Below are 55,463 nucleotides of genomic sequence, written 5' to 3'. Positions count from 1 at the left end.
GCAACCGCCACGTGTTTCCGGTGGACGTGAACACCGCCGATTACGAGCTTATCCTGCGCGTGCCGGGCGTGGGCATGAAGTCGGCGAAGCGCATTGTGGCCGCCCGCCGCTTTGCCCCGCTCACCCTCGACCACCTGCACAAGTTTGGCGTGGTGCTGCGCCGGGCGCGCTATTTCCTCACGTGCCGCGGCATGGCCCTCGAAAAGCGCGACTACGACGAGCAGACCGTGCGCCGCAAGATTTTGTACGGCGACGGCCTGACGCGCTCGGCGCTGGTAAAGCGCCAGCTCGATCTGTTCGCGCCCGAGCCCACCATCATCGCGTCGCCCGATTTGGTGTCGCCCCAACTCGATTTGTTTCGCCAGGCCGGCTAAGGCTTAAGCGTCCGACTTCTTCCTCCACACCGCCATGACCATTTCGCACCGCGATTCCGCCGCCGAGCAAGCTGCGGATCAAGCCCAAAAAGTTACCCGCATGGCTTGCTGCTGCAAGCTGTCGGATTTGCTGCCGATTGTGCGGCAGCAGCTGCTTGCCAAGCGCGACGCCGCCCAAGGCGTACGCCCCGAGGCCGAAGCCGCCTAGGTGGTACAGCGCCCTAGGTGCCGGTGGTTGCCCGTGCTAAGGGCAGCGGCCGGCACCTAGGGCGGGCCACAACTGCTTGCTGTTGCAAGACCCCTGGTACACTGGCGCGCGTCTTAGCGCCTTCGGCGCGCGACTCGTGCCTAAACATGGAAGGGAGTCTCCAGACTCCCGGGCGTTGCACGGCGCGGCCTAGGTGCTGGTGGTTTCTCAAACGTGAGGCAAGCCGTTCACTAGGTGCTGTTCTCGCGTCGGGAGTCTGGAGACTCCCACCCATGCTGCGGCACGAGTCGCGCGCCGAAGGCGCTAAGACTCGCGCCGGTGGGGCCACAACTTCTTGCTGCCGGCAGTGTATACGGGGCATGGCCTACGAACTCGAGCACCATTACGTTGAGACCAACGGCATCCGGCTGCACGTGGTGCAGTGCGGCCCCCAAAACGGGCAGTTGGTAGTGCTGCTGCACGGCTTCCCGGAGTTTTGGTACGGCTGGCACCGCCAGATACAAGCCCTGGCCGAAGCCGGTTACCGCGTGTGGGCGCCCGATCAGCGCGGCTATAATCTGTCGGATAAACCGCCGCGCGTTGGCGACTATACTTTGCCGAAGCTCATGGCCGACGTGCTGGGTTTGTTTGATGCCGCCGGGCAACGCAAAGCCTATTTGGTAGGGCACGATTGGGGCGGCATTGTAGCCTGGCACCTAGCCATGAACCACCCCGAGCGGCTGCACTGCGTAGCCATCCTGAATGTGCCGCACCCGGCCGTGTTTGGGCGCACGCTGCGGAGCAGCACCCGGCAGTTGCGCAAAAGCTGGTACGTGTTCTTCTTCCAGCTGCCGTGGCTGCCCGAAGCGCTTACCAGCCTAGGCAATTACTGGGCAGGCCGGAAAACCCTGCTGAGCAGCAGCCGGCGCGGCACCTTCTCGCCCGATGATTTGCGCGAGTACCGCGCCGCATGGGCCAAGCCTGGTGCCATGCGCAGCATGATCAACTGGTACCGCGCCGCCGTGCGCTCGGGCCGACGCGGTATGCAGCCGGGCCGGATAGCGGTGCCGCTGCATATGTTGTGGGGCAAGCGCGACGCCTTTCTGCAAGCCGACATGGCGCAACAAAGCCTTGCTTATTGCGACAACGGCCGCCTCACGTACTTCGAAAAAGCCACACACTGGCTGCAGCACGAGGAGGCCCAGCGCGTAACGGAGCTGTTGCTGACGTTTTTCCGCGAGCATGCTAATCATCCGTCATGCTGAGCAACGCGAGTGGCCTTATCCCGCTATAACGATTTTACCTAGGTCGTGTCATGCCGAGGCATCTCGCATGCTGACGCCCGTTACTAGTCACTCCTCCTCTCCCTCGAAGAGGAGGCCGGGGGTGAGGCTCCAACGTCAGCAACGATTACCAACCACCCCAGCCGCAACGCTGTTGCGGCGCCCCTCCTCGTCTGAGCAGGGGAGTTTATTGCTCTGCACTCAATGAAACCGCCCCGCCGCACCAACTTACCTGCCAAAGACAACGCTGCTGCGGGCCTGCGCCGTGCCACGGCCCTGCCGCCCAGCTTCGATGGTACCGCCCGCTTCACCTACGACGGCTCCTTTGATGGTTTGCTGTGCGTGTTGCTGGCGTGTTGGGAAAGTCGGCGGTGGCCCGAAGCTATTCAGCCGGAAGACGTAGCGCAAGGCGGCCTGTTCAGTGAAACCCAGTTTGTGCCCACCGACGAGGCCCGCGCCCGGCGCGTGTGGGAAGGCCTGCTGAAGTACATGCCCGGCGAGGCGCGCACTAACTTGTACAAAACGTTTCTGTCGGAAAGCCCGGAGCGGGAGCTGCTGATTTTCCGCTACACGCAACTGGCCATCGAGGCCGGCGGGCAAGACATCAGCGAGAATTTCGGCAACGACACGGTGCGCGCCATTGCCGACATTACCAAACAGATGTTTCGCGAAAAGCACCGCATGGAGGCGTTCGTGCGCTTCGAGAAAACGCACGACGGACTTTTTCACGCTACCATCGAGCCCGACTATGACGTGCTGCCGCTCATTGCCGAGCACTTCACCAAGCGCTACGCCGACCAGCGCTGGCTGATTTTCGATCGGCGCCGGCGCTACGGCTTGTACTACGACCTCGAGCGCACCGACATCGTGAGTTTCGATGCCGAAGCCGGGCAGCAGGGCAGTAACTCGGCCGTATCGGCGGCCGTGCTCGACGAGCGGGAGCCGCTGTTTCAGTCGCTGTGGCAAACCTACTTCGACCACGTGAACATACCTGAGCGCCGCAACATCAAGCTGCACCGCCGCCACATGCCCAAGCGCTACTGGAAATACCTCACCGAAAAGCAGCCGCGCGAACGGCACTTCCGGCCCATCGACAACAAGCAGCGGCCACCCCAATAGCCCGGTGCAACTTGCCCGGCTGGGTTGCGTTCAGCCAGCCATGAGCCGAGGTTTTGTAAAAGAAGACGACTCGCAGCAGCCGCCCATTGTGCCGCCCCGCGCCGCGCTGCCGCCCAATACGCCCAACTACGTTACCCCACGTGGCCTCGAGCTGCTGCGCCAGGAGCTGGCCGAGCTAGAGGCCGAGCGCACCCAAGCCGAAGCCAACCGCGACAACGACACCGACCGCACCCGTCAGCTAAGCCTCATCAACGGCCGGCTGAGCCTGCTAGCTGCGCGCATCGCCTCGGCCAAAGTGATTGACCCGCGCCAGCAACCAGCCGAAGAAGTACGCTTTGGCGCCACCGTAACGCTGCTTACGCGCAGCGGCGGCAAGCCCGGCACCGAGCGGCGCTTTACCATTGTGGGCGTTGACGAGGCCTCCATCGCCGAAGGCAAAATTGCCTTCGTAGCTCCTATTGCCCGCGCCGTGCAAGGTGCCCGCCTAGGCCATCAGGTAACCCTGCACCTAGGGCCCAAACCCGAGGTGGTGGAGGTAACGAGTATCAGCTACGAGGGCACCTAGCTCGAAGGCCAGCGCAAGACAACACACCATCTGTCATCCTGAGCAGAGCGAAGGACCTTACCATGCATGAATAGTTTTCCTACCAACGGCTCGTTCTGCGGTGATAAGGTCCTTCGGCTGCGCCTCAGGATGACAGATGAAGCATGACAGCTAAAGGTAATCGCTGCTACAGCCGCGACAGATCGATAATGCTGCCGCTGCCATTCAGCCGGCGCAACTGATGAATGCTCGTCGCGTCGAACTCGTGGATGCTGAGCAGGGCCTCGGTAAGGCGGAGCTGCCGGGCTACTTCGGCTTGCAGGTAGGGGTTGGCGGCCACGGCGGCCTCAAAGTCGCGGCGGTTGGGGTCGAGGCCTTGGTGTTCCTGCGCAAACGCCTCCACGCTGTCGGTGGCGGCGGTGGCGCAGTGCAGCATGTGGCTTTCCTGTTTGTCGGTAAGAAAGCGCAGGGCCTCGTCCAGGGCTATGCAGGCATCCAGCGCGAAGGGGGCCAGATCAATTCTGAAATCCGACAGCGCGGGCGTAACAAAGGCGAGCTTTTCGAGCAAGGAGGCGGCTTCCTGGCTATGAAAAGCACCTAGGCCCGAGTTGTAGAGCAGCTCGATGCCGCGCTCGTACACGGCCGGGCTGCCCCAGTTGGCGGCGCGGCAAAACGCCTCGTACTGCGGGTACAGCCGTTCGCAGAGCAAGCCCGCAAAAACGACTTTTTGGTTATCGGATAAACTGATGATTTGCGCGTGGATGTGCTCGGCCATGCCGCAAAGCTAGGTGGCTTCGAATAAGCACAGCTGTCATGTCGAGCGTGAGCGAGACATCTGGGTCCGGCCGTTAGCCACAGTCCTAACCCAGATGTCTCGCTGCCGCTCGACATGACAAGGGGTGTTCAGCCCACCAGGCATTGCTTCTTGTACAGGCCCGGCGTAAGGCCCTCGTACTTGCGAAACAACTTCTGGAAATACGCCGGGTTGTTGAAGCCGGTGCGGTAGCACACCTCGGCCACGGTGCTCAGCGGGTGGCGCAGCAGGCGCTTGGCCTCTTTCAACCGCTCCTGAATAATGTACTCGACGGGCGTAAGACCAAACTCGCGCTTGAACAACCGGAAGAACGTGGCCTTGCTCATGCAAGCCAGCTCGCTCAGCTTCTCCACCGGCAGGGGCTCGGCCAGGTTGCGTTTGATGTATTGCACCACGTGCGCAAAGCGGTGCGTGGTAAGGTGCTGGGCGTAGTTATCGAAGATGAGGCGGCGGGCCTGCGTTTGCATCAGGCGTACCAACAGCTCCTGCAGGGTAAAGCTAGCCAGCACATCCTTGGCGGCGGTGTTTTCTTGCGACACCCGAATGATGCGCTCCAGCGTGCCGGTGAGTTCGGGCGTGTTCTGCAGGTGCGCGTAGTCTTTTTCGTGCTGCAGCTGCCAAGGCGTGTGCTCCTCCACGCGCGGGTACCGCTCGTTCAGCAAATCCACGGTGCCGCGGATGGTTTCGGCCGGAATGGCCACGGCCAGGCACTGGGTGGGGTTGGTTTCGTCGGCCTCCGGAAAGTCGATTTCCATGGTTTGCTGCTCGCCCACAATCACCGATTCGCCGGGCAGGTAATCGAAGGCTTCGCGGCCGGGCAGGTGCATTACTTTTTTGCCGCGCAGCATGGTGGTGAGCACCAACGAGCCTAGGTTGAGCGGCACGCGGTGGGCCTGCTGGTGCGTCTCGAAGATGTTCAGTTCGAAGGCATTGAGCGAGTACACCGTGCGGTTCTCCACCAGGGTGGTGAGGTCGGAGGGGCGGTGCAGCGCAACGGGCGAGGGCAGCAGGGTTCGGCTCATGGGAAAACTACATCGGGCGGCGGAGCGAGTAGCACCTAGGAAGAAACGAATGCGCAGCGCGGCCTGGCATGAAGCGGCTGAGAAACAACCACCTTACGCCCGCAAAGTTGCCGAGCTGCCCTAGGTGCTGAATGCCCACCCGAGGCCCTTGGCAACATGCGACGATAGCACGCTTACATGAGAGAATATTACAGCTTTTTGGGGAAGAAAGGAATGACCTTGGGCTACCACTAACCCAAACCCTAATTCCCATCCGCATGGAAACGCTTGAGCAAACCACCACCCTCGTCGACCGCCCCAAGTTCAAGGACCACTACGACAACTTTATTGGCGGCAAGTGGGTGGCCCCGGTAAAAGGCCAGTACTTCGACAACCTGTCGCCCATCGATGGCAAGGCGTTCTGTAAAGTGGCCCGCTCCACCAAAGAGGACATCGAGCTGGCGCTGGATGCCGCCCACGAAGCGTTTAAAACCTGGAAGAGCGCCTCGGCTACCACGCGCAGCAACATTCTGCTGAAGATTGCCGACGCCATGGAGCAGCACCTGGCGCATTTGGCCGCCGTGGAAACCGTGGAAAACGGCAAGCCCATCCGCGAAACGCTCAATGCCGACCTGCCCCTGGCCATCGACCACTTCCGCTACTTTGCCGGGGTAATTCGGGCCGAAGAAGGCTCCGTGGCCGAGCTCGATGCCACCACCATTTCGCTGAACGTGCACGAGCCCATTGGTGTGGTGGGCCAGATTATCCCCTGGAACTTCCCGCTGCTGATGGCCACCTGGAAGCTGGCTCCGGCCCTGGCTGCCGGCTGCTGCGTGGTCATCAAGCCCGCCGAGCAAACCCCCGCCAGCATTATGGTGCTGATGGAGCTGATTCAGGACATTGTACCGGCCGGCGTAATCAACGTGGTGAATGGCTTTGGGCTGGAGGCCGGCAAGCCGTTGGCTACCTCGCCGCGCATTGCCAAGGTGGCCTTTACGGGCGAAACCACTACGGGCCGCCTGATTATGCAGTACGCCGCCGAAAACATCATTCCCGTAACGCTGGAGCTGGGCGGCAAGTCGCCGAACATCTTCTTCAAATCGGTGATGGATGCCGACGACGACTTCCTCGACAAGTGCATCGAGGGCGCCGTGATGTTTGCCCTGAACCAGGGCGAGGTGTGCACCTGCCCCTCGCGCATGCTGGTGCACGAGGATATTTACGACGAGTTCATCGAGCGCGTAATTGCCCGCGTGAAGGCCATTAAGCTGGGCAACCCGCTCGACAAAGACACCATGATGGGCGCGCAGGCCTCCAACGACCAGTTCGAGAAAATCCTGAGCTACCTGGAAATCGGCAAGTCGGAAGGCGCCGAGGTGCTGGTGGGCGGCGACGCGTACTCGCAGGAAGACCCTGCCCTGGCCGAGGGCTACTACATCCAGCCCACGCTGTTCCGCGGCCACAACAAGATGCGCATCTTCCAGGAAGAAATCTTCGGACCGGTGGTGTCGGTAACCACTTTCCGGACCACCGAGGAGGCCATTGCCATTGCCAACGACACGCTCTACGGCCTGGGCGCCGGTGTCTGGACGCGCGACGCCCACGAGCTGTACCAGGTGCCGCGCGCTATTGAGGCCGGCCGCGTGTGGGTAAACTGCTACCATCACTACCCAGCCCACGCACCGTTTGGCGGTTACCATAAGTCGGGTTTTGGCCGCGAGAATCACAAGATGATGCTCAACCACTACCGCCAAAACAAGAACATGCTCATCAGCTACAGCCAGCAAAAGTTGGGCTTCTTCTAGTAGCTAATTGTTATTGGCGCCGCCGCTGAACAGGGCCAGCGGCGGCCCACCAACGCAGCGTGTGGGGCGCTGCACTGCTCAGCCTGAGTGCGCCAGTGCCGCCGGCGCTTGGCGCCCAGGCTTGGCAACAGCTGTAATGCTGCAAGCCCCGCCGCCCATTGTGTTGCCGCCGCAGGCCGCGTATGTCGCCATTGTAAGCGGCAGCGCGGCCTGTTGCGTTGGTGGCAATAAGGGCGCGCAGCCCTAGGTGCCGCTTCCGCAGGATTTAGTCAACAGCCTTCAACACCCACCAAACCATGAGCAATCCAACGCCCCGCGTGCTGGTAACAGCCGCGGCCGAAGCCACTATCGATGTACTTCGCGACGAACACGGGCCGCTGATGTTTCACCAAAGCGGCGGTTGCTGCGATGGATCGTCGCCGATGTGCTTTCCGGCGGGCGAGTTCCGCGTCAGTACCAACGATGTGTGGCTGGGCAACATCCACGGCTGCGACTTTTTCATGAGCACCAGCCAGTTTGAGTACTGGAAACACACCCAGCTGACGGTGGATGTAACCAAAGGTCGCGGCGCCAGCTTCTCGCTCGAAATTCCCCTAGGTGTGCGCTTTCTTATCAGGTCGCGCATGTTCACGAAAGAGGAGGAGGAAAACCTTACGCCGATTTATGACGGCGAGGAGTATTTGACCCGGCCGAGCGTGGTGCAGTAGCTCCTAATCTTTATTTCTGCTTCGGTTACCTAGGGCGTCACGCCGAAGTGCAGCCGCAAGCATCTATACCGCTGCGCGTGAATGTCATGTCGAGCTTGCCGAGACATCTCGCCGGATAGTGCTGTCATCCTGACGAAGGAAGGACCTTACCACGCATGCACAATGCGCCTAGGTCATTGGACCTCACGGGACCCCCAGGAGGCAAACTCCTCTCCAAAAGCGAAGGGGAAGCAAATGCTATCCGGTGTCAGCACGCGAGATGTCTCGACAAGCTCGACATGACGGATGTTTCCTAGGTCGTCCGCGCGTGATAAGGTTCTTCACTTGGCTCAGGATGACAGACAAAACAACGAGTAGGCCCTAGGTGCTAAAACAACCGCAGCCCCGGCAGAGCTTCTGCCGGGGCTGCGGTGTGTTGGGGGAGTAAACGTTTAGCGCGTGCGGGCTCGTACGGGCAGGCCTTCCAGCTGCGCGTAGCTCAGCTTCCAGGCGCCTTTGGGGTTCTTTTTCCAGATGAGCGTGAAGTTGCCGGAGCCTTCGCCCATGGGCAGGGCCGGGTTGGCGGGCAGCACATCTACCGAAAAGGTGCCGGCCTCGTAGGCAAGCTGCGTGTCGGCGCCGGTGCTAACGGGCGAGAGGCGCAGGTTGGCAATGGTGCCCATGGTTTCGCGCACCCAGCGGTTCGATACCTCGGAGCGGCCCTGGTAGTGGGCTTCGCCCTGGATGTAGTGCACGTCTTCGGCAAACAGGGTATCCAGCTGAATGGCATTCTTGCTGTTCCAGGCACCAACAAACTGTTGGTTAAGCGTCTGCACGTTTACGGCTTCTTCTTTTTTCTCGGTTTTGGTGCAAGAGGCGGAGGCAAGGGCTGCGCCAACGAGCACCATGCAAAGGAGGGGCTTCATAAACCTAGGGTTTTGGGGAGGTGTGAAACAATTTCGCCGACTTCGGCACGGGGCTGAAGTCGGCGAAACTTATCAGAAAGCGCGGACTTACCAGCTCTTTCTACGGTATTCCGAAGTCGGGTACTCCGTAGAACGGTCACCATACGACTCGTTGGGCAAATAGGCTGCGCTCATGGCCATCGGGGCACCAGCGGCGGCACCGGTGTAAAGCATGGCCGGAGCACCGGCAGCGGCAAAGCCGTTAGCCATAGCAGGGTATTGCTGGGCCTGGGGCATTTGCGGCACCTGCTGTTGGGCTAGTGCGGCTTTTTTCTCGGCAGCTTCGGCGCGGCGGGCCAGGGCGTTGCGCTCGGCACGGGCGGCAGCGGCCTGGCGCTCGGCGCGGGCGGCACGGTTAGCGGCAGCTACGCGGGCAGCCTCGGCGGCCTGGGCTTTGCGCTTGTTTTGCACGTTGCGGCCGATCATGTAGCCCGTGCCGGCACCGGCGGCGGCACCTACTGCACCACCTACCACGCGGTTGCGCTTATGGATGATGGCACCGGCAGCTGCGCCACCTAGGCCACCAATGATGGCACCTTTAGCCTGGGGGCTAACGGGCTTGCGGTCTTGTGCCTGGGCTTGGCCTGCGAAAAGCGCGGTTACCAACAGCACCAGGGTCATGATATAGCTCAGGGTTTTCATGGCTTCGTAAAGTTTAGTGGATTGCTTTACAACTACATCCGTCGTTTGCAAGCACCGTGCCATAACGCGAAAATGGCTTGGCGGGTTAAGCTCGGGCTTGGCGGTTGGTGCCTCAGCTGCTGGCGTCCAACCCAACGAGCGGCAAGGCTAAGTGGCGTTTCCAGGTAGCCCGTCGTTGTTGCAAGGGTATTTCCGAAAACCGTGCCAATTCGGGTTGGCCCGCCCAGGCACCGCTACCAAATTCCGGCCTGATGCAGGCGCGGCCAGGCGCCGTGCCCTAGGTTGTACTGCGCTGTTTGGGAACAGGGCAGCAGGCGCTTGCACCCTCCGCGGCGTTATTCAGTAGTTACGATGGGGTAACCGTAGTAATACGTAGGTTTTAGCGGGTAACTATTTGGGAATCAGGAGTGGCGTGGGTTGCGGTTACGTAGCAGCTGAACAGCAGAACCGGAAACTCGGCCTTAACGCCGGGGCCAATGCGGGGGTATGGTTTTGCTACGCCCCACCGCAAGGGGCCGCCGTTACCACTACCAAAACCCTACAACCTTATGTTCTACCACGATAGAGAACTGCAGTACAAAGTGCGCGTTGATAAGCCCAACCCCGTATTTGCCCGCATGCTGCAGCAGGCCATTGGCGGCATCGAAGGCGAAATTCGGGTGTGCTTGCAGTACCTGTTTCAGGGCTGGGGCTCGCGCGGACCGCAGAAGTACCGCAACATGCTGCTCGAAACCGGCACCGAGGAAATTGCGCACATCGAGATGCTGGCTACGGCCGTAGCCCTCAACCTCGAAGGTGCCCCGATGAGCGTGCAGGATGAATTTGCCAAGGACAAAGTGGTAGGCGCCGTGCTGGGCGGTATGGACCCCCGCCACATCCTCTCCTCGGGCCTGTCGGCTATGGCTGTCGATGCCAATGGGGTGCCCTTTAACGGCTCGTGGGTGGTGGGCAGCGGCAACCTCGCGGCCGATATGCACGCCAACGTAATGGCCGAGGCCACCGGCCGCGTGCTGGCCACGCGCCTGTGGGAAGCCACCGACGACCCCGGCATGAAAGACATGCTGGCCTTTCTGATTGCCCGCGACACCATGCACCAAAACCAGTGGATGGCCGTGCTCGAGGAAATTGGCGGGCTGACTGGGGCGCACCCCATCCCGAACAGCTTCCCGCAAAGCGAGGAAAACCAGAACTTCAACTACTCCTTCGTCAGCACCTACATCGGCAACGATACTACGGAGGGCGGCCGCTGGACGGAAGGCCCCTCCATCGATGGCAAAGGCGAATTCCGCGTCGAGAAAGCGCAGCCCCTGGGCGGTATTCCGCAACTGGCCCCGCCCGACCCGCGCGGCCACGCCCAAACCGAGCAGATGACCGCCCTGGATGCCGTAATGGGCACCGTAGCCGATAAAGTAAAAGGCAAGCTGAGCGGCAGCGGCAAAGGCGGCTGATAGCAGTTGCCGCGGGTAGCAAACTCCGGGCTCACAAAACGCCCTGCCGCAGCACCAACGGGTGCTGCGGCAGGGCGTTTTGTGCTCAGTGACCTAGGGGCGCGTAACCCAAGCTGAACCGTTGCGTAGAACAAAGGGCCCGAATTCCGCCCGTGCATGCTGCTCGCTTCGCCTACCCCTCTTGTCGACATTTCTTACCGGCCCGATCTGCACATTGTGGTGGTGCGCTGGCTGGGCGTAACCACCGACGAAGAAACCCGGCAGGTGTACCGCTCGCTGGGCCAGCTGCCCGAACCGCAATGCCGGTTTTGGCTGCTCGATGCGCGCCGGAGGCCCAGCTCCAGCCCGTTGGTTACCAGCTGGATTTTTGATGTGCTGGCCCCGCAACTGGCGCAGCGCCTGGGCGGGCCCGTTTACCTGAGCTACCTTATTTCGCCCAGCCATTTGGCGGCGGCCGAAAGCTTTCAGCAAGAAAGCGGCGCTACCCTAGGTTCGCGGTTGCCGTACCGCCTCAACTATGCCAGCCAAGAGGGCGACGCTACCGACTGGCTGCTGCAGGCCCAGCAAACCGAAGCCGCTGGCGCCGCCCAATCCATTTCCGATCCGGTGCCGGCCATCAGCTAGCCCTAGGTGCCGGGCTACAACCGCTCCACCAGCACCTGCACATCGGTGTTGCGGCCGTGGTCGTCGGCGCACGAAATCTTAAGCACTCCGCTGCCGGGCCTAATGAACACGGCCTCGGTGGGCGCAGCGGCCCGCACAAACTGGTCGTTGGCGTACCAGTACACCTGGCGCACATCGTTGGCGGCGGCGCAGCGCAACTGCAGCTGCTGCGAATCGCGGCCATCGAGCACGTACTCGGCGTTGGGCGTAGGCGAAAGGATGCGCGGTGCCAGTTGCGGGCCGTCGTCGGAGCGCACGAGGGTGCAGGCCGGGTTATGCGGCGGCCGAATGGCGTGCGGCAACCCGTTGGCGGCTTTAAAGGCCAGCACTTCGGGCGTGAAGTTGGGGTACAGCTCGCGGCGGTAACCCACGGCGGGCAAGCAGGCGCGGCAGTAGCTCACATCAGCCGTCGGCGATACAAACACCTCTTGCTGATGCTCGCAGCGGCGCGTATCGGAGATGCCGGGCAGGTAGTAATCCATTACCTGATCGGGGCAGTGCGCGCCCGGCACCTGGCCCGTAACCGCGCACACCAACCGAAAATCGAGGCCGGCGGGCGGTACAAACCACTCGCCGCCGTCGTTGTAGCTGATGGCGTTGAACAAATCGAAAAGCAGCGGCGTGGCCACATCGGTGCCGGTAAGGGCCGGGGCGCCTTGCCCCGTAAAGTTGCCCACCCACACGCCAATGGTGTAGTGCCGGTTGTAGCCGATGCTCCAGGCGTCGCGGCGGCCGTAGCTGGTGCCGGTTTTCCAGGCGATGCGCGGCAAACGCAATGAGTTTTGGTAGCCCACCGGCAAATCGGGCCGCACCAACTGCGACAGGATATCAGTAACCAAATAGGCCGAAGCCTCCGATACGAGTTGCGTAGGCCGGGCTACCGGTGCATCGGCCGTAAAGCGCAGCGGGGCGTAGCGGCCCTGGTTGGCCAAGGCGGCGTACAAGCCCACCAGTTCTTCGAGCGAAGCGCCGCAGCCGCCCAAAATGGTGCTCAGCCCCAGTTGCGGCGCCTGCCGCGCCACTGTTCGGAACCCTGCCCGGCGCAGCTGCTGCGTAAAGGTGCCCACGCCCACTTGCTGCAGCACGTGCACGGCCGGGATGTTGAGCGAATGACCTAGGGCGCGCTCCAGCGTAACCTCCCCGTTGCAGCGTTTATCGAAGTTTTCGGGCCGAAAGCCGGCAAAGTTGGTGGGCACATCGGGCAGCACGCGCTTGGGCGTAACGTGCCCTAAGTCAGCAGCCACGGCGTAGAGAAAAGGCTTAAGCGTACTGCCCGGCGAGCGTACCGCCCGGATGCCATCAACCTGCCCTTGGCCGAGCACATCGCCGAAATCGGCCGAGCCCACGTAGGCCTCCACGGCGCGGGTGCGGTTGTTTACCACCAGCACCGCCGCTTGTGTAATGCCAAGTGGGGCAAGGCGGCGCACGTAGTGGCGCGTCAGCTCTTCGGCTTTGGCTTGCTTGGCTCGCACCAACGTGGCTTGCAAACCGGCTTTGGAGCCGGCAAAAGTGCCCGCCTTCTGTAGCCCGGCCTGCACCAACCGCCGCGCGAGGTGCGGAGCCAGCCGCGGTGCTGGTTGGCGCTGCGCCAGCAGGGGCTCCTGCAAGGCATTCTCCACATCCTTGGCCGGGAAAACGCCCGCGGCACCTAGGCGGCGCAGCCAGCGGTTGCGGGCCTGCAGCAGCCGGGCGTTGTACCGGCCCGGCGCCAACCCGGTGGGGTTGTTGGGTACGATGGTGAGCGTGACGGTTTGGGCCAGCGAGAGGTAGTGCGGGGGCTGCCCGTAGTACAGCAGCGCCGCCGATTTCACGCCCTCCACGTTGGAGCCGTAGGGCACCAGGTTGAGGTACAGTTGCAGGATTTCGTCTTTGGAAAAATGCGCTTCCAGCTGCACAGCGCGCAGCATTTCGAGCAGCTTGTTGCCCACGGTGCGCTCCTTGGGCTCGAGCATGCGCGCCACCTGCATGGTAATGGTGCTGGCGCCGGTGCGGCGCCCGGCACCTAGGGCATTGCGCCCGGCCGCTTGCAGCAGGGCTACTGGGTTGATGCCCGGGTGGTAGTAAAACCACCGGTCCTCTTTGGCAACAATGGCCTTGCGCAGGGTGGGCGTGATGTCGTGCAACTCGGCCGCCATGCGCCACTTTTGGTCGGGCGATAAGTAGGCGTGCAGTACCGAGCCATCGGCAGCCATTACCACGGGCGAGTAGGGCGGGGGCGGGGGCAGCGGAAATAGCCAGTTCAGCCCCAATGCTACCACGAAAACACCCAGTAGCGCCAGCAGCGGCCGGCGCAAGCGGCGCAACACGGTGGCAAATGGGCGAGGCATGGGAGAGGGAGCGAAGAAGTTGCTGGCTAGCGAACTGTAGCGCGGGCTTGGCTACGCCGACCTTCGGTTTAGCCCGCGTTTGCGTGCCCGACCAATACCTGTCGATTTCGTTCAGGTAAACGTGGGCTGCAGCACGGCCATCAAGGTAACCGACCTAGGCTACACCTCAAAGGCAGGCATGCGCCACCGCTTGCCCATCAGCTTACGCAAGGTGCGTTGCCAGCCGGCAAGGTTGCGGTAGGCTAGCTCGGAGCGGTGTACTTCGGGCAGGTTCAGGGCATCGAGGCGGCGCAGCAGCTCCTCGTGGCTTGCGCCTGCGTATTTCTCGAACAAGGCCACCAGGGTCGGGCGCACGCCTTTCAGGTTCCAGTAGTGGAGCACGTAGGGCGCGGCTTCCTGCACGGGGCCGGCCAGGGGCAGCCGCACGCTAAAGGCCAGTTGCTCCATCAGGTGCTTGCGGTACACGGCGTAAAATTGCTCGGCCAGCTCGCGCACGTCGTGCAGGAGCGGCAAATCGTGGCTGCTCAGGCCCACGGCGCCGGAATTGAGCATCACGGTTTCGGGCGTAATCTGCACGGGCGTATTGCCGAAGCGGTAGGGGTGCCCCGTCAGGTTGCGGTACACCTTGCGGTTGAGCGCATCGCCGTAGCCCAGGCGGCCTTCGGTAGCGTGCAAAAACCGCTGCCCCTGGCCAATCTGGCTGAACAGCGGGGTGGGGTCCTGCTGCCAAATGGTGTCGGTATCGATGAGCAGCAAGTTGCCGGGGTAGTGCACGGCGGCATGCTCGAGCACCCCAATTTTTACCATGTACACCATATCGGCCTTGCCGCGCCACGCTTGCCACTCCTCGGCCGATACGGCGGGATAGTGAACATCGGGCCGCGGGCCCAGCACTTGCCGGAACGCCGCGGCATCGTCGGTGTAGATGAGTACCTGCGCGGGCGGCTGCGGTGCTACGCGGAAGTAGGAAAGCACGCTGTACAATGCCTCGCAGCGCAACGCGGCCGGGCCTTGGGCCAGGTAAATCAGGTAGTTCATCAAAAGCAAAGATATACGCCCGGCTGTAGCGCTGAGCGGTGCTCGGTGCTGGCGCGGCACGCGCCAATGCGGTACCGGGCAGCTCCTGGCGCAAAAACGGCTTACTGGCGGCAAACTGGCGCGAGGCAAACTGGCGCGCGTCTTAGCGCGCAGCGCGCGACTCGTGCCTAATCATGGAGGGGAGTCTCTGACTCCCGTGCCGTGAACGATGCCGCCTAGGTGCCGGTGGCTTTTGAAAGGGCAGGCACCTCACGCGGGCAAGCCGTGCCCTAGGTGCCGTGCAACGCCCGGGAGTCTGGAGACTCCCCTCCATGCTGCGGCACGAGTCGCGCGCTGCGCGCTAAGACTCGCGCCAGTATGCTTGCTCACGTCAGTATGTCCTTGCGCCGCGGACACGGCTCAGCGCTACGGCACCGTTACATCGAGCACAAAGTCGCGTTTGGGCGGGGCTTCGTTGTTGGTACCGTCGCGGTACAGGAAGCGAATGGTGGTTTGGCCGGGGCTGAGCGCCTGAAAGTTGAAGGTGACATCCTGCGGCGTACCGGGCTTGGGCTTTTTCTTCGTTTTCTTCTGCTCCTGTTCGGTTTGGGTGCTGATGAGCTTCACTACCTCGTTGGCGGCGGGCATCACCTCCCAACGGTAGCTCGAACCGGCGGTGGTGCCCAGCTTTATGCTGAGCTGGTCGCCCTTGTTCACCGTCACGCGGCTGTGGTTGCCGTACTCCGTGATGTTCACGTTTTTGGCGACGCCCGGCTGGTTGATGGTAAGGTATACATGGAAGTAGCTGCCCACCGGCGAGTACCCGGTGCCGGGCAGCGCCGCCACCAGTATCAGATCGAGCCCGCCCGAGCCGATGGCCTGAAAGTGCATTTCGTGCGTGGCCGGCGCGCCCGGTACGCCGCTGCTCACGCCCGGCAGAATTTGGTTGCTAACCGGCGTAAGCTGGCCGGGGTAGTTTTGGGCCAGGCGCCAACCGTAGCGTGGCGCCGCCGTGGGCAGCCGCACAATCAGTCGGTCGCCCACGGTAAGCTGCACTTCCTTGCCGTTGTCGGCGGCCGTGATGGTGGTAATGGCACTTTGCGCCTGCGCACCTAGGGCTATGAGGAAAAGGGCAAATACAAGGTTTAGTCGGGCGAAAACGGTGGAGCGACGCTGCATAGCTAAGGGGTTGGAATGCGCGGATTGTACGCGCCAGCCGCCTTGTTCGCTATTGTTGAGGTAAGGCTAGATGCTTTCCTGTTGTGTTGCGCAAAAAGCACCTGGAGTTTAAGTCGGTGCTAGGGTTAAAAGCTAGTTCCCCTCCTCAGATGAGGAGGGGCTAGGGGTGGTTGACCATTACGCCTGAACAGCCTCTAGAACTAGTTCTAATTCTAGCCCTTCAACCACCCCTAGCCCCTCCTCATCTGAGGAGGGGAACTAGCCCTTAGCCCTTAGCTCTTAGCGCTAGCTATAAGTTCGGCCCGCTACCGTACCCGCACCACGCCAGCGCCGGCATACGAGTGGTATTCGGCATTGTACATGGCATCAGCGCTTACGGGGCCTAGCTTGAACGTGCCTTTTGATACGGCCCGCGCCAGGTAGTAGAACGACTTGGGCTGTGGGGTAGCCGTGGTGAACAGGTTGATGCGGTCGTCGCGCACGTCGAGGTAGTCGGGCGTGGCGGCGTCGGTGGCCCAGGTAAGCTCGCGCACGGCACCGATGCGCGGGTTCTCGATTTCGAGGCCGGCGGGCAGCAGGTCGGTAATGGCTACGTTGGGCACCGCGCCGGCGTAGTTGGCGGCTTGCAGGGTGATTTTCACCACCACCAGGTCGTTCTGCCGGAACTCAGCCCGACCTAGGGGCTGGCCGGTGCGGTCGAGGAACTGGCGGCGTACTTGCAGGTACTGGTCTTCTTCGCGCACTTGGCCGGTGAGCGAAATGCCTTCCAGCGTCCAGAAGTAGTACAGCGGCCCCGTGCCGGCCGTTTGCAGGCTGAGGCGGCGGTTGGCTACGTTATTCACGGTGAGGTTCTGCGGGCCTTTGTACTGTCCCAGCACCTTGCCGCCAGCTTCTGCGAGCGTGGCCGTTACGGTGCTGTTCTTGTTCTGATGCGCCACCTTACCTAGGGCCAGCAGCGCAAAGGCGCGCTCCTGGGTGCTCAGCCAACCTGCCCCTTTTACCAAGCGCGAAAGCTGCCGCGACATGCTCGTGACGAGCGGGTTTTCGGGGTCGGCTTCGATGAGGGTGTTCAGCGCCAGCCCTAGGTCGCGCACGGGCGAGTAGAACGAGCCATCGAGGGCGCGGCGGGCGGCGGGCTCTGAGAAGGAGCGGGGTAGCAGGTCGCGGAAGCCTTGAGTTTGGCCCGACAGCGCGCTGGTGCTGGCCAGCACAAAGCGCGAATCCTGCGCGAGCAGGCGCTGGTTGGCGCGGTAGTAGTTCAGCGCCACCGGGTCGGGCTTGCCGGCCAGGGCCAGAACGTAGAGCGAGTAGGCAATTTCCTTTTTGGCAATAGTCTTCTCGCGGGCTACGTTGTTGGCGTCGAGGTACTGGTAGGGTTCGGTTTCGCGCTTTTTGGTGCGGTACTGCAGGTAGCGCAGCGTCTTGTCCAGAATGCCCTGGTTCACGGCGAAACCGGCGCGCTTGGCTTCGAGCAGGAAGTGGGCGGCGTAGGCTGTGGTCCACCAGTTGTCGTAGTCGCCGCCGGGCCAGTAGCTCAACGAACCGTTGTAGAGCTGCTGCGCCTCAATCTTGCGGATGGCCTCCTGCACGTGGTAGTTGGGGTTGTAGCGCTGCGCCTTGCCCGCCTGACCTAGGGCCGCGGCCAAATCGGGGTAGTACAGCTGCGGGAAAGCAGCCGATACCGTTTGCTCCAGGCAGCCGTAGGGGTACTGCAGCAGGTAGCGCAGGTCTTTGCTGAACTCCGTCATGGGCGAGCGGCTCAGCACCAATTGGCTGCGCTGGGCAGTCGGCAGGAAATCGGTGCGCAAATCCAGCGGCTGCGTTTTGCCACCCTGCACAACGCCCGAACCGGTACGCATCTGCAGCGGCGAGGCGGGGCGGATGGGTAGCTCTATGGTTTCAGAGAGCCTTGATGGGTAAACAGCCGGGCCACCAGTAACCGGCATCTTATCGAAGGTTTCCACCTGCACCTTCACCGTGCTGCTACCGATGCTCTTTCCTACTAATCGATATGTAATCCGTGATTCTTTACTCGGTTCAAGCTTGAACTGGAGCAACGAAGCAGCACTTGTGTCTGATGCTAGTCTTCCTCTAATTGCATACCTAGGGTCTGACTCATCAGCACTAGGTATTTTAGCTAGGTGATTAGAAGCCGAAATCTTAACAACACCTGTAAGTGGCTTCCCCGTCGTATTCGTCAGCGTCACCGGCACGTCAATCGTGTCGCCAGGGCTGAGGAAGCGGGGTAGGGCGGTGCTGATAACCACCGGGTCGGCTACGCGCATGGTGTGCTCGGCCGAGCCGAACGCGTCGCCTTTGTAGGCCACGGCCATCAGGCGCAGCGCCCCGCTAAACTGCGGCACGCGCACCCGCACCTGCACGCGGCCGTTGGCATCGGCGCGCTTTACGCCGCTCCAGCGGGCCACCAGCTGCACGCGCCGCGAGGGTACGGGCGTGGTGCGGCGGGCGAGGTCGTAACCGTCGCCGCCGGTGCTGCTGGTGCCTAGCTCGGGCAGCAGGAAGGGGTACACATCGTGGGCCGATACTTCGAGGGCGCGCTTCTGGTAGAAGTAGCCGAAGGGGTCGGGCGTGCGGTAGTTCTTCATCTGCAAAATGCCCTCGTCCACCACGGCCAGCGTTACGGCCGCGTTGGGCTTGGTTTGCACCTCCACCGTCTGCCAGGTTTGGGAGCGGCTTTGCGCCACGGCCTTAATGGCCACGGGCAGGCGCGAGTCGGGCTTCTCCACCGTCAGCGGCACAAAGCCGCGAGCCACGGTCAGCGGAATCTTGGAGTCAGCAGAAATAGGCCGAATGGCCGTGGCCGTAACGTACACGTTGGGCACGTGGCCGGCGCGGATGGGCACCGTTACGCGCGCCGATTTCTCGTCGGTATCCACGTAAAAATGCTCCAGCACGCGGTTGCGCTCCACCGTTACGAGCACGCGGCCCGCAAAGGGCGTTTTGAGCAGCAACGTGGCTTTGTCGCCGGGCTGGTACTTGGGCTTGTCGGCCTCAATCTGCACCTGCCCCTCGTTGCTTACCTCGAAGGCGTTGCTCTGCGTGTCGCCGTAGCCGTACGCGTAGAAGCGACTGGCTACGTAGGTGGCAGCGCCGGGCCGCGACACGCGCACTTCGTACTCGCCCGAGTAGGTAGGCGTAAACGATACGGCTGCCGTGGGCTGGGCCTGCACGGTGGTGGTCAGCACGGTTTGCTCGCGGCGCTGCGAGTTGTAGGTATAGCGGCCGCCCTGGCGCTCCAGCACGGTTTCCCAGAGCATGCGCACTACGCGCACCTGCGCCGTTTGGGTAGCAGGTGCGCCCTGCGGCGTAAGCGCCACCACCCGAATGGGCACCGCTTGGCGGGTGCTCAGCAGCTCAGGTAGCTGCTGCACCCCGAACATCACGGCCTGGGTGCGCACCTCAAAGGTGGCGAGGCGGTTTACGGGCCGGCCGGTTTCGTCGAATACGGTGGCAAAGGCGGTGCCTTCGAGCGTGCCTAGGTCGCGGTACTCAGGCACCTGGTATTCGGCCGTGCCGCGGCCCTGCTCGTTGGTGCGGCCTTCGCGCACGGCTTTCTCAAACCGCTCGTTCAGCGCCGATTCCGACTCAGGCTCCTCGCCGCCGTACTGGTTGCGCCGCTCCACGCCGCTCCGAATGCTGAAGTTGTAATCGGCGTATTCTTTGGGCTCGAAGGCCTTTTGCTTGAGCGAAAACTCTACCTCAAACTTGCGGTCGGTAGCGGGCGGGCCGAATAGGTTCTGGGCCAGCACCGCGGCGCGGACCGTTTGGCCGGGCTGCACCACCTTGGGCGCCGCCGTTACGGTTACTTTCAGGCGGTCGGGGATAAACTCCTCCACGCTGATTTTGCGCGAGGTGAGCAGCACGTCGTTGCCGGTGAGCACCTCCAAGGTGTAGAGGCCCGTCATTACGGAAGGCGGCACGATGAATTGCGCCTCAAACGAGCCATCTTCCTTGCTCAGGGTGCGGCGGTAGCTGGCGTACTCCTTGCCGGTGGGCAGCAGCAGCCTGATTTTCATGGGCACGGCGCCGGGCACGCGCCAGTCGTCGGTACGCACCACGGTGTTGGTGCGGATGGTGTCGCCGGGGCGGTACAGGTCACGGTCGCCGTACAGGAAAGCCTGAAAGCGGGCCGCGTTGCTTTGCAGGCCGCCTACGTCGTAGCGCGAGGTTTCGACGCGGGCGCGCTCGAGCTGCAGAAAGGTGAAATCCTGGCCGCTCTGCACCATCACCATATCCAGCCGGAAGCGGCTGCCCGCGGTGCTGTCGCTCTGCCCCAGCATGGCCACGCCGTTGGCGTTGGTTTGGCCCGTGAACATGGTTTGGTTGTTCTGGCTGATGAAGCGCACCGAGGCACCGCCCACCGGCTTGGCCGTGCGCAGCGAATTCACGAACACCACGGCGCCGCCGCTGCCGTTGCGCTTCACCACCACGCCTAGGTCCGACACGGCCACCAGCTTCGAAACCTGCAGCCACTGCCGTTCGGTATCCTGCACGCGCACCACGTATAGTCCCTTCAGCTGATTGCCGAACTCCAGCTCGTCGAGCGAGAGGTGCAGCAGGCGCAGCGAGCCGGCTTTGGGCAGGGCCTTGGTGGTGTAGGTGCGCTCGGTGAGCAGGTTGCCGAAGTCCTCGGTGTTGTAGTAGCGGTAGCTGCGGTCTATCCACTCGCCGTTTTCGTCCTGACTTTCTTCGCCTTCCTCGCCGGCGTCGTAGCCGTACTGCTCGCCCGAGCGCAGCAGCTCCCGGATGTTGTTGGCGTACACCTTGTAGATGCTCACCTTCACGCGCTCCACCTCGTTGAGGCGCAGCCCTAGGTTGCGCAAACCCTGTGCGCCCAGGTACATGGCCTTTTCGCCGTTGGCAAAGCTGATGCTTGGGCGCTCGTCGCCAAACGACACGGCCTGGCTGAACGGCTCGGCCAAATGCCCACCTAGGGTGCCGTAGGCGCCGGGGCCTACGCTCACGGTGTAGGTTTTGCCTACCTCGAAGCCACCGCGCAGCACAAAGCCGCTTTCCAGCGCTTCTACCCCAAAGGGCACGGCGGGCTGCACGCGCACCACCGCCTGCGCCTGCTCAGCCGATATGGGTTGGTCGGTGAGCACCGTCACCACCGGTTCGCCGTTGAGCAAGGAGCCCGTCAGTTCGCGCACCTGCAGCTGCTGCGGATCGGGCACGGTGCCCGAGGCATCGAGGGCGCGACTGGTGCCTTTGCCGCCGCCCACGGGCTTCAGGCCAGGTTCCACGTGGAGCTGAACAGTACTGCCCGGCGCTACCGTTTGCGTGGGCCGGATGCCCACTACGCGGTCGGGCTCGGCCGATACCACCTCGAAGGGTACCTGCTGGCCGCCTACTGTCAGGCGCAGGTGCTGGCGCAGGTCGGCGGGGCGCACGGCGTAGTTGAATACCGCATTCAGGCGCACGGCCGGCTCGCTGCTGTTGGGCGAGGCTGTCCAGAACACCTGCGGCTCGCTCATCTGCAGGTAAGGCGTATGGAACTGCGTGCGGCTCAGCTTCGGCGGTTTCTGCTGCTTGTCGCTGGGCAGGGCCTGCGGCCGCAGCTCGGCACGGAACGCAGTGCTCGGCCGGAACGGCTCGGCCGGCGAAAACACCAGCTCCCGCTCCGAGGTCCACTTAAACTTGCCCCGCACCGCCGGCTCGAAACGCACTACCTGCGCGGTGTCCCAGCGGTTCAGCTGGGTTTCCTTTGCAACCGGCTCTTCGAAATTGAAAACCAAGTTTTCGTATGGGTCGATTTCCTCACCGTCGGCGGAGGCATTGGCGGTTTGCTCGTCGGTGCCGGGTTTGGAGCACGCACACAGCAAAGCCAGCAGCACCAGCAGCGGCAGGCGGAGCAGTCGGGAGGTAGTCATGAAGGGTAGGGAGGAGGGGTGGCGGCAGCGCGAAAGGTATAGAAAAACGCTAATGGATAGGAGTTAGTGTGGATGCAGGCCCTCTAAGCAAGGGTTAACAGGTTTGCTCTTGTCGTTACCAAAGCGCGAGAGATAGAGCATGTGTTCAACACTAGGCCAAACCGGCTTGTAGTGGTGAATATGCTTAGGCAATTTTAACTGAGGTTAGGTGTGCCTGAACTGGAACCCCTGGTTTAATGGCTATTGCAGTAGAAATATATTGCCTGTTTTGCAATGTGGTTTGTTATTGGGGCTGTGTGCCTGTGCTATTAGGCAGTATTGAATAACAAGTGAAATATAAAACCCAAGATATTGATGAGATAAAACCTATTTTATCGAAAAATAGAAAGCCGCAGCATGTCTCTATTATAATAATGATCGAAATAATGTAGAGTAAGTATTTTGCATTGCTGCTATCGTTCACTGATCGTGCTAGCAAAAGCATGCCAATAGCGCCAAGCAGAATTGAGATGATCGATCTTGCCGCAGTTAATGCTAGTCCTTGGTTTGTTTCTGTGCTGTAAGGTATCAGCCCTAATGAAGCATATAGCAAGCAACTTGCTTCGAGTAAAAAGAAGGCAAGCCTTCCTGCTGCCGTCCGGTCTTTTAGCATCCGTAAAAAGAAAAACAATGAAAGACCAATAAGTAAATAATTTGCGGTTGCTATAAACCATCCATGTCTTAAGCCAGCTATATTAAGCAGCGCTGTGCTAAGAGTGTCCATCTGGGGAATGATGGAAGGTGAGAGCAGCATGAATATAAACACTGATATCAGGTGTAGGGGAAGGACTAAACGAGATAGTAGGGTGACCAAATTTGTACCGATTAACGAAGAGGTATCCATGCGTTTTTAAAAGAACTTTCGTATGCCGCTGCGGGAAGAACAACTAGAATAGTGAAGGTACACATCTGCCCTGCATCTTTGCTGCCGATGACCACCATCCTCACCATCCCCGGCCTGGGCAGCCCCGGCCCGCAACACTGGCAGAACCAGTGGGAGGAGCACTACCACTACCAACGCGTAGAGCAGCAGGAGTGGGACCGGCCCGTGTGCGACGATTGGGTCCAAACACTGGAAGCCGCCGTAGCTGCCACCGGCCCCAGGGTAGTGCTGGTGGCGCACTGGGCCCGGCAAACCCGCCTTCCGCTGGTCGGCGCCTTGCTGGTAGCTCCTGCCGATGCCGAGCGCCCCGACTTCCCGCCCGAGCCGCAAGGCTTTGCACCCGTGCCGCTGCAGCGGCTACGTGCGGGAGTTGCGCTATTTTGCCAAACCCGAACCGCCCCCAACTTAAAGCGGCAGTGCGGCGGGCTTGCTCTACTGTCTCTCCACCACAACCAAACCCATATGTCCGCTTTCTACTTCCGGCGCAGCCTGCAGCTGGCTGGTGCCGCTGCTATGCTGCTATCTGCCTGCAACCAGGCACCCAAAACCGCCGCGGCCGAAACCTCAACCGTTACTTCTTCGCCGGCCTATCAGGAAGCCAACGCGTTGTTCGAGAAGCACGCCTACGCCGAGGCCTTGCCCAAGCTGTACAAGCTGGCGCAGGAAAACCCCGCCGATGCCGAGCTGCACTACAAAATCGGCGTGGCGGAGGCCAACCAGAAGGAGTACGCCAACTCGAGCGCCAGCTTCCGGAGGGCCCTGCGCCACGGCTACGACAAAGTGGCCGTGATGCGCAACATCGGCATCAATTACATCTGGACGCAGCGCCTCGACTCGGCCAAGCACTACCTGCGCGCGGCCCAAACGCTGGCCCCGAACGACGCCAAAACCCAGAAAGCCTTTACCATCCTCAACAACGAGGAAAAGCAGCGTTGGGCCAACAAGCTTGATAGCGTGAAAGCCAGCCTGCCCGCCAAATTATAACCAGCCCGGAATGCTCCGATGGAAAATCCGGAGGTGATATAAATACGAAAAGATTCGTAAAATAAATTGCTTGTAACCAGTTATTTGGTGCAGCGGTAGGAGTGGTGCAGCGTCATTCCGGCATGAAAACGCACCGCCTGATACTCGTAATTAATGCCGGGGCGTTGGTGGGGGCGGCGCCGCTTCGGGGGGCTGCTCAGCCGACGCCCAAGGCACAGCAGTTTGCCAGCAGCACCGTAGTGCTGACCTCTGGCGACACCCTCCGCGGCCCGCTCACGCTGCACTTCGACCGCGACCTGCTGCTGCTCGACCTGCCCGATGGGCGGGTGCGCACCATACCCGCCGGCGAGGTGCGCGCCTTTGCCGTGCGTGGCGACGGGCAGCCTGCCGAAGCCGCCACGCCGGGCATGCAAACCCGGCCCCTGCGCAACGGCCGGGGCGGGCAGCCATGGTTTGGTTACAACCGGGCCCGCCTGTTTTTGGTGCACCGCTGGAACCGCGAGCAGCCCAAGGCTACGCTTGCCTGCCCGGCGTTTTTCGAGCTGATGAGCGGCGGGCCCATTACACTTTACCGGCGCTGCAGCCTGGTGCTGCGGCGGGCGCCCTGGGCCGGGGCCACATTCCAGAACGCGGCAGGTTTTTCCGGCCGGCAGCCGCTGACGGATCATTACTACGCCCCAGCCGAAAAATATTTCCTGGGCACGCCCGATGGGCAGATAATGCGGCTGCACCATCCCAAGCGCGATGTACTGGCGTATTTTGCCCGCGAGGCCAGTGCCATAGCCGCGTACGCCCGCCGGCACCACCTGCGCTTTACCGATGCCCGCCAGCTGGCCCTCCTCGTGGATTACGCCAACTCGCTGCGGCCCAACTGGCCGGCCTCGCCCCCGGTGGCCCGCAGGCAAACGGCCGCACCTGCGCCCGCCACGCAAACCCAGCCCTAGCGTGCTGGCCCTGGGTGCCTGAGCGTAGTAGCCCGCCTGCCACCTAGGGCTAGGCGCTGAGGCGCCGGGTTTTGGGCGATTTGGGACGCAGCAAATCGCGGGTAGAAAGGCCCAGCAAAGCGTACAGGGGGCTAAAACCGCTGAGGCCCGTGAATAACAAACCCACCGAGAGCGTGGCCAGCAAGGCGAGCATATCGGCGCTTTGCCCTTCCAGAAACAGCTCGGTGCCCAGCATCAGAGCAAACAGCAAACGAATCAGACGATCGGGGAGGCCTAGGTTGCGACGCATGGCTGAGGCAGTTAGGAGGAAGGTGCTAATAAGTAACACCCGATAAAGGCCAATTTGCAATGACTTTCATCATAAAATTTGCCAGCGTGCAAGTCCGTTGGTATAGTTCAGTTTATGGCTGCGGGGGCTGCGCGGCCCGGTGCCAGCCGGGTGCTTAGCGGGCTGGTTGTACCTTCCGGCCATGCTTTCGCACCAACACGAAGTATTTCTGGAAGTAGCCCGCCGCCTTAGCTTCACCAAAGCAAGCCAAAGCCTGTTCATCAGCCAGTCGGCCGTGAGCAAGCAGGTGAAGGCCCTGGAAGAGCACTACAAAACGGGCTTGTTTGAGCGGCTGGGCAATGCCGTGGCGCTTACGGCCGCCGGCCAGCTGCTCTACCAAAAACTACTGCAGGTGCAGCAGCTGCAAACCGAGCTGCACCAGGAAATGGCCGCCCTGAGCCCGCGCTTTACGCCCGACATCCGGATGGTAATCGGGGCTAGCACCACCATTTCGCTGTATGTGCTGCCGCCGGTGCTGTCGGCGTACCTGGGGCACCACCCGCACGTGCAGCTCACGCTCAAAAACCGCAACAGCGAAAACATCCTCAAGGCCCTGCTCGAGCACGAAATCGACCTGGGCGTAATCGAGGGCATCCACCGCGTGAGCAACGTTACGTACACGCCCCTGCTCTCCGACGACGTGGTGGCCGTGTGCTCGGCCAAAAATCCGCTGCAGGGCCGCACGCTGGAGCTTACCGACCTCTACCACGTGCCGCTGGCCCTGCGCGAGCCGGGCTCGGGCACCTTGGCCGTAGTGGAGCAGGCCTTGCTGGCCCAGCGCATTCGGCTGGCCGATTTGCGCGTGAAAGTGCGCCTGGGCGGCACCGAGGCCCTCAAAAACTTTGTGCGCGTCGACCCGAGCGTGCTGGCCTTTTTGCCGCGGCAGGCCGTAGTGAAGGAGCTGGCCGCCGGCGAGCTGGCCGAGGTGAAGATTGATGATTTGCAGCTGCGCCGGCACTTCGAGTTTGTGCAGCGCCGGGGCACCGAAAACAACGCTCCGTTCAAGGATTTCATGCAGTTTGCCTTGCGGTATTATTCGAAACCGGAATAACCCATGCGAAAATACCATGCCTGCCAGGCATAACCAGGGCAGGGGTTGGCCGCGTTCTTTGGGCAGTTTTTACCCCACACGCAAGCCATGGCCACCATCACCGAACCTGTTAGTCGAGTAAGCGAGCTGGTGTGCTCGCGCTGCCACGCGCCGCATTCGGCGTTTTCCCCCCAAACCGTGGCTGAGTGCTGCGCTGCGCCGCTGCTGGCCCGCTACACGCTCGAGAAAGGTTCGCTGAGCAAAGAAGCCTTGGCTGCCCGCCCGGCCACCATGTGGCGCTACCGCGAGGTGCTACCGCTGCTCGACGATGCCCACATGGTGAGCCTGGGCGAGGGTTTTACGCCGCTGCTCACGCTCCGCAACCTAGGGGCGCGCTACGGCCTGGCTTCGTTGCTGCTCAAGGATGAGGGCCAAAACCCCACCGGCTCGTTTAAGGCCCGCGGCCTGAGCATGGCCATTTCCAAAGCCAAGGAGCTAGGGGCCGAAGGCTGCATCATCCCGACGGCCGGCAACGCCGGTGTAGCCATGGCCGCGTACTGCGCCAAGGCCGGCCTGCCCGCCACGGTGGTAATGCCGCGCCACACGCCCCAGGCGTTTCGGGAGGAGTGCTACTGGTACGGCGCCGAGGTGCGGCTGGTGGATGGCCTCATCAACGATTGCGCCGCGCAGGTGCGCCACATCAACGCCGATGGGCACTTGCTCGATGTATCGACGCTGAAAGAGCCGTACCGCCTCGAGGGCAAAAAAACCATGGGCTACGAAATTGCCGAGCAGCTGCAATGGCAACTGCCCGACGTGATAGTGTACCCCGCCGGCGGCGGCACCGGGCTCATCGGTATCTGGAAGGCTTTTGGGGAGATGAAAGCCCTGGGCTGGCTGGCGCCCGATGCCAAGCTGCCGCGCATGGTGGCCGTGCAAGCCACCAATTGCTGCCCGCTCATCGAAACCCTTGCCGGCAATCAGCCCAACTGCCAGCAGTACCTAGGGCGCGCCACCATTGCCAATGGCCTGGCCGTGCCGCGCCCCCTGGGCGAAGCCCTCATGCTGCAAGTCCTGAAAGAATCGAACGGCACGGCCCTGAGCATCAGCGACGACGAAATGTTGGAAGGCATGCGCGAGCTGGGCCGCGCCGAAGGCCTGTTTGTAGCGCCCGAAGGTGCCGCCGTGTGGCTGGCCACCCGTAAGCTGCTGACCAGCGGCTGGCTGCGCGCCGGCGAGCAAGTGCTGCTGCTGAACACCGGCTCGGGCCAGAAATACCTCGACAACGTGCTGGGTCGGTACTAGCAGCCAGCAGTTCGCTTTCCCTGCCGCACCTGTCATCCTTCATCTGTCGTCCGCCAAGCGAAGGACCTTCTCGCGTTGGACCTCACCCCCGGTCCCCTCTCCAGAAGAGAGGGGGAGCAGATGCTATCCGGCGTTAGCACGCGAGATGTCTCGGCATGCTCGACATGACGTGCTTTTTCATGGCCCTAGGTCGCGAGGCTCCCCCTCTCCCTCATGTCGCGCCTGGAGCGAGGTAGGGGGCCGGGGGGTGAGGCCTCTCGTCAGCACCACGCGACCTGGGGAACAGCGCGCCCAACTGTGATTTTATGGGGTGCTTTGTGCTTCGCGGCGGCCGAACGCCGTATAGCCAACCACACGCCACCAAGCCAACGCACCTATGCGCGCCAACCAAGAGCGGCTCTACGCCGATGTCCAGTTTCTGACCTCGCTGCAGCCGGCCCGCAACTACCGCAATCTTACCTCGCTGAACCGGGCCGCCGAGTACATCCGCGGGGAGTTCGAGAAGCTGGGCTGCCCCGTGGAGGAGCAAGCCTTTAAGGCCGATGGCCGCCAGTACCGCAACATCGTGGCCACGTTTGGTCCGCCCGAGGCCGAGCGCATCATCGTGGGGGCGCACTACGATGTGTTTGGCGAGCAGCCCGGCGCCGACGACAACGCCTCGGCCGTGGCGGGCCTGCTCGAAACCGCGCGCCTGCTGCACGCCCTAGGTGCCCAGCTGCCCCCCGACCGCCGCATCGACCTGGTGGCCTACCCCAACGAAGAGCCGCCGTACTTCGCCTCGGAGTACATGGGCAGCGCCGTGCACGCCAAATCGCTGCACGATGCGGGCGTAACCGTGCGCGCCATGATTTGCTACGAGATGATCGGCTATTTCCGCGACGAGCCCGGCTCGCAGCGCTTCCCCACCGAAAACCTGGCCGAGCTATACCCTAACACCGGCAATTTTATTACGGTGGTGGGCCGCGACGGGCAGGAGCTGTTTACGCAGCGCGTGCAGCAGCTTATGCGCGCCCAAGCCGATGTGGATGTGCAGCGCATCAACCTGTCGGCCAAAGCCGGCCTGGCGGGCCTGTCCGATCAGCGCAACTACTGGCCTTATGGCTGGAACGCCGTGATGATCAACGACACCGCCTTTTTGCGCAACCCCAACTACCACGAAACCACCGATACCATCGACACGCTCGATTTCCGCCGCATGGCCGAGGTAGTAAACGGGGTGCTGAACGCCGTCCTGAACTTATAAAACCGCCAGGGCGCGCGTGCGGGCGTCCATTACGTGGTGCCACAAGGGCGGCACCAGGGCCAGCAGCAGCATGGCCGGGTAGCCCGCCGGCATTTGGGGGCTGGTGGGTTGGTAGCGCAGCGCATGGTACGGCCGCGAAGCCAGGTAATGGTGGTCGGAGTGCCGGGTTAGCTCGTACAGCAAAATCCGACCTAGGGGCTGTTCGGCATTCCAGGAGTGGTGGGGCTGCACCCGCTCGTACACCCCGGGCCGCACCTCGCGGCGCTGCAGGCCGTAGTGCTCCACGTAGTTTACCGCCTCCAGCAGCGCGCCGCCCAAAAAAGCCACCACCACAAAGCCCAGGGCTGCCTGCCAACCCAGGCCCGCGCCCACGGCCAGCACCGCCAACACCTGCAGCAGCTGAAACCGCAGCATTTGGTTGTGCCACGGGTGCCATACCGCTTGGCCTGCGCGCTGCAGGCGCGTGGCCTCCAGGTGCCAGGCCGAGCGCCAGCCGCCCCACATCGAGCGCAGCACAAACGGGTAGAGGCTTTCGCCGAAGCGCGCCGTAGCCGGATCGAGCGGCGTGCCCACGTGCCGGTGGTGCCCGCGGTTGTGCTCGATGAAGAAGTGCAGGTACAGGCTGCTGAGCAGCAGGGCTTGCGCCAGCAGTTGCTCCAGCCGGTTGGCGCGGTGGCCCAGCTCGTGCGCCACATTGATGCCCAGCACCCCGCAGCAAATGCCCTGGCTGGCGGTAAGTCCGGCCAGTTCGGCCGGGTTAAGCGGTTGCGTGCTCAGCGTGTGCAGGTACCAGCCCAACAAACCGTACTGCAGCGGCACATTCAGGTACAGCAACCCATCGAACACCCACGCATACGCCGCCGATGCGGTAGCCGGTTCTTCGGGCTGGGGTTTGGGCCTGGGCAATACCAGCTGCTCGAGCAACGGTACGGCGCCAAATACCACAAGCGGCGTAAGCCACGCCCATGCGCCGTGCCACAGCAACCCGAGCGCTGCGCACACAGGCACAGTGTAGGCCAGAAAGTAGCGTAAATCGCGCGGCTGCATAGGTTGGTAATGGCTGAAAGGCTATGCTTAAGATAATGCCGCAAGCACCCGAAAGCAAGTAGTAGCACGAGGCGGTAAGCACGGATTACTACGGTTCAGGTCTTATAACTTACGCCTTGTATTTATAGGGGGGTTATTCATTTGAAAGACATAGATCAGTAGGTTCGACTATGCATAAACAGGGGTGATTTTTAATAAATAGCCATGTTTTGTGCTTTGGCCTATGTAAATAAAGGGGGTGTTTACCAAAGCATATATTTTGTTCATACATTAGCTGAAGCCGCTGACCAGCTCATCTAATCTATGCCAACCACCACGCCGCGTTTGTCCTTTGCTCGGGTAGCCCTAGGTGGGTTGCTGCTGAGCGCACTCGTTGCTGCCGCTACGCCTGCCGCACACCCGGTAGCCCTGCCCGGCTCGCTGAATTTCGCCGACATAGCCTGGATGCTGACGGCCACCGCCATGGTGCTGATCATGACGCCGGGGCTGTCGTTTTTCTACGCGGGCATGGTGCGGCCCAAAAACGTTATCAGCACCATGCTGCAGAGCTTCGTGGCCCTGGGTGTCATCACGCTGGTGTTCTACTTCGTGGGCTTTTCGCTGGCCTACGGCGACTCGTGGCACGGTATCATTGGTTCGCCGTTTACCTACGCCTTGCTGCGCGGAGTGGGCACGGCGCCGCATCCGGTGCTGTCGCCTACCATTCCGTTTATTCTCTACTTCGCCTTTCAGCTGAAGTTCGCCATCATCACGCCCGCGCTCATTACCGGCTCGTTTGCCGAGCGGGTGCGCTTTAAGGGCTATCTGGCCTTTATGGTGCTGTTTTGCCTGTTCATCTACTGCCCCTTGGCGCACTGGACGTGGCACCCCGAGGGCTTTTTGCGGCGCTGGGGCGTGCTCGATTTTGCCGGCGGCACCGTGGTGCACATTTCGGCGGGCATTGCGGCGCTGGCCGGCGCCTTGGTGCTGGGGCCGCGCACCACGCACCAAAAGTCGTCGTTCTCAACGCCCAACGTGCCTTACGTGCTGCTCGGCACGGGTTTGCTGTGGTTTGGGTGGTTTGGCTTCAACGCGGGCTCGGCCCTGGGGGCCAACGAGCTGGCCGTAACGGCCTTCGTGAACACCAACCTGGCCTCGGCGGCGGCGTTGTTTGCCTGGTTGCTGGTAGAGGTGGTGCGCGGCGGCAAGCCCACGGCCGTAGGGGCCTGCACGGGCGCCGTGGTGGGGTTGGTGGCCATTACGCCCGCGGCCGGCTACGTAAGCTACGGCCAAAGCGTGCTGTTCGGGGTGCTGGCGGCGCTTATCAGCCACGCGGCGGTGCACTGGCAAAACTCCCGCACCACCATCGACGATACCCTCGATGTGTTTCCGTGCCACGGCCTGGGCGGCATGGTGGGCATGCTGCTTACGGGCGTGTTTGCCGATAAAGTGGGCCTGATCCACGGCACCGCCACGGTGTTTGGCTACCACGTGCTGGGGTTGCTGATTGTGGTGGGCTACTCGTTTGGCGGGGCGTGGGCGCTGCTGAAGCTGACGGACCGCTTTTTTGCCCTGCGCGTGAAAGCCGCCGACGAGGACCTAGGACTCGACCTAAGCCAACACGAAGAATCGACGTACCACGTCGACGAGGATTTTGAGCGCACCTACCGCAAAGAGCTGCAGGCCAGCAAACTGGCATAACAAGCATTCGTGCGTGCCCACCACTCCGGAGAATGGGAAAGCCGGGGCCGCACGAACCTGGGGGAATGGGTGCAGAAGGCAGAAAAGCCGCCAGCGGGGAAACTGGCGGCTTTTCGTTTTTGCAAAAGCAAGCAGGCTAGTGGCCCATTTTCGACAGAAAGAACGCCGCCAGGAAGCCCAGCACCGTTATCAGCCCCGTAAAGTTGTGGGTTACCTCAAAGGCTTCCGGAATCATGGTGTCGGCAATCATGGCCAGCACGGCGCCGGCGGCCACGGCCGTAGTAGCCGCCACCACATCCGGCGAAAACTGGCTGAACACCGCATAGCCCAGCCACGCCGATATGCCCGACACCAGCGCGATGCCGCCCCACAGTAGCAGCACGTAACGCGCTGAGTGTCCGGCTTTCTTCATGCCAGCCGCGCTACTGAGGCCTTCGGGCAAATTCGAGAGGAAAATAGCTACCACGGCCACGGTGCTTACTGCGCCGCCGGCCAGCAAACTCAGGCCGATTACAATGCTTTCGGGTATGCCATCGAGCAGGGCGCCTACGGCCAGCGCGGTGGCGTTGTCGTCGCCGGCGTTGTTGCCCTCGGTTTGGCCGGCTTGCACCTGCCGCCGCTCCGCGGCCTGGTGGTGGCCCGAGCGTTTGCGGTGTTTGGCGCCGTAGCGCGCCAGCAGCCAGTTGGCCAGCGTGTAGGCCGCGGCTCCGCCCACAAAGCCTACCGCGCTGGCCGTAAAGCCACCCTGCGCGTAGGCTTCCTCCATCAGCTCGAGCGAGAGCGTGGAGATAAGAACGCCGCTGCCGAAGGCCATGATGGCGGCAATCAGGCGCTGCGGCACGTTGGCGAAATAGCCAATGGCCGCGCCCAGCAGCAGCGCCGACCCCGAAACCAAGCCCCAGAAGCCGGCCATAAACCAAGTAGGAAACATCGTCATGAGCAAAAGCCCGGCAGAGTGCGTGTTTGCTGCATACGCGGTTTGCCCGCTTAAGGTAGAGCTTGGGCCCTAGGTGGTGCCGTGCGGCTAGTGCGCGTGGGCCAGCAAGGCGCTGCGCAGCTCCGCATCCGTTAGGCCGGGCACATCAACTCTTTTAAACGGAGCCGTGTGGCCGCTGAGCAGCGTGAGGCTGCTGCGGGGTTGGGCCAGCACCTCGGCCAAAAACCGCAGCAGGCAGTCGTTGGCTTTGCCATCCTGCGCGGGCGCGTTCAGCCGAACCGTAACGCTGCCATCGGGCGCCAGCACAAGGGCGTTGTGGCGGGCGTTGGGCTTGGCTTTGAGGTGCAGGGTGGCCATGCGGCTGCCTAGGTGGTAGGTGAGTTGTAGGCGTCGTACACGTTCCAGGCCCACACGGCAAACGGAACGATTACCGTCCACCAAAGCAAAAAGCCCACAATGCCGCTAATCACCCAAATGAAAACGGCTTTCAGAATTTGCCCTTTGATGAGCTGGCCCAGGCCCGGAAGTATGGCCGACAGCAGGGCCGGCACGCCGTAGGTAGGTTTCATGGCAATTGGTTAAGGCTGACGCGCGACAGCCCACGCGTATGGAAGCAAGGTAGCAAGAAACCGCGCTGCCGAAGGCCGTAGGCATTGTGGTGGGCAGAAGCGGCAGATCATCAGCGCCAGCACAGGCCTGCGCCACTGCCGCCGCCGCCCCGCGTTACCGGCCGCCCATAATGCTTTGCCCCGTGGGGCATGCATCGAGCAGCACGCAGCGGCCGCAGGCCGGCGTGCGGTAGTAGCAGCATTTTTGCCCATGAAACATAAGGGCCTCGTGGTGGTCGTACACCTGCTGCGCATCCCACTCAGGCGGCAGCAGGGCCTCCAGCAACGCGTGCGAGGCCTCGGTGCCCACCTTGGGCCCGATCAGACCTAGGCGCTGCGCCACGCGGTGGTGGTGGCTGTCGACGGGCATGGCCGGGCGCCGCAGCGTGCTGAACAGCAAGGTAGCCGCGCTGGTTTTGGGGCCCACGCCGGGCAGCGTTTCCAGCCACGCACGGGCTTCGGGCACGGGCAGCTCACCTAGGAACTCGAGCGCCAAATTGCCCTGCAGCCGCTCGGTTAGCTCGCGCAAAATGGCCTGGATGCGCGGCGCTTTCTGCTCGGGCCACGTGCACGGGCTGATGGCTTCCTGCACCTCGGCGGTGGGGGCGTCGCGCACTTCGGCCCAGGTAGCAAACCGGGCGCGCAGCTGTTGGTAGGCCCTGTGCGAATCCTGGTTGCGGGTGCGGTGCGACAACACGGCGCTGATCAGCTCGCTCATGGGGTCTTTCACGCTGAAAAACCGGAACGGCGCGCCGTAGAGCTGGCACAGCCGCTCGTGCGCCAGCAAGGCCAGCGCCTGGCGGTGGGCAAAATCGGTGGCAGATGGCGGAAGGGCGGCAGACACAACCCTGGCAAACGCAGGAGCCGGCCGCGCGGTTGGGCTGCCGCAAAAAAGAAGGCCGGCCCCTAGGTGGGTACCGGCCTCGGCAAGCATAGGAGCCGCGGGTTAGCGCGTAGCTGCTCCGTTGTAGTTGTACATCTGCACGGCCTGCTTCAGCTTGTTGGCTTGCGAGCCGCTCACGAAGGTGGGCACCAGCAGCACCGGCACCGAGATGAACAGCAGCGGCGAAATGCGCTGGGCGTTGCCGCTGAAGGTGTTCAGCATACCCGCCACCAGCATGCCGCCGCCCACAATGTAGCCCGCGGTGCTCACGCGCTTTAGGCGAGCGGCATCGCGCAGCAGCTCGGCGCTGCCGGGGTTATCAGAAAGCGCCACGCTCAGGTTGCGGAAGTTCATGTCCTGAATAGGGCCGCCGTCTTTGCTGAAGTACTCGGTTTTGACGGTGCGGTAGCCGCCGCCGTAGGGGTAGCCCGCCATGCCCCACGGGCTGCCGAAGCCGTAGCGGCCCATGCCGTAGCCGTAGGGGCCGTAGCCCCAGGGCCCGCCAAAACCGCCCGGCGACCATGATTGCGAGGTAATGGAATACGTGCTGATGCGGCCCTGCTTTTCGCGGCGCAGCGTGGCCTCGCGGCGCGAGCCGGGCAGCGTGGTGCGGATGTAGTGGCCCGTTTCGTCCTGATAGAACTTAATCTGATCCAGATCAAACCGCTGCTGGCCGTTGAGCAGCAGGTACGAGCGGCCAATTACGGGTTGGCGCAGCTCCACATCGTCGGCGGCGTACACCTGGCCCGATTTCAGGCCGATGCGGTAGCGCGGTTGGGGTGCTTGCTGGGGCGGGGCGGCCTGCTCGGGCGCAGGCTGGGCTTGCGCGGGCGCAGCAGCGCTCCGGCGCACGGTATCGGCTACGGTGGGGGGCGTGCTCAGCTGGCGCGGGGCATCCTGCGCCACGGCAGCAGCCGCGGAGGCGCCGGCAAGGCCGGCGGCGAGCAACATCGAACGGATGTTCATGAGTGGAGGGCGTGAACGAACAGGGGGAATACCTTGAGGAAGCGTCCGGGTGAGTAGCGGTGGCACATGGCCCCGCGCCGCACGGCCGAAAAGTAATGCCGGGGCCAAGATGCCGCAAAAAATCGGCCAGTGCCCCATGCTTTCCAAAACCACAACAGCAGTATAACTCGTTCCGCCAGCCAAATTCCTTTTTAATCCCATACGGAGCTGCCGCTCACGGCGATACAAAAGCTTGTTATGCGGCCAATTTCACGGCAGCGCTAGGGGCCCGAGCAATTCCTTTAGATTTGAAGCCATTTGATTGCACTCGTTCATTGTGGCTATTAAATATTGTTTTACCCTATTCGTGTTAGGGGGCTCATTGCTCAACTTTGGTCCCGATTGTCGCCGCAAGCCTTTTCGCTTGTTGTACCCAAACCAAGTACTAGTGCAAGGCATCTCCGATGCTGGTAACGACTGTTTGCCCCAGTATATATCTAGCTTGGTGTGCAGTCGCAACGGTACAACATTGTATCGGGCCGACACTTTACAAGAGTTCGAGTTTAAGAAGCGGGTGTGGCCCCGGATTGTCATAATCAGTCCGAGTCGCTACCAACTTTTGCTCGAACGGAACCTGCGGCCAAATAAAAACGACTTGTTGCTGCTAACCGTTGACGGCAACCGTGTGGTGCGCCGGCAGGTGCTTCCCACCTTCGACAACCCCGCATGTGATGTAGATGGTGACGGGCGAGTAGAGTATGCAGGTATCCGCGACTATGCTGAAGCAGTAGACGATCCAGCTAAAATGTCCTACAATCCTATCTTGTTTTACGAGCTGCGCTCAACTGGTTGGATGCTAGATAGTACGGCTACCATGCAAATAAATAAAATGCTTTGGGGTAAATTCTACGGGTTTCAGCCCAAGCCCAACCTGCAGTTGCAAATACCAAAAGGTTATAACAAGTACTTGCCTGTTATTGAGTAAGCGAGTCAGCTCCTAGGACGAATAATAATACAACAGCCGCGGGGCCGCCGAATGATGATTCGGCGGCCCCGCGGCTGTTGTCTGAAAGCAAGCGTTACTCCGGCTTCAGCAAGGTTTCGAGCAAGCTCATGCTGTCGATCATGTCGCGCGTGTTCTCGAAGTCAATGGGCTTCACGATGTAGCCGCGCACGTTGTGCTGCTCGGCCTGCATGCGGTCGATGTCCATCTCGGAGGTGGTGGTGATGAACACCGGAATGTGGCGCAGCTCCTCGTGCGTGTTTAGCTCGGCCAGAAACTCGTGCCCGTTCATTTTGGGCATGTTCAGGTCGAGCAGAATTACCTCGGGCAGCGGCCGGATGGCCTCTACGCCGTTCAGGCCCAGCAGCATATCCAAGGCTTCGAGCCCGTTGAAGGCCGTGTAGAGCTTGTGCGGCACGCTGAACTTCTCGAACGACTTCTGCACGGTCATCGTGTCGAAAAAATCGTCTTCTACTAGCAGAACTGAACGCATGGGCGGGCGAAGTGGTGAACGCGCAAAGGTAAGGTACTACTGCCGGAGGGCGCCTGGGTTACAGCTCGGCTTTGCTGAGCAGCACCCCCACGGGCTGCTTGGGCCAGGTAAACACAAACGCCGCCCCGTGGCCCACCGACGACTCCACGCGGATGCTGCCGCGCTGCTCGTCGATGATTTTCTTGACGATGCTCAGGCCGATGCCGGTACTTTCGGCGGTGTGCCGGTCGCGCAGCGTCTGAAACATCAGGAAGATTTTTTCGTGGTACTCGGGCGCAATGCCGGGGCCGTCGTCCTGCACCCGAAACTCGTACTGCTTGCCCGCCTCGCGGCAGCCTACCACAATGATGCCCTGCTTGTTGTGGTGGTACTTCACGGCGTTGCTGAGCAGGTTGGTAAACACTTGCTGCAGGCTCAGGCGGTCGGTGAGCAGGGTAGGCAAGGAGTCCTGAATGCGCACCTCAAACGTGGGCGGCACCACCAAATCGGCTACTTCGTGCACCAGGTGCTCCACGCTTACCTCCTCGAGCCGCTGCTGGGTGCGGCCCACGCGGGCGTAGGCCAGCAGGCCGTTAATCAGGTCTTCGAGGCGCGTGAGGCGGCCTTTCATCAGCCCAAAGTACTCGCGCATTTTATCCGACAGCTCGTGGCCCAGCTCGTCCTCAATCCACTTCACCACGGTGCTCACGCCGCGCAGGGGCGCTTTCAAGTCGTGCGAGGCCACGTAGGCAAACTGATCCAGCTCGCGGTTGCGCTTTTCGAGGGCCGTAAACGTCTCGTCGAGGGTTTGCGTCATGCGGTTGAGCGAGGTGGCCAGGTTGCCCACGCTGTCGCGCTCCTTGTCCTTGATTTTTACCTTGTAGTCGCCCTGCACCACCTGGTTGGCCAGGTTCTCGATAATGCTGATGCGGTGCGCAATGCCCTCGTTGGCGGCCGCCAGCTCGCGCTGCAGGCGGTCGTTGGCGGTTATTTCCACGCTCACGCGCCAGAACAGCCACAGCGTGATGACGATGGCAAACGTGGCCGAAATCAGGATAATGGCGGGCGTTATGGTTTCGTAGGTGCTTTGCTCGGAGCTGCGTTCCTGCAAAATTTCCAGCTCGCGGGTGCGGGCCCGGCCCAGCATGCGCTCAACGGCGCGCATGGTTTGGCGGTCGGTGTCGAGCAGGGTTTGCACCGACGAGCGCGACAACCGGCCCTGGCCGCGCGCCATGTCGGAGAGCAGGCGCATTTGTACGTTCACGAGCGTTTCGAGCGTATCGAGCCGCAACTGCTGCTGGGGGTTGTCCCTGGTCAGCCGCTGCACCTCGTTGTAATGCACGAACACCTGCCCCTTGGCCTTGTTGTAGAGCCCTAGGTACACGGTGTCGGCCGTAAGCAGGTAGCCGCGCACCCCCGAGCGGGCATCCTTGATGCGCAGCTCCATGTCCTTGAGCTGCTGCATCACCTGGTAGGAGTGCTCTACCCACTGGGTGCGGGTGCTCAGCTGCCGGGTGCTGATAAACGAGGCCACCGCCGTGAGCAGCAATACACCAGCCGCGATAAAAAAGCCGATGTACAGTTTGGTTTTCGTGTTGAATGCCATGTTGGAGAATGCCGTAGGCTAACGAATATGCAAGATACACACCCCGGCCCGCAGCGGCCCAAAAACCGCTTGCCGTGAGCAATGCCGTATCTTCGCGGGCCCTACGATTACCGCAGCACCATGCCCGACGCCATCAGCAGCCCGCAAAATCCCCGCATCAAAAACCTGCTGCGCCTGCAGCAAAAATCGTCGGAGCGCCGGGCCCAGGGGCTCACCATCATCGAGGGCCTGCGCGAGCTAACCATTGCCCGCGCCGCCGGGGTGGTGGTGCCCACCGTGTTTGTATGCCCCGAGCTGCTGCCCCGCGTGCAGCAAGAGGAGCTGCGGCAGGTGCTTGCGGCCTCGGCCGAGTGGTTTGAGGTATCGAAGGCGGTGTTTGAGAAAGTTGCCTACCGCGAGGGTTCCGATGGGGTGCTGGCCCTGGCCAAGCCGCCGCTGCGGCGCTTGCACGAGCTGGAGTTGCCTGCCAACCCGCTGCTGCTGGTGCTCGAGGCCGTGGAGAAGCCCGGCAACCTAGGGGCCGTGCTGCGCACCGCCGACGCGGCCCAGGCCGATGCCGTAATCGTGTGCGACCCGCGCACCGATTTGTTTAACCCCAACGCCATCCGCTCGAGCATTGGCTGCGTGTTTACGGTGCCGGTGGTGGCCACCACGCGCGAAGAGCTGCTGGGCTGGTGCCGCCAGCACGGCATCCGGACTTACGCGGCCGCCCTCACGCCCGCGGCCCAGCCCTACACCAACTTCGATTACTGCGGCCCCACGGCCCTGCTGATGGGCACCGAGGCCGACGGCCTCACCCCCGAGCTCATTGCGGCCTGCGACCATACCATCATCATTCCCATGCGCGGCTACATCGATTCGCTCAACGTGAGCACGGCCACGGCGGTGCTCACCTTCGAGGCCGTGCGCCAGCGCGACGTGGCTGCCGCCCGCGGCTAGGGCCGGGCGCACCTAGGCCGAGCCGCCCAGGCGCAGCTCGCCCGCCAGCACCACCCCGCGCGGCTCCAGGTCATCGTCGAACACGCACAGGCTGGCCTCGTAGCCGGGGGCAATCAGCCCTAGGTGGTTTTCGAGGCCCAGCACCCGGGCAGGGTAGAGGGAGGCCATGCGCAAACTTTCGGCGAGCGAAAGGCCCGCGTGCTGCACGCAGTTGCGCACGGCCTGCAGCATGGTTAGCGCCGAGCCCGCCAGCGTGCCCTGCCCATCCACGTACCGGTCGCCGGCATGGCGGAACTGGTACGCGCCCTCGGGGCTTTCGGCCACGGCGTCGGTAATCAGAAACAGCCGCTCGCCCATAAGCTTGTGGCTGATGCGCACCGCCGCAAAATCGCAGTGCACGCCATCGGCAATAATGCTGGCGCAGGCCGTGGCCGAGTCGTACACGGCGCCCACTACGCCCGGCTCGCGCCCCGCCAACCCCGACATGGCATTGAACAGGTGCGTAGCCGCCGCAAAACCGCCACCGAAGGCCGCCGTGGCCTGCGCGTACGTGGCGTTGGTATGCCCCGCCGACAGCACCACGCCGGCATCGCGCAGCAAAGCCACGGCCTCGGGCGTGGCTGCTTCGGGCGCCATGGTCAGCATCCGCAACGCGCCGGCCCCTAGGTGCAGCCACTCGCGCAGCTCGGCCACATCGGGCACCCGAATAAACGCGGCTTGGTGGGCGCCTTTTTTCTGGTGGCTGATGTAGGGCCCCTCCAAGTGCACGCCCAGCAAACCGCCGTTGGGGTGTTGCTCCCGGAAAGCTTTGCCGGCCAGCACCGCCTCGCGCATGAGTACGGGCGAGTTGGTGGGCATGGTGGCCAGAAAGTGCGTGGTGCCCTGTTGCCAGAACGTCTCTTGCATGCGCGCCAGCACCTCGGGGGTAGGATGGGTAGAAAAGAGCACCCCATCAGCCCCATACACCTGCAAATCGATAAGCCCGGGCGCTACGTGCAGGCCGCCCAGGTTGCGGGCAGGCACATCGGCGGGTAGCTCGGCCGCGGGTACCACCCCCTCGATGCGCCCGTGGCTGATGACCACGGCGTGGTGGAGCAGCTCGGCATGGCCGGTGTGCAAAACGGCGTTGGTAAGGGCGTAGCGCATTGGCGTAGGGGTAGCAGAGGCAGGGTGCTGAAACCACAAAAATGCGGCACCAGTATTTTTGGCGGCTTACGTACTACCAGTTTTCGCAGCTATGATCGAACACCGCACTTTTCGCATCCACGGCCGTGTGCAGGGCGTGTTTTTCCGGCAGTCGTCGCAGCAAGAGGCCCGGCGGCTGGGCCTCAGCGGCTACGCCCGCAACGAGCCCGACGGTACCGTAACCATTGAAGCCGAAGGACCCGCCGACGCCCTAGGTGCTCTGGAGCAGTGGTGCCACCAAGGGCCGCCCGCCGCCCGCGTCGATCGGGTGGAGGTGCAGCCGGGCGCGGTGCAAGGCTACGGGCGGTTCGAGGTGAGGCGGTAGGCTGCGCCGCTACTGTTTCAGCACGCGCTGCACCACACGCCCTTGCCGCGTCGTAAGCGACACGAAATACAGGCCCGCCGGCCAGCCAGCCGTATCAACTTGCCACGGGCCCGCCTGCACGGGTTGGGTATGGTACCGCCGACCTAGGGCATCGAATATCTGCAACTGGCCGGCTACCGGAACCTGCGCCACCAAGGTTTGCTGCACCGGGTTCGGGCTCGTCTCGAAGCCGTGGATTGCGGCAGCGGACTTGTTGGGCAAAGCGGTTTGTTGTTGCACCGCGTAGGCCGTGGCCTTGAGCGTGCAGCCCGAGTAGAGCACCGAGGCCTGCAGCAGCAACCAGCCGTAGCGGTAGCCCGTGGCGGCATTGCCCAACCGGAAGCCCAGGTAGTGCGGGGCCCCATCGCGCCACTCGCCTATCCGCTGCAGGCCACCGGGGTTCGAGGCCTCCAGCGCCAGGGTTAGTTGGCTGTCGGTTTGCCCGTTAATGGTAGCCGCTGCCCAGGTGGGTATTGCGCTGCCCGGCACAAACGGTTGGGCGCTGTCCTGGATGGAAGCCCCACCGGCTAGGGCAACGGCCGTTGGTTTGAAGGTGGTTTGGGTTTTCAAAATTTCCCCACCGCTGATCCAGGCATGGGCGGAGGCAACGGGGTACTTGCCGGCTTGCAAAGTGGCGTCGGTGCTCAGAAACACATCGAACCGGCCATCGGCATCAACGTCGAGCGAGTCGAGCCGGCGGGTGTTCAGCGGGGTGTTGGGGCCGGCGTAGGTTAGGGTTGAGCTCAGCACCCGCTCGGGCACCAGCACCTCGTGCCACAAGCCGCTCACCTGCCCGGCCACAATGCCCGATTGCGCCCGCACCGTACCTAGGCTCGCCAACAGTACAACCCCGAACAGCACGCATGTCGGGCGGGCAAGCCGTGCCCGGCGCCTAGGTAAACGTACGCGTAGCGGCATAGGCAGCAGGTTTAGGAGCAATGCACGTAAGGTAATATTCGGTAGCTGAAATATGTTGGTGGCCTTTGCTGAAAACCCATAGCCGGGCAAACGCATTCGCAGGGGCGGCGCGCAAACACAAGGCAAGCCAAAGTGCGATATTGCGCCAATGAACAAGGCTTTTCTGTCTAACCTACTGCGCCGCTTGGGCCTGATTTACGGCGCCGACCTGGTACGCTACCGCTTTGTTCGCTTCCGCAATCGGCAGGCAAACCAGGCCTTTCGCGCCGCCAACCCTACGGTAGCCTTGCCGCCCGATTACCCGCTCTACGAAACCTATCAGCTCAACTACCAGAAGTACTACGAGGGCGGCCGCGACACCGCCCGCTGGATACGCGACTTGCTGGCGCCCCACCTGGAGCTGCGCCACGCGCACCTGCTCGATTGGGGTTGTGGCCCCGGGCGCGTTATCCGGCACTTGCCCAGCGTAATCGGCCAGGGCTGCCGCTACACCGGCACCGATTACAACCCCCAGTTTGTGGCGTGGTGCCGGCAGCACCTGGCGCGCCCCGATACCGCGTTTCTGCAAAACGGGCTTGAGCCGCCCCTGCAGGCCGCAGCCGCCACCTTCGATGCGGTTTATGGCATCTCCATCTTCACGCACTTATCGGAGCAAGGCCACCGCCAATGGTTTCAGGAGCTCATGCGCGTAACCAAGCCGGGCGGCGTGCTGCTGTTCACAACCCACGGCGAGGCATTTTTGCCGGTGCTCACGCCCGCCGAGCAAGCGCGCTTCGGGGCAAACCAGCTGGTGATTCGCAGCTACGAAAACGAAGGCCACCGCATGTACGGCGCCTTTCAGCCGCCAGCCTACCTACGGCAGTTGTTTGAGCCCCAGGCCGAGGTGCTACGGCACATGCCCGGGCAACGCCTGGGTGGTAGCTCCAGCCAAGATGTGTGGCTGTTGCGGAAGCGCTAAACCAACCACGCCGACAAACAAAAAAGGCGCGGCCGAAGCCGCGCCTTTTTTATTCAAGCTGCCGAAAAACTAGTCGTTCTTCTTGGCCGAGCGCAGACGCTCGTTTTCGTCGAGCAGGATTTTGCGCATCCGGATCGACTTCGGCGTTACCTCCAGGTACTCATCCTTCTGGATGTATTCCATCGCGTCTTCCAGCGAGAACTGGCGCTTGGGGATAATCTTCACGTTTTCGTCGGAGCCCGAAGCACGCATGTTGGTCAGCTTCTTGCCCTTCTGAATGTTGATGGTCAAGTCGTTGGGGCGGGTGTGCTCGCCGATAACCTGGCCAGCGTATACCTCTTCGCCCGGATCAACGAAGAACTCGCCGCGGTCCTGCATCTTGTCGATGGTATAAGCGGTGCCGGCACCGGTCTCCATCGAGATAAGCGAACCGCTGATACGACCAGGGATGGTGCCTTTGTAGGGCTCGTAGCTCTGGAAGCGGTGGTTCATGATGGCCTCACCAGCAGTAGCCGTCAGCACGTTGTTGCGCAGGCCGATCAGGCCCCGCGATGGGATGTTGAACTCCAGGTGCTGCAGGTCGCCTTTCGGCTCCATGATGGTCAGCTCGCCTTTGCGCATGGTTACCAGCTCGATAACCTTGCCGGCGGTTTCCTCGGGTACGTCAACCACCAAGTGCTCGATGGGCTCGAGGCGGTTGCCGTTGTCGTCTTCTTTGTAGAGTACCTGCGGCTGGCCTACCTGCAGCTCGTAGCCTTCGCGGCGCATCGTTTCGATGAGTACCGACAAGTGAAGGATACCCCGGCCGTACACCAGGAAGGTGTCTTCGCGGTCGGTTTCCTGCACACGCAGGGCCAGGTTTTTCTCGGTCTCTTTGTACAGACGGTCGCGCAAGTGACGCGAGGTCACGAACTTGCCTTCCTTACCGAAGAACGGCGAGTTGTTGATGGTGAACAGCATGTTCATCGTCGGCTCGTCGATGCTGATACGGGTCAGCGCCTCGGGGTTTTCAGCATCGGCGATGGTGTCGCCGATGTCGAAGCCTTCGATACCGGTTACGGCGCAAATTTCGCCGGCCTGTACTTCGGCAACCTTGGCTTTGCCGAGGCCTTCGAACACCTGCAGTTCCTTGATCTTCACCTTCTTGATGGAGCCGTCGGCCTTCATCAGGCTCATGTTGGCGCCTTCTTTCAGGGTGCCGCGGTGCACACGCCCGATGGCGATACGACCTACGAAAGCCGAGTAGTCGAGCGAGGTAACCTGCATTTGCGGCGTGCCCTCGATGAAGGGAGCCGGCGGAATCGACTCGATAACGGCGTCGAGCAGCGGGGTAATGTCTTCGGTTTTCTGTTTCCAGTCGCGCGACATCCAGCCCTGCTTCGACGAGCCGTACAGCGTTACGAAGTCCAGCTGGTCTTCGGTGGCGCCGAGGTTAAACATCAGGTCGAACACCTGCTCGTGCACCTCGTCGGGGCGGCAGTTCTCTTTGTCAACCTTGTTTACTACCACAATCGGCTTCAGGCCTAGGTCGATAGCTTTCGACAGCACGAAGCGGGTTTGGGGCATGGCGCCTTCGAAGGCGTCGACGAGCAGCAGCACGCCGTCGGCCATCTTCAGTACGCGCTCTACTTCACCACCAAAGTCGGCGTGACCAGGGGTGTCGATGATGTTGATTTTAACGTCTTTGTAGCGAACCGATACGTTTTTGGAAACGATGGTAATGCCACGTTCCCGCTCCAGGTCGTTGTTGTCCAGGATCAGGTCATCGAACTGCTGGTGCTCAGCAAAAAGCTTCGAGGCGTGGATGATCTTGTCCACCAGCGTCGTTTTGCCGTGGTCAACGTGGGCGATAATGGCGATGTTGCGGATATTCTGCATGAGAGCGGTTTTGCGGGTGCAAATGTACGGAATGTTAACCGCAAATGCTTGTTAACCTTAATGTTTCAAGCCAAAGCATGCTGTGGCTTAGCCCGGTAGCTATACCAAACAACACCTGGGGGCTTAGCGTTCGGCCAATGCTTAGGGAGTTTTCAGCCCAATACAGCTCCATTGATATGCGCTTTGCCTGCCTTGCACTAACCCTTTTTCCGGTAGTATTTGGGGCGGTTTTGCCCGCTTGCTCGGAGCAACAAACCAAGGCCGAGCCCGCGCAAGCTGGCACTGCCTCGCAGTACCCTAAAGCGGCGCCGCGTACCAACCAGCCCAATGAGTTTGCGGTGCAGAAAACCGACGAGCAATGGCGCGCGCAGCTCACCCCCGAGCAGTACAAAGTGCTGCGCGAGCAAGGCACCGAGCGGCCCTTTGCCAACCGGTACCACCGCAACCACGCGGCCGGCAGCTATTACTGCGCTGCCGATGGAAACCTGCTGTTTCGCAGCTCCGAGAAGTTTGATTCCGGCACCGGCTGGCCCAGCTTTTGGGTGCCGGCCACCAACGCCTCGGTGAAGGTGCAAACCGACCGCAGCTACGGCATAACGCGCGACGAGATTGTGTGCGCGAAGTGCGGCGGCCACCTGGGCCACGTTTTCGACGACGGGCCGAAGCCCACCGGCCTGCGCTACTGCATGAACTCGGCTGCCATGACGTTCGGGCGAAGCAAATAACCTAGGCTTAGGCTGCAATCCGGCCGGGCGGGTTATTTCGTTTATGCGGCCTTATTACCACAATTTTGGGGTTTCGTTGGTTACCCCAACTGCTTACCTGCCGCATTTCATATGTCACAAAACTCTATTGACGCCTTGCAGCAAGCCTTGGCGCCGGCCCGGCAGCGCCTTGTCGAGCACAGCGTGTACCAATCGTTGCACTCGCTCGACGACTTGCGCGTGTTCATGCAGCACCACGTGTTTGCCGTGTGGGATTTTATGTCGTTGCTGAAGGCCCTGCAGCGCGACCTTACCTGCACCACCGTGCCGTGGGTGCCGCGCGGCAACCCCAGCACGCGCCGGCTCATCAACGAGATTGTGCTGGAAGAAGAAACCGACGTCGACCCCGAAGGCCGCCCCACCAGCCACTTCGAGCTGTACTTGCGTGCCATGCAGGAGTGCGGCGCCGATGTGGCTCCCATTCAACGCCTGCTCGAAGCCCTGGCCCACGGTGCCTCGGTTGAAGCAGCCCTAGGTGCCGCTCAGGCGCCTGAGGCCGTGCGCACCTTCGTGCGGCAAACGTTTGAGGTGGTAAATGCGGGCCAGCCGCATGCCGTAGCCGCTGCCTTCACCTTCGGGCGCGAAGACGTAATTCCGGATATGTTCCGGCACCTCGTGCACGATTTGCGCGCGCGTTTCCCGGGCCAGCTCGATATTTTCACCTACTACCTCGACCGCCACATCGAGCTCGACGAAGAAGCCCACGCGCCCCTCGCGCAGCAAATGGTGCAGGAGCTGTGCGCCGATAACGCCGAGCAGTGGCAGCAAGCCACCGAGGTAGCCCGCCGCTGCATGGAGGCCCGCGTAGCCCTGTGGGATGGTATCCGGCAGGCGGTAGCTGCGCCGGTGTTGTAACCGCGCCCAGGTGCTTGCACCAGACAGTGGGCCTGCCGGCGCCGCCAACTACGGGCCGCGCCGGCAGGCCCAACTTCGTAGCGGCGCTTGCGTTCAGCACAGTAGGGTAGGGCACTTACGCCGCGGCCCCTTGCACATGCCTGCTTCTTCTCGTTTGCCGATATACCTAAGCGCTTTTCTGCTCATTGGCTTGGGTGCCTGCTCCTCCGCCGACAACGCCCTCGAAACCGACCGCGCGCCCACCGAAATCCGTACCGATGCCGACCGCCAGGCTGCTTACAACCGCGGCCTGGGCAGCGGCAGCAGCGTGCCCGATGCCACGCCCGGCCGCGTGCCGCAAGTGCGCGAGCAAGCCGCTGCCAGCGGCGGGCGGCAGCGCATCGAAACGGTAAACACCAACGCGCCCAACAACACCACGCAGGAGGAACGGGTACGGCGCATTCAGGGCAACGCCACCCTGGCTACCGACACGCTGCCGCGACCCTAAAAATGCGTGGGGCCCGCGGAGCACGTGCTCCGCGGGCCCCACGGCTCTTGTTTACGCTAGCGCACCTAGGCGCCGCCAACTACGGGCGCCGCATCGGTAGCTCCTGCCGCCGCGGCATCGGGGTTGCCGGGTTGCGCGGCGGGCTTGGCGGCCCGGCTGCGCGAACGGCTGCCGGCTGCAGTAGCCGGGGCCGGGGCCGCAGCAGCGGCTGCACCGCTTCGGCTGCGCGAAGGCCTAGGTGCCGCGGGCTTGCGCTGGGGCACGGCAGCGGGGGCTGGTGCTGCCTCCGGCTCTGCTTGAGTACCGGTTTGGGCTGCTTCGGACGCTTGGCCGGCATCCTCGGTTTCATAACCGGCAGCGGCAGTGGTTGCCGCAGCGCCATCTTCCGAGAGGCTTTCCAGGGTTTGCTGCAGCAGCTGGCCGCTCTCGTCGTCGAAGCGGCGCGTGGCTTCTTCCACTACTTCGCGCAGCTTGGCTTTGGTTTCCTTCCGGATGCGCTTGGCTAGCTCATCGAGCCGACGATCCAGCTCTTTCTGCACTTGCTTAGCGGCGGCGCGCAGGGCTTTTCTGTTGCCCGACTTTTTGCGCTTGGCTTGCTCGTTGTCGGCGGGCAAATCAATGCTGGTGTGGGCCGCATCGTTCTGTTGCTGCTTGCGCTCGGCTTTGGCGGCTTTGCGGTCGGCTTTGCTCTGGCCGTCTTTGTCTTTCTTTTTGCCTTTGTCCTTTTGCTTGGCAGGCTGTTCTTCGGGCGTGGTGTCGGCCGTGGGGGTAGTTGCGGCTTTGGCCATAGGAGTAGAGGTTGTGGTGTGGAGAAGCAAGCGAACTACTTCGCCAAGGAAGTGAATCGGACGCAGATTGTCTTTGCTCATACGGCTGAAAAATTGGTCCGGCGTGGTAGGGGTGTGCTTAATACGCAAAACGACGAGGTGAAGACTGCGCATTTACCCGTTTCTTTGCGCGTTTCATTCGTACGAAGCCCTATCGGCCGGCCCTAGGTGCCGGCTGCCTCTGATAGCTGCATGACCCCTCCGAGCACGACCTCCCAACCCCAGCGCTACACCATCACGGCAGCGTTGCCTTATGCCAACGGCCCCGTACACATTGGTCACCTGGCCGGCGTGTACATTCCGGCCGATATCTACGCCCGCTACCTGCGCGCCCAAGGCCGCGACGTTAAGTTCGTGTGCGGCTCCGACGAGCACGGCGTGCCCATCACCATCCGGGCCCAGAAAGAAGGCGTAACGCCGCAGCAGGTAGTCGATAAGTACCACGCCATCATCCGCGACTCGTTCCGAGATTTTGGTATTTCATTCGATATCTACGCCCGCACCTCCAACGACACGCACCGCCAAACCGCTTCCGATTTCTTCCGGAAGATGTACGAGGCCGGCCAGTTCACGGAGCAGGTGTCGCAGCAGTACTACGACGAGCAGGCCCAGCAATTTCTCGCCGACCGCTACATCGTGGGTACGTGCCCCACCTGCGCCAACGAAAACGCCTACGGCGACCAGTGCGAGCGGTGCGGCTCGTCGCTCAGCCCCACCGAGCTCATCAACCCCCGCTCGATGCTCTCGGGCAACCAGCCCGTGCTGCGCGAAACCAAGCACTGGTACCTGCCCCTCGACCAGTACGAGCAGTGGCTGCGCGAGTGGATTATCGAAGGCCACAAATCGGACTGGAAAACCAACGTGTACGGCCAGTGCAAGTCCTGGATCGACCAGGGCCTGCAGCCCCGCGCCGTAACCCGCGACCTGGATTGGGGCGTGCCCGTGCCCGTAGAGGGCGCCGATGGCAAGGTGCTCTACGTGTGGTTTGATGCGCCCATCGGCTACATTTCGGCCACCAAGGATTTGCTGCCCGGCGACGCCTGGAAACCCTACTGGCAAGACCCCGGCACCAAGCTGGTGCACTTTATCGGCAAGGACAACATCGTGTTCCACTGCATCATCTTTCCGGCGATGCTTAAGGCCCACGGCGACTTTATCCTGCCCGACAACGTGCCCGCCAACGAATTCCTGAACCTCGAAGGCGACAAGATTTCGACCTCGCGCAACTGGGCCGTGTGGCTGCACGAGTACCTGCAGGATTTCCCCGGCAAGGCCGATGTGCTGCGCTACGTGCTGGCCGCCAACGCCCCCGAAACCAAGGACAACGACTTCACCTGGAAGGACTTTCAGGCCCGCAACAACAACGAGCTGGTAGCCAACCTAGGCAACTTCGTGAACCGCGCCGTGGTGCTCACGCACAAGTTCTTCGGCGGCGATGTGCCCGCAAAAGGCCCGCTCACCGATGCCGACCGCGAGGTGTTTGCCCAACTGGCCGAGTTCCCGAAGCGCATCGGTGATTTGATTGAGCAGTACCGCTTCCGCGACGCTTTAGCCGAGCTGATGAACCTTACGCGCCTCGGCAACAAGTACCTGGCCGACACCGAGCCCTGGAAGTTGGTAAAAACCGATCAGGAGCGCACCGGCACCGTGCTGCACGTGGCCCTGCAACTGGCCGCCAGCCTGGTTACTCTCATGGAGCCCTTCTTACCCACCGCGGCCGCGAACCTAGGCAGCATGCTGCGCATCGAGCGCCAGGCCTGGGCCCAGGCCGGCGCTGCCGACCTGCTGCCCGCCGGCCATCACCTAGGCGAGGCCGTGCTGCTCTTCGACAAAATCGAAGACAAAACCGTGGAAGCGCAGGTGCAGAAGCTACTCGATACCAAAGTAGCCAATCAGCTGGCCAACACGCCCGTTACGCCCGCCAAGGATAATGTGTCGTTCGACGAGTTCGGCCGCATGGATCTGCGCGTGGGCACCATCCTCACGGCCGAAAAAGTAGCCAAAACCAAAAAGCTGCTGAAGCTCACCGTGGATACCGGCCTCGATCAGCGCACCATTGTAAGCGGCATTGCCGAACACTTCGAGCCCGCCAACCTCATTGGCCAACAAGTGCTGGTGCTGCTGAACCTGGCGCCGCGCGAAATCAAAGGCATCGAAAGCCAGGGCATGCTGCTAATGGCCGAAGATGTAGACGGTTCGTTGCGCCTGATGCAGCCTGGGCAGCCGGTGCGGCCCGGCTCGTTTGTGGCGTAGCGGCGCGTTGCCCGCGCCGGCCCCAAGCGGCACCACTCGCCCTAGGTGAGTGGTGCCGCTTTTTTACGGGCCACCGCCCCGTGCCCTGGTTTGCGGCTGGTCGTCATTTAGCTTTACTCTTTATGAAGTATTTGGCAACCTTGCTGCTATGGTTGCTGGCTACCGCCGCGCAGGCCAAGTGCTATAACCGCGGGCTAACCATTTGGCCCAGTGCAGGCGTGGTGCCAGCCAACGCCGTGTTTATGGTAGAGGGCATGGACGAAAGCCAGCAGCTGGTGCGGGGCCTAGGTGGCGCATACACCGCTTACCTGCAGGCAGGCCAGGAGCGCATTGCGCTGCGGGTTGCTGAAACGCTGGTGGGCCAGGTGCAGCTCACCCAGGTCATCCTCAAACCCGCCCGGCGCCTGCAGCCCGGCCGCCGCTACGAGCTGGTAATTGCCGAGCGCAGCAAGCCGCGAATTAACCTCATCAGTCAGCACAACGCGGGCACCTGGGCGGTGGCCTACACCGTAGCCGCCACCCCCGACCACACCGCCCCCGTGTGGCTGGATATGCCCAAGCTGCAGGCCGCGCACTACGAAGAAATGGGCTGCGGCCCGGAGATATTCGTGCGCTTTGCTGCCCGCGTGTAGGATGCCTCGGCGTGCCTCGTCAGGGTTGTGGTGCGGGATTCAGCTAACCGCTCCGCCACCGCCTACTACCTGCAACCCGATGATAACGGGCGCATTACCGTGGGCCGCGGCATGTGCGCGGGCGCTTTCGCGCTGGAGCGCGGCCACCGTTTCGCAGCCTCGTTTGCGCTGATGGATGCTGCCGGTAACCCTACGCCGTGGGCAAAACCAGGCATTGCGTTTGTTCGCCCCACCGAGGCCGAGCTGAAACCGGCTGAGTAAAGCAAACGGTTAAGCCAAAGAGGCGCCGCAGCTCAGGGCTGCGGCGCCTCTTTGGCTTAACCGTTTTGGCGCTACCTAGGGGCGCAAACCCGGGTACTTTTATTTAGTGTTGAATAGGTTCATGGTGCGCTCCAGCCCTAGGGTGCCAAACGCCAGCACGGCCTCGGCAGCTTTTTCCACGCGCAGCGGCAGGTCAATCTGCTCATCGGCCGAAAAGGGGTTGAGCACGTAGTCCACCTGCCGGCCCTTCGGAAAGTTGGCATCCACACCGAAGCGCAGGCGGGCGTACTCGTCGGTGCCCAGGGTTTCCTGAATGTGCTTGAGGCCGTTGTGCCCGCCGGCCGAGCCTTTGCCCTTCAGGCGCAGCTTGCCAAAGGGCAGGGCCAGGTCGTCGGTTACCACCAGCATCTGCTCCTTTTCCAGCTTCAGCGAAGTAAGGTAGTGCGCGGCCGCCTTGCCGCTCAGGTTCATATAAGTGGTGGGCTTCACGAGCACGTAGGTTTTGCCTTTGTGCTTGATGTCCGTCACGAACGCGTGCCGGCCAATCTCAAACTTGGCCTCGTGCTTCTGGGCCAGGTAATCGAGCACCATAAAGCCGATGTTGTGGCGCGTGTCGGCGTACTCCGGGCCAATGTTGCCCAGACCTAGGATCAGATATTTCATAGCGGTGTATTACGCGGGCACAAACGTAAAAAATCCTGCTCCGCACCGAAGCGAAGCAGGATTTTCTTAGTCGAAAGCTCGAAAAACCTATTTCTCGGCTTGCAGCTGACCACGCAGACCACGCGGGATGGTCACGGTAGCAATCGGAGCCAGCGGGTTGGTCAGGATCTGGTAGCCCGAGGTTTCCACCTTGCTTACCTTGATCGACTTGCCCAGGCCCAGGTCCGAGATGTTTACCTCCACGAAGTCGGGCAGGTTCTCGGGCAGAGCCTTTACTTTCAGCTTGCGCAGCTTCGAAACCAGTTTGCCACCTTGCTGAACGCCGGGCGAAGTACCTACGAACTTCACCGGTACTTCCATCTTCACTTCTTTGCCTTCCTGCAGTTGCAGGAAGTCAACGTGCAGCAGCATTTCGTTTACGGGGTGGAACTGCGAATCCTGCACAACAGCACGGTACAGGTCGCCTTCTACGTTCAGATCAACGATGTGAACTTCGGGGGTGTACAGCAGCTCGCGGAACAGAATGGCCGGTACGTAGAAGTGCACTTGGGTCTCGCCGCCGTACATTACACAAGGTACGTACGATTCGTTGCGCAGACGCTTGGCTTCCTTCTTGCCGAGATTCGCTCTTTTAAACCCTACAATCTCCAGGCTTTTCATAAAACTGGTGTTTGAAAAAGTGTGGCCTTTTTAAAGGCCTTGAAATGAAACTGTTCCGCTCGGCCGGTACAGCCGAAGGGGCCGCAAAGGTACAGCGAAGAATTATATTTTGGAAGCCCGATGCTTACATGAAGTAGAATAAAGCCTAACCATCAATTAAAACTTAGGCTACAAGCTAGTTCCCCTCCTCAGATGAGGAGGGGCTAGGGGTGGTTGACCAATCGTTGAACGACAATCAACACTAGCTTTTAGCTCTAGCCTCTCAACCACCCCTAACCCCTCCTCATCTGAGGAGGGGAACTAGCTCTAGTCTTAGTTACTCTATAGCTTATATAAACAGCGAGCTGATCGATTCGTGCGACACCACGTTGTGAATGGCGCGGGCGAAAAGGTCGGCTACGGAAATCACTTTGATCTTTTCGTTTTCCTCGCGCAGCGGAATGGTGTCGGTCGTAATCAGCTCCACCAAAGCCGATTTGCGGATACGCTCGTGCGCCGGCCCGCTGAGCACCGGGTGGGTGATGACGGCGCGCACCGAGGCCGCGCCGCGCTCCATCAGCAGCTCGGCGGCCTTGCAAATGGTGCCGGCCGTATCTACGATATCATCCACCAGCACCACGTTCATGCCCGTTACGTCGCCGATTACCTGCATCGAGGCAATTTCGTTGGCGCGCAGGCGCATCTTGTCGCACACCACGATTTCGGCCCCGAACTTCTTGGCAAAAGCCCGCGTGCGCACTACGCCGCCCACATCGGGCGAGGCGAAGATGAGGTTATCGAGGTTGAGCGACTTGATGTAGGGCGCCGTGATGGTCGAGCCGTCGAGATGATCGACCGGAATATCGAAAAAGCCCTGAATCTGGCCGGCGTGCAGGTCGCAGGTCATCAGGCGGGAGGTGCCCACGCTCTGGATGAATTCGGCCACCACTTTGGCGCCAATGCTCACGCGCGGCTTGTCCTTGCGGTCTTGCCGGGTGTAGCCCATGTAGGGCATCACCACGTTCACTTTGTAGGCCGAGGCGCGCTTGGCGGCGTCTACCATCAGCATCAGCTCCATCAGGTTGTCGGAGGGCGGAAAAGTGCTCTGGATAAGGAACACCTCGCAGCCGCGCACGCTCTCGTTGAAGCTCGGCCCGATTTCGGAATCGGCGAAGCGCTGGATGGTGAGGTCGCCGAGGGGCTGACCGTAGGCGGCGGCAATTTTTTCGGCCACATCGCGCGACGTGGTGCCGGAGAAGATTTTAACCTGCGAAGACATGAGGGAATGGAACAGGGATAAGCGAAACTGCGAAACCAAGACAGCGGCGCCCGACCGATTCGGATGCACGCGCGGTACTTGGGTGCCGGGCCGCTTGCCCGCCTGACCCAGGGCTAGCGCGTGGGCCGATTTGCCGGAACCGAAAAACGCAAAAGGCGCCGGCTCCACTCCGAAGAGGGGGCCAGCGCCTTGTTGGTTGTCCGACCAGGGCTCGAACCTGGACTTTCTTGAATCAAAATCAAGCGTGTTGCCAGTTACACCATCGGACAATTTCCCTTGCGGTAACCAGTGGTTGTGCCGTTTGGGTTTGCAAATGTAGCTAGCTTTTCGCTGCCTCCAAATTTTGCCCCAAAAAAAATTTCAGCAAAAAGGCCTTGGTAAGGTCGAAAAGCCCCTTTTTGCGGTGATTTTCAGCGAGAAAAGATTCTGATTTTTTTCGGCGGGAGGCGGGGTTGCCCGTGCAGCGAATGGTCCGTACTTTTGCGGCCTGAAACTGCTCTCATTCTCCTTATAAAGAACTGCAATGGCGAATACCGGCAAAATCACCCAGGTTATCGGCCCCGTCGTCGACGTGAGCTTCGCGGGTGAAGGCTCTAAGCTTCCCAACATCCTCGACGCCCTCGAAGTGGTGAAGGACAACGGCACGCGCGTTATCCTGGAATGCCAGCAACACCTGGGCGAAGACCGTGTGCGTACCATTGCCATGGACTCGACCGACGGTCTGACCCGCGGCGCTGAGGTACGTGACCTAGGCACCCCGATTCAGATGCCCACCGGCGACGCCGTACTCGGCCGCCTGTTCAACGTGGTAGGCGAGGCCATCGACGGCCTGCCCCAGCCCGCTGCTACCGGCTCGCTGCCCATCCACCGCTCGGCTCCGCGCTTCGAGGACCTCTCGACCAGCACCGAGGTACTGTACACGGGTATCAAAGTTATCGACCTGATCGAGCCCTACGCTAAGGGCGGTAAGATCGGTCTGTTCGGTGGTGCCGGCGTAGGCAAAACCGTACTGATTCAGGAACTCATCAACAACATCGCCAAAGCCTACTCGGGTCTGTCGGTGTTTGCTGGTGTGGGCGAGCGTACCCGCGAGGGCAACGACTTGCTGCGCGAAATGATCGAAGCCGGCATCGTACAGTACGGCGACGAGTTCAAGCACGGCATGGAAGAAGGCCATTGGAAGCTGGACGCCGTGGATCTGGAAGGCATGAAGGACTCGAAAGCGACCTTCGTGTTCGGCCAGATGAACGAGCCCCCCGGAGCCCGTGCCCGCGTAGCTCTGTCGGGCCTCACGGTTGCCGAGAACTTCCGCGACGGCGACGGCACCGGTGCCGGCCGCGACATCCTGTTCTTCATCGACAACATCTTCCGCTTCACCCAGGCTGGTTCGGAAGTATCGGCTCTGCTGGGTCGTATGCCTTCGGCCGTAGGTTACCAGCCCACGCTGGCCACCGAAATGGGTGCCATGCAGGAGCGCATTACCTCCACGAAGCGCGGTTCGATTACCTCGGTACAGGCCGTTTACGTACCTGCCGACGACTTGACCGACCCGGCTCCGGCTACCACCTTCGCTCACTTGGACGCTACCACGGTACTGTCGCGTAAAATCGCCGAGCTGGGTATTTACCCGGCCGTTGACCCGCTCGACTCGACCTCGCGTATCCTCGATGCCTCGATCATCGGCGAAGAGCACTACAACACCGCCCAGCGCGTGAAGGAGATTCTGCAGCGCTACAAAGAACTGCAGGACATCATCGCCATCCTGGGTATGGACGAACTATCGGAAGAAGACAAGCTGGTAGTATCGCGTGCACGCCGTGTGCAGCGCTTCCTGTCGCAGCCCTTCCACGTGGCCGAGCAGTTCACCGGCCTGAAAGGTGTACTCGTTGACATCAAGGACACCATCAAAGGCTTCAACGGCATCATCGACGGTCTCTACGACCACCTGCCCGAAGCTGCGTTCAACCTGGTAGGCACCATCGAGGATGCCGTTGCCAAGGGCGAGCGACTGATGGCTGAGGCCCGCTAATCTTTTAGTTGACAGTTGACAGTTGTCGGTTGTGGGTTCGGGCCTAGGTCTGGATCGGCGCTGACAACTGACAACTAAAAACTGACAACTAACATGCGTTTAGAAATCATCACGCCGGACCGGAAAGTGTTCGAGGGCGAAGTTACCTCGGCGGTGTTTCCGGGTGTTGCCGGTCAGTTTGAAGTGCTCAACAACCACGCGCCGATGATCAGCGCGCTGCAGGCAGGCGAATTGCGCATCACCAGCGCAGCCGGCCGCGAGTCGTTCCAAGTGAGCGGCGGCGTGGTGGAAGTGCTGCGCAACAACGTAACGGTACTGGCTGAGTCGGTACTGGCGTAGTGCTCCTTGCTCGATTAACAAAAAGGCCTTTCTCTCGCGAGAAAGGCCTTTTTGTTTTGCTGCTTTCGTCACTCATTTCAGCCTGGGTCGTACTGCTTGCCAGAAGCACCGCAGCGTTACATTTGCCTAATGGATATCCGCCCGAAAATCACGCCCATCTACCAAACTTCGGTTTTCAAGTTTCAGGACCTCAACGAACTCGAAACTTACTTTCAGGAGCCCGGCAGCCGTTACATGTACTCGCGCAACGGCAACCCCAACTCCGACGAGCTAGCCGAAGCCGTGAACCGGCTGGAGGGCGGGGCAGGAGC

General features: G+C 61.8%; 53 protein-coding genes and 1 tRNA gene (2 of these 54 cut by a window edge). 28 read left to right on the top strand and 26 right to left on the bottom strand.

What is annotated here, in order from left to right; all coding sequences use genetic code 11:
* The 5 genes from OIS50_RS10850 to OIS50_RS10830 form a co-directional block, all read left to right on the top strand.
* Positions 1-374: the 3' end of a putative DNA modification/repair radical SAM protein gene (locus tag OIS50_RS10850; RefSeq protein WP_264690662.1), read on the top strand. The gene continues 952 nt to the left of window position 1, outside the view; only the last 374 of its 1,326 coding nucleotides appear in the window; its start codon lies off the left edge, out of view; it ends in the stop codon at positions 372-374.
* 34 nt (positions 375-408) lie between these two features.
* A complete protein-coding gene (locus OIS50_RS10845) occupies positions 409-582 on the top strand; it encodes a hypothetical protein (protein ID WP_264690660.1) in 174 nt (57 codons plus the stop codon).
* 359 nt (positions 583-941) lie between these two features.
* Positions 942-1,826 carry an alpha/beta fold hydrolase gene (locus tag OIS50_RS10840; RefSeq protein ID WP_264690659.1) on the top strand — a complete coding sequence of 295 codons (885 nt, stop codon included), beginning with the start codon at positions 942-944 and terminating at the stop codon, positions 1,824-1,826.
* Positions 1,827-2,048: 222 nt separating this feature from the next.
* On the top strand, positions 2,049-2,963 hold the full coding sequence (locus OIS50_RS10835; protein WP_264690658.1) for a TIGR03915 family putative DNA repair protein: 915 nt from the start codon (positions 2,049-2,051) through the stop codon (positions 2,961-2,963).
* A 40-nt stretch (positions 2,964-3,003) separates the two neighbouring features.
* A complete protein-coding gene (locus OIS50_RS10830; RefSeq protein ID WP_264690657.1) occupies positions 3,004-3,528 on the top strand; it encodes a GreA/GreB family elongation factor in 525 nt (174 codons plus the stop codon).
* A gap of 166 nt (positions 3,529-3,694) precedes the next feature.
* Here OIS50_RS10830 and OIS50_RS10825 read toward each other — a convergent pair whose 3' ends face one another.
* Together OIS50_RS10825 and OIS50_RS10820 are read right to left on the bottom strand one after the other, a co-directional pair.
* The gene (locus OIS50_RS10825; RefSeq protein WP_264690656.1) at positions 3,695-4,282 is read right to left on the bottom strand and encodes a YjaG family protein; all 588 of its coding nucleotides are present in this window, start codon (positions 4,280-4,282) and stop codon (positions 3,695-3,697) included.
* Between the two features lie 128 nt (positions 4,283-4,410).
* The gene (locus OIS50_RS10820; RefSeq protein WP_264690655.1) at positions 4,411-5,343 is read right to left on the bottom strand and encodes an AraC family transcriptional regulator; all 933 of its coding nucleotides are present in this window, start codon (positions 5,341-5,343) and stop codon (positions 4,411-4,413) included.
* 257 nt (positions 5,344-5,600) lie between these two features.
* Here OIS50_RS10820 and OIS50_RS10815 point away from each other — a divergent pair, with 257 nt between their 5' ends.
* A complete protein-coding gene (locus OIS50_RS10815; protein ID WP_264690654.1) occupies positions 5,601-7,127 on the top strand; it encodes an aldehyde dehydrogenase family protein in 1,527 nt (508 codons plus the stop codon).
* Positions 7,128-7,423: 296 nt separating this feature from the next.
* Positions 7,424-7,834 carry a DUF779 domain-containing protein gene (locus OIS50_RS10810; RefSeq protein WP_264690653.1) on the top strand — a complete coding sequence of 137 codons (411 nt, stop codon included), beginning with the start codon at positions 7,424-7,426 and terminating at the stop codon, positions 7,832-7,834.
* A gap of 431 nt (positions 7,835-8,265) precedes the next feature.
* On the opposite strand, the gene OIS50_RS10805 is transcribed toward OIS50_RS10810, so the two are convergent.
* Both OIS50_RS10805 and OIS50_RS10800 read right to left on the bottom strand, forming a co-directional pair.
* Positions 8,266-8,739, bottom strand: a complete 474-nt coding sequence (locus tag OIS50_RS10805) for a YybH family protein (protein WP_264690652.1) — start codon at positions 8,737-8,739, stop codon at positions 8,266-8,268.
* 87 nt (positions 8,740-8,826) lie between these two features.
* Positions 8,827-9,420, bottom strand: a complete 594-nt coding sequence (locus OIS50_RS10800; RefSeq protein WP_264690651.1) for a YMGG-like glycine zipper-containing protein — start codon at positions 9,418-9,420, stop codon at positions 8,827-8,829.
* Positions 9,421-9,968: 548 nt separating this feature from the next.
* Between OIS50_RS10800 and OIS50_RS10795 the strand changes: the two genes are divergently transcribed.
* A complete protein-coding gene (locus OIS50_RS10795) occupies positions 9,969-10,868 on the top strand; it encodes a manganese catalase (protein WP_264690650.1) in 900 nt (299 codons plus the stop codon).
* 156 nt (positions 10,869-11,024) lie between these two features.
* The gene (locus tag OIS50_RS10790; RefSeq protein WP_264690649.1) at positions 11,025-11,492 is read left to right on the top strand and encodes a hypothetical protein; all 468 of its coding nucleotides are present in this window, start codon (positions 11,025-11,027) and stop codon (positions 11,490-11,492) included.
* A gap of 14 nt (positions 11,493-11,506) precedes the next feature.
* On the opposite strand, the gene pbpC is transcribed toward OIS50_RS10790, so the two are convergent.
* From pbpC to OIS50_RS10765, 5 genes are all read right to left on the bottom strand, one after another.
* Positions 11,507-13,858 carry a penicillin-binding protein 1C gene (pbpC, locus tag OIS50_RS10785; RefSeq protein ID WP_264690648.1) on the bottom strand — a complete coding sequence of 784 codons (2,352 nt, stop codon included), beginning with the start codon at positions 13,856-13,858 and terminating at the stop codon, positions 11,507-11,509.
* Positions 13,859-14,017: 159 nt separating this feature from the next.
* The gene (locus OIS50_RS10780; protein ID WP_264690647.1) at positions 14,018-14,896 is read right to left on the bottom strand and encodes a hypothetical protein; all 879 of its coding nucleotides are present in this window, start codon (positions 14,894-14,896) and stop codon (positions 14,018-14,020) included.
* 405 nt (positions 14,897-15,301) lie between these two features.
* A complete protein-coding gene (locus OIS50_RS10775; RefSeq protein ID WP_264690646.1) occupies positions 15,302-16,054 on the bottom strand; it encodes a protease inhibitor I42 family protein in 753 nt (250 codons plus the stop codon).
* A 305-nt stretch (positions 16,055-16,359) separates the two neighbouring features.
* Positions 16,360-21,945 (bottom strand): alpha-2-macroglobulin family protein, encoded by a 5,586-nt coding sequence (locus OIS50_RS10770; RefSeq protein WP_264690645.1) that lies wholly within the window; start codon positions 21,943-21,945, stop codon positions 16,360-16,362.
* 283 nt (positions 21,946-22,228) lie between these two features.
* Positions 22,229-22,708: a hypothetical protein gene (locus OIS50_RS10765; protein ID WP_264690644.1), complete on the bottom strand. Its 480-nt coding sequence runs from the start codon at positions 22,706-22,708 to the stop codon at positions 22,229-22,231.
* 207 nt (positions 22,709-22,915) lie between these two features.
* Here OIS50_RS10765 and OIS50_RS10760 point away from each other — a divergent pair, with 207 nt between their 5' ends.
* Both OIS50_RS10760 and OIS50_RS10755 read left to right on the top strand, forming a co-directional pair.
* Entirely contained in the window at positions 22,916-23,851 is a 936-nt protein-coding gene (locus tag OIS50_RS10760) for an alpha/beta hydrolase (RefSeq protein WP_264690643.1), read from the top strand.
* Positions 23,852-23,973: 122 nt separating this feature from the next.
* Positions 23,974-24,795: a hypothetical protein gene (locus tag OIS50_RS10755; RefSeq protein ID WP_264690642.1), complete on the top strand. Its 822-nt coding sequence runs from the start codon at positions 23,974-23,976 to the stop codon at positions 24,793-24,795.
* Between the two features lie 49 nt (positions 24,796-24,844).
* Here OIS50_RS10755 and OIS50_RS10750 read toward each other — a convergent pair whose 3' ends face one another.
* Positions 24,845-25,084 carry a YgaP family membrane protein gene (locus OIS50_RS10750; RefSeq protein ID WP_264690641.1) on the bottom strand — a complete coding sequence of 80 codons (240 nt, stop codon included), beginning with the start codon at positions 25,082-25,084 and terminating at the stop codon, positions 24,845-24,847.
* Between the two features lie 181 nt (positions 25,085-25,265).
* On the opposite strand from OIS50_RS10750, the gene OIS50_RS10745 reads away from it, so the two are divergent.
* From OIS50_RS10745 to OIS50_RS10735, 3 genes are all read left to right on the top strand, one after another.
* The gene (locus tag OIS50_RS10745; RefSeq protein ID WP_264690640.1) at positions 25,266-26,174 is read left to right on the top strand and encodes a LysR family transcriptional regulator; all 909 of its coding nucleotides are present in this window, start codon (positions 25,266-25,268) and stop codon (positions 26,172-26,174) included.
* Between the two features lie 87 nt (positions 26,175-26,261).
* The gene (locus tag OIS50_RS10740) at positions 26,262-27,458 is read left to right on the top strand and encodes a threonine synthase (RefSeq protein ID WP_264690639.1); all 1,197 of its coding nucleotides are present in this window, start codon (positions 26,262-26,264) and stop codon (positions 27,456-27,458) included.
* 376 nt (positions 27,459-27,834) lie between these two features.
* Positions 27,835-28,701: a M28 family peptidase gene (locus tag OIS50_RS10735; protein WP_264690638.1), complete on the top strand. Its 867-nt coding sequence runs from the start codon at positions 27,835-27,837 to the stop codon at positions 28,699-28,701.
* On the opposite strand, the gene OIS50_RS10730 is transcribed toward OIS50_RS10735, so the two are convergent.
* Complete coding sequence (locus tag OIS50_RS10730) at positions 28,696-29,748, bottom strand: alkane 1-monooxygenase (protein WP_264690637.1); 1,053 nt, start codon at positions 29,746-29,748, stop codon at positions 28,696-28,698. The two genes, OIS50_RS10735 and OIS50_RS10730, sit on opposite strands and share 6 nt — an antisense overlap.
* 303 nt (positions 29,749-30,051) lie before the next feature.
* On the opposite strand from OIS50_RS10730, the gene OIS50_RS10725 reads away from it, so the two are divergent.
* A complete protein-coding gene (locus tag OIS50_RS10725; RefSeq protein WP_264690636.1) occupies positions 30,052-31,428 on the top strand; it encodes an ammonium transporter in 1,377 nt (458 codons plus the stop codon).
* Positions 31,429-31,564: 136 nt separating this feature from the next.
* Here OIS50_RS10725 and OIS50_RS10720 read toward each other — a convergent pair whose 3' ends face one another.
* The 5 genes from OIS50_RS10720 to OIS50_RS10700 form a co-directional block, all read right to left on the bottom strand.
* Positions 31,565-32,365 (bottom strand): ZIP family metal transporter, encoded by an 801-nt coding sequence (locus tag OIS50_RS10720; RefSeq protein ID WP_264690635.1) that lies wholly within the window; start codon positions 32,363-32,365, stop codon positions 31,565-31,567.
* 87 nt (positions 32,366-32,452) lie between these two features.
* Positions 32,453-32,722, bottom strand: a complete 270-nt coding sequence (locus OIS50_RS10715) for a DUF167 domain-containing protein (RefSeq protein ID WP_264690634.1) — start codon at positions 32,720-32,722, stop codon at positions 32,453-32,455.
* 8 nt (positions 32,723-32,730) lie between these two features.
* Positions 32,731-32,934, bottom strand: a complete 204-nt coding sequence (locus OIS50_RS10710; protein WP_264690633.1) for a hypothetical protein — start codon at positions 32,932-32,934, stop codon at positions 32,731-32,733.
* A 154-nt stretch (positions 32,935-33,088) separates the two neighbouring features.
* Positions 33,089-33,817: an endonuclease III domain-containing protein gene (locus OIS50_RS10705; RefSeq protein WP_264690632.1), complete on the bottom strand. Its 729-nt coding sequence runs from the start codon at positions 33,815-33,817 to the stop codon at positions 33,089-33,091.
* Positions 33,818-33,919: 102 nt separating this feature from the next.
* The gene (locus OIS50_RS10700) at positions 33,920-34,822 is read right to left on the bottom strand and encodes a hypothetical protein (protein WP_264690631.1); all 903 of its coding nucleotides are present in this window, start codon (positions 34,820-34,822) and stop codon (positions 33,920-33,922) included.
* Positions 34,823-35,420: 598 nt separating this feature from the next.
* Here OIS50_RS10700 and OIS50_RS10695 point away from each other — a divergent pair.
* A complete protein-coding gene (locus OIS50_RS10695; protein ID WP_264690630.1) occupies positions 35,421-35,786 on the top strand; it encodes a hypothetical protein in 366 nt (121 codons plus the stop codon).
* 94 nt (positions 35,787-35,880) lie between these two features.
* Here the strand turns inward: OIS50_RS10695 and OIS50_RS10690 are convergent, their stop codons facing one another.
* Together OIS50_RS10690 and OIS50_RS10685 are read right to left on the bottom strand one after the other, a co-directional pair.
* Entirely contained in the window at positions 35,881-36,297 is a 417-nt protein-coding gene (locus OIS50_RS10690) for a response regulator (RefSeq protein WP_264690629.1), read from the bottom strand.
* 58 nt (positions 36,298-36,355) lie between these two features.
* Positions 36,356-37,882, bottom strand: a complete 1,527-nt coding sequence (locus OIS50_RS10685) for a sensor histidine kinase (protein ID WP_264690628.1) — start codon at positions 37,880-37,882, stop codon at positions 36,356-36,358.
* Between the two features lie 81 nt (positions 37,883-37,963).
* On the opposite strand from OIS50_RS10685, the gene OIS50_RS10680 reads away from it, so the two are divergent.
* Positions 37,964-38,821 (top strand): TrmH family RNA methyltransferase, encoded by an 858-nt coding sequence (locus tag OIS50_RS10680; RefSeq protein ID WP_264690627.1) that lies wholly within the window; start codon positions 37,964-37,966, stop codon positions 38,819-38,821.
* Positions 38,822-38,833: 12 nt separating this feature from the next.
* Here the strand turns inward: OIS50_RS10680 and nagA are convergent, their stop codons facing one another.
* On the bottom strand, positions 38,834-39,967 hold the full coding sequence (gene nagA / locus OIS50_RS10675) for an N-acetylglucosamine-6-phosphate deacetylase (RefSeq protein ID WP_264690626.1): 1,134 nt from the start codon (positions 39,965-39,967) through the stop codon (positions 38,834-38,836).
* Between the two features lie 91 nt (positions 39,968-40,058).
* Between nagA and OIS50_RS10670 the strand changes: the two genes are divergently transcribed.
* Positions 40,059-40,331, top strand: coding sequence for an acylphosphatase (locus OIS50_RS10670; RefSeq protein WP_264690625.1), 273 nt, complete (start codon positions 40,059-40,061; stop codon positions 40,329-40,331).
* Between the two features lie 9 nt (positions 40,332-40,340).
* On the opposite strand, the gene OIS50_RS10665 is transcribed toward OIS50_RS10670, so the two are convergent.
* On the bottom strand, positions 40,341-41,288 hold the full coding sequence (locus OIS50_RS10665) for a T9SS type A sorting domain-containing protein (RefSeq protein ID WP_264690624.1): 948 nt from the start codon (positions 41,286-41,288) through the stop codon (positions 40,341-40,343).
* 148 nt (positions 41,289-41,436) lie between these two features.
* Between OIS50_RS10665 and OIS50_RS10660 the strand changes: the two genes are divergently transcribed.
* Entirely contained in the window at positions 41,437-42,246 is an 810-nt protein-coding gene (locus tag OIS50_RS10660; RefSeq protein WP_264690623.1) for a class I SAM-dependent methyltransferase, read from the top strand.
* A gap of 69 nt (positions 42,247-42,315) precedes the next feature.
* Here OIS50_RS10660 and typA read toward each other — a convergent pair whose 3' ends face one another.
* A complete protein-coding gene (typA, locus tag OIS50_RS10655) occupies positions 42,316-44,124 on the bottom strand; it encodes a translational GTPase TypA (RefSeq protein WP_264690622.1) in 1,809 nt (602 codons plus the stop codon).
* Between the two features lie 230 nt (positions 44,125-44,354).
* Here typA and msrB point away from each other — a divergent pair, with 230 nt between their 5' ends.
* The 3 genes from msrB to OIS50_RS10640 all read left to right on the top strand — a co-directional run bounded on the left by msrB (position 44,355) and on the right by OIS50_RS10640 (position 46,230).
* Positions 44,355-44,849, top strand: a complete 495-nt coding sequence (msrB, locus tag OIS50_RS10650) for a peptide-methionine (R)-S-oxide reductase MsrB (protein WP_264690621.1) — start codon at positions 44,355-44,357, stop codon at positions 44,847-44,849.
* A gap of 111 nt (positions 44,850-44,960) precedes the next feature.
* Positions 44,961-45,743, top strand: coding sequence for a DUF3050 domain-containing protein (locus OIS50_RS10645; protein ID WP_264690620.1), 783 nt, complete (start codon positions 44,961-44,963; stop codon positions 45,741-45,743).
* A 136-nt stretch (positions 45,744-45,879) separates the two neighbouring features.
* Complete coding sequence (locus OIS50_RS10640) at positions 45,880-46,230, top strand: hypothetical protein (RefSeq protein ID WP_264690619.1); 351 nt, start codon at positions 45,880-45,882, stop codon at positions 46,228-46,230.
* 65 nt (positions 46,231-46,295) lie between these two features.
* Here OIS50_RS10640 and OIS50_RS10635 read toward each other — a convergent pair whose 3' ends face one another.
* A complete protein-coding gene (locus OIS50_RS10635) occupies positions 46,296-47,018 on the bottom strand; it encodes a hypothetical protein (RefSeq protein WP_264690617.1) in 723 nt (240 codons plus the stop codon).
* Positions 47,019-47,249: 231 nt separating this feature from the next.
* Here OIS50_RS10635 and metG point away from each other — a divergent pair, with 231 nt between their 5' ends.
* The 3 genes from metG to OIS50_RS10620 all read left to right on the top strand — a co-directional run bounded on the left by metG (position 47,250) and on the right by OIS50_RS10620 (position 50,203).
* On the top strand, positions 47,250-49,310 hold the full coding sequence (metG, locus tag OIS50_RS10630) for a methionine--tRNA ligase (RefSeq protein WP_264690616.1): 2,061 nt from the start codon (positions 47,250-47,252) through the stop codon (positions 49,308-49,310).
* 122 nt (positions 49,311-49,432) lie between these two features.
* Positions 49,433-49,942 carry a hypothetical protein gene (locus OIS50_RS10625; protein ID WP_264690615.1) on the top strand — a complete coding sequence of 170 codons (510 nt, stop codon included), beginning with the start codon at positions 49,433-49,435 and terminating at the stop codon, positions 49,940-49,942.
* A 27-nt stretch (positions 49,943-49,969) separates the two neighbouring features.
* Positions 49,970-50,203, top strand: coding sequence for a hypothetical protein (locus OIS50_RS10620; RefSeq protein ID WP_264690614.1), 234 nt, complete (start codon positions 49,970-49,972; stop codon positions 50,201-50,203).
* 99 nt (positions 50,204-50,302) lie between these two features.
* Here OIS50_RS10620 and pth read toward each other — a convergent pair whose 3' ends face one another.
* The 4 genes from pth to OIS50_RS10600 form a co-directional block, all read right to left on the bottom strand.
* A complete protein-coding gene (pth, locus tag OIS50_RS10615) occupies positions 50,303-50,866 on the bottom strand; it encodes an aminoacyl-tRNA hydrolase (protein WP_264690613.1) in 564 nt (187 codons plus the stop codon).
* A gap of 87 nt (positions 50,867-50,953) precedes the next feature.
* Positions 50,954-51,526 carry a 50S ribosomal protein L25/general stress protein Ctc gene (locus OIS50_RS10610; protein ID WP_264690612.1) on the bottom strand — a complete coding sequence of 191 codons (573 nt, stop codon included), beginning with the start codon at positions 51,524-51,526 and terminating at the stop codon, positions 50,954-50,956.
* A gap of 328 nt (positions 51,527-51,854) precedes the next feature.
* Positions 51,855-52,784, bottom strand: a complete 930-nt coding sequence (locus OIS50_RS10605) for a ribose-phosphate pyrophosphokinase (protein WP_264690611.1) — start codon at positions 52,782-52,784, stop codon at positions 51,855-51,857.
* Positions 52,785-52,977: 193 nt separating this feature from the next.
* Positions 52,978-53,053, bottom strand: a tRNA-Gln gene (locus OIS50_RS10600).
* A 254-nt stretch (positions 53,054-53,307) separates the two neighbouring features.
* Between OIS50_RS10600 and atpD the strand changes: the two genes are divergently transcribed.
* From atpD to OIS50_RS10585, 3 genes are all read left to right on the top strand, one after another.
* Positions 53,308-54,813, top strand: coding sequence for a F0F1 ATP synthase subunit beta (atpD, locus tag OIS50_RS10595; protein ID WP_264690610.1), 1,506 nt, complete (start codon positions 53,308-53,310; stop codon positions 54,811-54,813).
* A 93-nt stretch (positions 54,814-54,906) separates the two neighbouring features.
* Complete coding sequence (gene atpC, locus OIS50_RS10590) at positions 54,907-55,152, top strand: ATP synthase F1 subunit epsilon (protein ID WP_264690609.1); 246 nt, start codon at positions 54,907-54,909, stop codon at positions 55,150-55,152.
* A 129-nt stretch (positions 55,153-55,281) separates the two neighbouring features.
* Positions 55,282-55,463, top strand: the 5' end (the start) of a protein-coding gene (locus OIS50_RS10585; RefSeq protein ID WP_264690607.1) for a trans-sulfuration enzyme family protein. Its footprint extends 940 nt past the window's final position; 182 of the gene's 1,122 nt are visible here — the first part of the coding sequence; the start codon lies at positions 55,282-55,284; its stop codon lies beyond the right edge, outside the window.

This window comes from Hymenobacter sp. YIM 151858-1 (genome assembly GCF_025979705.1).
GTDB lineage: Bacteria > Bacteroidota > Bacteroidia > Cytophagales > Hymenobacteraceae > Solirubrum.
Note: the sequence above shows the minus strand (reverse complement) of the source record. Positions and strands in the feature narration are given on the sequence as shown.

What these genes read in the sequence shown, in the direction of transcription:
- OIS50_RS10805 (WP_264690652.1), bottom strand. Translation starts at nt 8,739, where the DNA reads ATGAAGCCCCTCCTTTGCATGGTGCTCGTTGGCGCAGCCCTTGCCTCC.
- OIS50_RS10665 (WP_264690624.1), bottom strand. Translation starts at nt 41,288, where the DNA reads ATGCCGCTACGCGTACGTTTACCTAGGCGCCGGGCACGGCTTGCCCGC.
- OIS50_RS10790 (WP_264690649.1), top strand. Translation starts at nt 11,025, where the DNA reads ATGCTGCTCGCTTCGCCTACCCCTCTTGTCGACATTTCTTACCGGCCC.
- OIS50_RS10645 (WP_264690620.1), top strand. Translation starts at nt 44,961, where the DNA reads ATGTCACAAAACTCTATTGACGCCTTGCAGCAAGCCTTGGCGCCGGCC.
- OIS50_RS10735 (WP_264690638.1), top strand. Translation starts at nt 27,835, where the DNA reads ATGCGCGCCAACCAAGAGCGGCTCTACGCCGATGTCCAGTTTCTGACC.
- OIS50_RS10835 (WP_264690658.1), top strand. Translation starts at nt 2,049, where the DNA reads ATGAAACCGCCCCGCCGCACCAACTTACCTGCCAAAGACAACGCTGCT.
- OIS50_RS10730 (WP_264690637.1), bottom strand. Translation starts at nt 29,748, where the DNA reads ATGCAGCCGCGCGATTTACGCTACTTTCTGGCCTACACTGTGCCTGTG.
- OIS50_RS10770 (WP_264690645.1), bottom strand. Translation starts at nt 21,945, where the DNA reads ATGACTACCTCCCGACTGCTCCGCCTGCCGCTGCTGGTGCTGCTGGCT.
- OIS50_RS10610 (WP_264690612.1), bottom strand. Translation starts at nt 51,526, where the DNA reads ATGAAAAGCCTGGAGATTGTAGGGTTTAAAAGAGCGAATCTCGGCAAG.
- OIS50_RS10780 (WP_264690647.1), bottom strand. Translation starts at nt 14,896, where the DNA reads ATGAACTACCTGATTTACCTGGCCCAAGGCCCGGCCGCGTTGCGCTGC.
- OIS50_RS10715 (WP_264690634.1), bottom strand. Translation starts at nt 32,722, where the DNA reads ATGGCCACCCTGCACCTCAAAGCCAAGCCCAACGCCCGCCACAACGCC.
- OIS50_RS10755 (WP_264690642.1), top strand. Translation starts at nt 23,974, where the DNA reads ATGAAAACGCACCGCCTGATACTCGTAATTAATGCCGGGGCGTTGGTG.
- OIS50_RS10820 (WP_264690655.1), bottom strand. Translation starts at nt 5,343, where the DNA reads ATGAGCCGAACCCTGCTGCCCTCGCCCGTTGCGCTGCACCGCCCCTCC.
- OIS50_RS10845 (WP_264690660.1), top strand. Translation starts at nt 409, where the DNA reads ATGACCATTTCGCACCGCGATTCCGCCGCCGAGCAAGCTGCGGATCAA.
- OIS50_RS10725 (WP_264690636.1), top strand. Translation starts at nt 30,052, where the DNA reads ATGCCAACCACCACGCCGCGTTTGTCCTTTGCTCGGGTAGCCCTAGGT.
- OIS50_RS10635 (WP_264690617.1), bottom strand. Translation starts at nt 47,018, where the DNA reads ATGGCCAAAGCCGCAACTACCCCCACGGCCGACACCACGCCCGAAGAA.
- OIS50_RS10765 (WP_264690644.1), bottom strand. Translation starts at nt 22,708, where the DNA reads ATGGACACTCTTAGCACAGCGCTGCTTAATATAGCTGGCTTAAGACAT.
- OIS50_RS10700 (WP_264690631.1), bottom strand. Translation starts at nt 34,822, where the DNA reads ATGAACATCCGTTCGATGTTGCTCGCCGCCGGCCTTGCCGGCGCCTCC.
- pbpC (WP_264690648.1), bottom strand. Translation starts at nt 13,858, where the DNA reads ATGCCTCGCCCATTTGCCACCGTGTTGCGCCGCTTGCGCCGGCCGCTG.
- atpC (WP_264690609.1), top strand. Translation starts at nt 54,907, where the DNA reads ATGCGTTTAGAAATCATCACGCCGGACCGGAAAGTGTTCGAGGGCGAA.
- pth (WP_264690613.1), bottom strand. Translation starts at nt 50,866, where the DNA reads ATGAAATATCTGATCCTAGGTCTGGGCAACATTGGCCCGGAGTACGCC.
- OIS50_RS10795 (WP_264690650.1), top strand. Translation starts at nt 9,969, where the DNA reads ATGTTCTACCACGATAGAGAACTGCAGTACAAAGTGCGCGTTGATAAG.
- OIS50_RS10685 (WP_264690628.1), bottom strand. Translation starts at nt 37,882, where the DNA reads ATGGCATTCAACACGAAAACCAAACTGTACATCGGCTTTTTTATCGCG.
- OIS50_RS10720 (WP_264690635.1), bottom strand. Translation starts at nt 32,365, where the DNA reads ATGACGATGTTTCCTACTTGGTTTATGGCCGGCTTCTGGGGCTTGGTT.
- OIS50_RS10710 (WP_264690633.1), bottom strand. Translation starts at nt 32,934, where the DNA reads ATGAAACCTACCTACGGCGTGCCGGCCCTGCTGTCGGCCATACTTCCG.
- OIS50_RS10830 (WP_264690657.1), top strand. Translation starts at nt 3,004, where the DNA reads ATGAGCCGAGGTTTTGTAAAAGAAGACGACTCGCAGCAGCCGCCCATT.
- OIS50_RS10640 (WP_264690619.1), top strand. Translation starts at nt 45,880, where the DNA reads ATGCCTGCTTCTTCTCGTTTGCCGATATACCTAAGCGCTTTTCTGCTC.
- metG (WP_264690616.1), top strand. Translation starts at nt 47,250, where the DNA reads ATGACCCCTCCGAGCACGACCTCCCAACCCCAGCGCTACACCATCACG.
- OIS50_RS10660 (WP_264690623.1), top strand. Translation starts at nt 41,437, where the DNA reads ATGAACAAGGCTTTTCTGTCTAACCTACTGCGCCGCTTGGGCCTGATT.
- OIS50_RS10840 (WP_264690659.1), top strand. Translation starts at nt 942, where the DNA reads ATGGCCTACGAACTCGAGCACCATTACGTTGAGACCAACGGCATCCGG.
- OIS50_RS10690 (WP_264690629.1), bottom strand. Translation starts at nt 36,297, where the DNA reads ATGCGTTCAGTTCTGCTAGTAGAAGACGATTTTTTCGACACGATGACC.
- OIS50_RS10815 (WP_264690654.1), top strand. Translation starts at nt 5,601, where the DNA reads ATGGAAACGCTTGAGCAAACCACCACCCTCGTCGACCGCCCCAAGTTC.
- OIS50_RS10825 (WP_264690656.1), bottom strand. Translation starts at nt 4,282, where the DNA reads ATGGCCGAGCACATCCACGCGCAAATCATCAGTTTATCCGATAACCAA.
- nagA (WP_264690626.1), bottom strand. Translation starts at nt 39,967, where the DNA reads ATGCGCTACGCCCTTACCAACGCCGTTTTGCACACCGGCCATGCCGAG.
- OIS50_RS10760 (WP_264690643.1), top strand. Translation starts at nt 22,916, where the DNA reads ATGACCACCATCCTCACCATCCCCGGCCTGGGCAGCCCCGGCCCGCAA.
- typA (WP_264690622.1), bottom strand. Translation starts at nt 44,124, where the DNA reads ATGCAGAATATCCGCAACATCGCCATTATCGCCCACGTTGACCACGGC.
- OIS50_RS10605 (WP_264690611.1), bottom strand. Translation starts at nt 52,784, where the DNA reads ATGTCTTCGCAGGTTAAAATCTTCTCCGGCACCACGTCGCGCGATGTG.
- OIS50_RS10800 (WP_264690651.1), bottom strand. Translation starts at nt 9,420, where the DNA reads ATGAAAACCCTGAGCTATATCATGACCCTGGTGCTGTTGGTAACCGCG.
- atpD (WP_264690610.1), top strand. Translation starts at nt 53,308, where the DNA reads ATGGCGAATACCGGCAAAATCACCCAGGTTATCGGCCCCGTCGTCGAC.
- OIS50_RS10775 (WP_264690646.1), bottom strand. Translation starts at nt 16,054, where the DNA reads ATGCAGCGTCGCTCCACCGTTTTCGCCCGACTAAACCTTGTATTTGCC.
- OIS50_RS10625 (WP_264690615.1), top strand. Translation starts at nt 49,433, where the DNA reads ATGAAGTATTTGGCAACCTTGCTGCTATGGTTGCTGGCTACCGCCGCG.
- OIS50_RS10745 (WP_264690640.1), top strand. Translation starts at nt 25,266, where the DNA reads ATGCTTTCGCACCAACACGAAGTATTTCTGGAAGTAGCCCGCCGCCTT.
- OIS50_RS10680 (WP_264690627.1), top strand. Translation starts at nt 37,964, where the DNA reads ATGCCGTATCTTCGCGGGCCCTACGATTACCGCAGCACCATGCCCGAC.
- OIS50_RS10750 (WP_264690641.1), bottom strand. Translation starts at nt 25,084, where the DNA reads ATGCGTCGCAACCTAGGCCTCCCCGATCGTCTGATTCGTTTGCTGTTT.
- OIS50_RS10670 (WP_264690625.1), top strand. Translation starts at nt 40,059, where the DNA reads ATGATCGAACACCGCACTTTTCGCATCCACGGCCGTGTGCAGGGCGTG.
- OIS50_RS10810 (WP_264690653.1), top strand. Translation starts at nt 7,424, where the DNA reads ATGAGCAATCCAACGCCCCGCGTGCTGGTAACAGCCGCGGCCGAAGCC.
- OIS50_RS10740 (WP_264690639.1), top strand. Translation starts at nt 26,262, where the DNA reads ATGGCCACCATCACCGAACCTGTTAGTCGAGTAAGCGAGCTGGTGTGC.